The organism is Streptomyces lichenis (assembly GCF_023218175.1).
In the GTDB taxonomy this organism is placed as follows: Bacteria; Actinomycetota; Actinomycetes; order Streptomycetales; family Streptomycetaceae; genus Streptomyces; species Streptomyces lichenis.
Genome location: NZ_JALPTH010000016.1, coordinates 111,443 through 167,195, shown reverse-complemented (window position 1 = coordinate 167,195; position 55,753 = coordinate 111,443). Strand labels below are relative to the sequence as shown.

Below are 55,753 nucleotides of genomic sequence, written 5' to 3'. Positions count from 1 at the left end.
CGTCTGAGCCGCGACCGGGGGCCTACGGGAACGAGAGCGCGTCGGGGGCGAGGGGCGGGACGAGCCCCTCGGCCGCGGCGCGGGTGAGCAGTCCGCGTACGGCCGCGTAGCCGTCCTCCCCGAGGTCGGCGGTGAACTCGTTGACATACAGCCCGATGTGCTGGTCGGCGACGGCCGGGTCCATCTCCTGGGCGTGCTCCAGTACGTAGGGCCGGGAGGCCTCCGGGTCGTCCCAGGCCATCCGTACCGAGGCGCGGGCCGCCTCGGCGAGCCGCCGCAGCGCGTCCGGGCCCAGCGACCGCTTGGCGATGATCGCGCCGAGCGGGATCGGCAGCCCGGTCGTGGCCTCCCAGTGCTCGCCCATGTCGGCGAGGCGGTGCAGCCCGTACTCCTGGTAGGTGAACCGGGCCTCGTGGATGACCAGCCCGGCGTCCACCCGGCCGTCCCGTACCGCGGGCATGATCTCGTGGAAGGGCATCACGGTGATCGCGCCGACGCCGCCGGGGACCTGGTCCGCCGCCCAGAGCCGGAAGAGGAGATAGGCGGTGGAGCGCTCGCTCGGCACCGCGACCGTCTTCCCCGCCAGGTCGGCTCCGGTGCCGGACTCGCCCGGGCCGCGGGTGAGCACCAGGGGGCCGCAGCCGCGCCCCAGCGCCCCGCCGCAGGGGAGCAGCGCGTACTCGTCCAGCACCCAGGGCAGCACCGCGTAGGACACCTTCAGCACGTCGTACTCACCGCGCTCGGCCATGCCGTTGGTGATGTCGATGTCCGCGAAGCGGACGTCGAGCGCGGGCGCGCCGGGGACCCGGCCGTGCGCCCAGGCGTCGAAGACAAAGGTGTCGTTGGGGCAGGGGGAGTAGGCGATCCGCAAGCTGCCATTCGCGGAAGCCTCCAGGGTGGTCGCGGTGGGGTCCGGTGTGGTCACAGCTCCTCCAGGAAGACGGTGGCGCCGAGGGCGCGGAACGCGCCGCTCAGGGCGCCCAGGGCTTCGCCGATGCGCCAGGCGGCGCGGTCGCGGGGGCCGACGGCGTTGGAGACGGCGCGGATCTCGGCCACCGGTACGCCGTACGCGGCGGCCGCCTCGGCGACCCCGAAGCCCTCCATCGCCTCGGCGGCGGCGCGCGGATGGCGGGCGGCCAGCTCGGCGGCGCGGGCGGCGGTGCCGGTGACGGTGGAGACGGTCAGCACCGGGGCGATCAGGGCGGGGGCCGCCGGGCCGAGGGCGCGGGTGAGGCGCTCGGGCAGGCCGGGCGGCGGGAGGTGCACGGTGCGGCCGAAGCCCAGTTCGTCGACGGTGAGATAGCCGTCGGGTGTCTCGGCGCCCAGGTCGGCGGCGGTGAGCGCGTCGGCGACGACCAGGCCGCCGAGCGGCACGTGGGCGGGGAAGCCGCCGCCGATGCCGGCGGAGACCACCAGGTCGTACGGGACGGGTTCGGCGGCCAGCGCGCAGGCGGCGCCCACCGCCGCGGCCGCCGGGCCGACGCCGCCGGCCACCACGTCCACCAGGCCCTGCGCCTCCGGGGCGCCCCCGGCCCTTACGTGCCGGAGCACCGTACGGCCCCCAGGCAGCGGCCGAGCGGCGGGCAGCGGCCGGGGGGCGGGCAGCGGGCCGGGGGAGGCGGGGCGGTCGTCCGGTGCGGGGTCCGCGAGGCCGGCGGAGACGGCTTCCGCCTCCGCCGCCACCGCGGTCACCACCAGGACGCGCAGGTCAGGACTCCTTGACCAGCTCGACGTGCCAGACGCCGGTCAGCTTCTTGCCGGAGGTCTCCACGATGGAGATCTGCGCGTTCGCGGCGGACTCGCCGGTCTGCTGGCTGGAGAGGAAGGCGTTGGCCGGAATGGTGCGGTACGTCTTGTGGTACGGCTCCTGCTCGGCCTGCTGGCCGCCGATGAACAGCGTCCAGCCCTTCTCCGCGATCTCCGGCTCGACGCCGAAGCGGATCCGGTCGTCCATGGCGACCTTGATGGTCTTGCCGGCCTTCTTGTTCAGGCAGCCCTGGATCTCGGACTGCTTGATGGCCTCGCCGTCGTTGTAGCAGGTGGCCTCGGTGGACACGGACTCCGAGCCGACCGTCACGGTCGCGAGCGGCGTCGGCTTGTCGCAGGCGGAGAGCACGAGGAGTCCGGCCGAGACGGCACCCAGGGCGACGGCCGCCCGTCGGGCCTTACCGGAAGAGAACGCAACGGTCATGGCCTGAAGGCTATACGCCGCTCTCGCCCATGCCACGCGGGGGTGCGGCGCGCCGCCCCGGGCCCTCACCCGGGCCCTCAGGCGACGCGGGCGTGCGGGGTGCCGTGCCGGGCCGCGCCCAGCAGCCCGCGCAGCGTCAGCAGCACACCCAGGGCAAGGATCGCCGCCGCCACGGCCATGCCCAGCGGGCCGTTGAGCGGCAGCGCGATCCCGATGGCGCCGCCCACCACCCAGGCCATCTGGAGCAGCGTCTCGGAACGGGCGAAGGCGGAGGTGCGCACCGACTCCGGGACGTCCCGCTGGATCATCGCGTCCAGCGACAGCTTCGACAGCGCCTGGGTGAACCCGGCCACCGCGCCCAGCACGGCGACCGCCACCCCGCTGAAGAGCGCCGCCGCGGTGATCGCCGCGGCCAGCGCGACGGCCAGCACCACGGCCACGATCAGCTCCGGGGCGCGGGCCCGCAGCCAGGCGCCGACCGCCGTGCCGAGCGCGTTGCCGGCACCGGCCGCCACGCCGACGATGCCGAGCGAGACGGCGGCGCTCTGCCCGTCCAGCGGATGCTCACGCAGCAGGAACGCCAGGAAGAAGATGAGGAACCCGGAGAGCACCCGGTGCGCCGCGTTGGCCTGGAGCCCGTGGAGTACGGAGGGCCCGACCGTGCGCAGGCTCGGCTTGCGTTCGCCGTGGGTCAGCATGTGCGCCTTGCGCTCACCGCGGGCCGAGTCCACCTTGGGCGGCATCGACAGCGCCAGGAACGTCCCGGCGACGAACAGCGCGCACGCCCCGTACAGCGGCCAGCGCGGCCCCAGCTGCTGGAGCCCGACACCGGCCGGCGCGGCGATCCCGGTGGCCAGCAGCCCGGCCAGGGTGACTCTGGAGTTGGCCTTCACCAGGGAGAAGCCGTGCGGCAGCAGCCGGGGCACCACGGCGCTGCGCACCACCCCGTACGCCTTGGAGGCCACCAGTACGCCGAGTGCCGCGGGATACAGCTCCAGCGAGCCGGTGATGACCGCGCCGGACATCAGCACCGCCAGCACCGCGCGGGTCAGCATGGCGCCCGACATCGCGGCCCGGCGGCCGTGCGGCACCCGGTCCAGCAGCGGGCCGATCACCGGGGCGAGCAGGGTGAACGGGGCCATGGTGATGGCCAGGTACAGCGCGACCCGGCCGCGGGCCTCGTCGGTGGGCACCGAGAAGAAGACGGTGGAGGCGAGCGCGACGGTCACCATGACGTCGCCCGCGCCGTTCACCGCGTGCAGCTCGATCAGCTTGCCGAGCCCCGACTCGCCCGCGCCGTGCGCGTGGGTGGCCCGCCGGATGGAGCGCGCCGTCCCGGCGAACGGGGCCCGCAGGGCACGCCCGACTCGCCGGCCCGCCCTCCTGAGCGGTCCGGCGCCGTCGTCGGACGAGCTCACGGCTGCCACGCCGTCATAGTGCCCCGGCACCCCGCCCGGCGAACCGGTCTGACGCCTACTTGGACCCGGGCGAGGGCGATGCGCCGGGGAGACGGCGAGGTGGGAGGGGCGGGGACGGAGGGACGGGAGGGGCGGGAGGGGCGCGATCGGCGACCGGGGAGCCAGGCCGTGGCTTTCCGGCGGAGGAGGGGCGGCCGCTGCCGGAGCCGCAGGACGGGCAGGGCTTGTTTCGGCCAGTCACCCGCACCCAGTCGGCCCACGGCCTTGCGCGCCCGTGCCCCGGCCGCCGCCCCGACACCGCAACGCCCAAGCCGGCCGCCGGCGCCTAAATCGGCCGCCGGGCCCGGGCGAGACGCCCAAGCCGGCTACCGCCCCCGGCACCCAAGCCCGGCCCGCCGCCCCCAGCACCCAAGCCGGCCGCTGCCCCCGGCACCCACCCCGGCCGCCGGGCTCGGGCGGGACGCCCAAGTCGGCCGCCGTCCCCCAGGCGGGGCGCCTGAACCCCACCTCCGGCCCGCGCCAGCCCTACCTCGGGCCCCACCTCCGGCCTGCTTGAGCCCTACCTCGGGCCTGTCTGAGCCCCACCTCGGCCCCGTCCGAGCGCCACCTCGGGCCTGCCTGAGCCCCGCCCAGGGCCGGTCCGAGCCCCACATCGTCGCCTGCCCGAGCCCCACCTAGGCCCCGTCCGAGCCCCACCATGGGCCCGCCCATGCCCCCCATCGCTGCCCCGCCCCACCCCCACCTCGGCCCCGCCCGACCCCCGCCCACATCCCGCCACGCCGGCCTCCCACGCCCCTCTCCGGAACCCGACCTCGGGGTTCCCGGGACGTGCAGGTGGGCCCGGGGCGTGGGTAGGGGGTAGCGTGCGTAGCGCGTCGGCGGCGTAGCTTCTCGGCCGCGCGCCTCTTCGGCATCCCGCAGAATGGATGGCGTGAGGTGTGCCCGAGACACGTCGGGCGCGGACGTCGATGCGGCCCACAGGTCCGCTCCGCCCGCCGCCCGTGCATCGCGGACCGGCCGGCGCATCTGTGACACGGCGTAGGAGATGAGCGAGACCTGTGAGTGCTGCGACGACGCGAAGCCGTACCCCGCGTGCCCCCGACCGTCTGTGCGCCGAGGCGGTCGGCCTGGCCCGGGAGGCCGCCGAGGAGGCCGCCGCGCCCGCGGCCGTAGGCGAGCATACGGGGACCGTAGCCGAGGGCGACCGGGTCGTCACCCATTTCTTCGCCGCCGACGAGCCCGGCTACCGGGGCTGGCGCTGGGCGGTGACCGTGGCGCGCGCCTCCCGCGCCAAGAACGTCACGCTCGACGAGACGGTGCTGCTGCCCGGCCCGGACGCGGTGCTCGCCCCCGAGTGGGTGCCGTGGAGCGAGCGGCTGCGCCCCGGCGACATGGGCCCCGGCGACCTGCTCCCCACCGAGCAGGACGACCTGCGCCTGGAGCCCGGCTACACCGGCGAGGACGAGCCGCCGCCGAACTCCGCGGTCTCGCACGAGATGGCCGAGCACCTCGACGCCGAGGACGCCGACCTCACCAGCCGTACGCTCTCGCCCTCCCGCGCGTCGATCGCCGCGATCGGCGAGGAGATCGGGCTCCGCCGGGCCCGGGTGCTGTCCCGGTACGGACTGCACACCGCCGCCGACCGCTGGGAGGAGGACTTCGGGGCGAAGACCCCGATGGCGCAGGCCGCCCCCGCCTCCTGTGTCTCCTGCGGCTTCCTGGTGCCGATGGCCGGTTCGCTGCGGCAGGCCTTCGGGGTGTGCGCCAACGAGTTCTCCCCGGCCGACGGCCGGGTGGTGTCGCTGGCCTACGGCTGCGGCGGGCACTCCGAGGCGGCCGTCATGCCCAAGCCCCCGAAGCCGGCCGAGCCGGTGCTCGACTCGATGGCCACGGACGCCTTCCCGCTCCACCCGGCGTCCCGCGCCGACGAGGGCGGCTCGGTCCCGCCCGCCTCGGCGGACGAGGACGCGGCGGAGGACCTCGGCCACAGCTGAGTCTCCGTTCCCGACAACCCCTCGCGGAGGTTTCGCGAGGGTTCGGTGCGCGAGGTGTGCCGGTCCGCCGGACACCCCCGCCCACCGGCCCCCGTTCCGCTCATGGACGCCGTTCAGGGGTACCCGCACCAGCGCGGTACCTTCAGCCGCAGGTGCCGGGCGCGTCATGCGGTCCGGCGAGGGGCGAGAGAGCGGAGCACAGCGTGAGCGTGAGGGCGACGGTGGCCGAGGGGGCCGACCCGTTCGGTACGGCCCGGCTGCGGCGCGGGGTGCTCGACGCCTGGGGCGCCGGCCCGGCCCGGTTCCGCGAGGACGCCAACGCCGAGGAGGACCTCGCGCTGGGCGGTTACCGCGACCGGCTGGTGGTGGAGCTGGCCCAGAACGCCGCCGACGCCGCCGCCCGCGCCGGGGTGCCCGGCCGGCTGAGGCTCACCCTGCACCCGGCGAGCCCCCAGGGCCCCGCCGTGCTCGCCGCCGCCAACACCGGGCAGCACCTGGACGCCACCGGGGTGGAGTCGCTGAGCACCCTGCGCGCCTCCGCCAAGCGGGAGGGCCACGAGGGCGCGGTCGGCCGCTTCGGCGTCGGGTTCGCCGCGGTGCTGGCAGTCAGCGACGAGCCGGCGCTGGTGGGCCGGCACGGCGGAGTGCGCTGGTCGCTGCGGGAGGCCCGGGAGCTGGCCGCCGACGCGGCCCGGGTCAGCCCCGGCCTCGGCGACGAGCTGCGCCGCCGCGACGGCCATGTGCCGCTGCTGCGGCTGCCGATGCCCGCCGAGGGCACCGCGCCCGCCGGTTACGACACCGTGGTCATCCTTCCGCTGCGGGACTCCGCCGCCGTGGACCTCACCGAGCGGCTGCTCGCCGGGATCGACGACGCCCTGCTGCTCACCCTGCCCGGTCTGGCCGAGATCGTGGTCGAGACCCCGGCCGGGGAGCGGGTGCTGACCCGCCGGCAGGGCGAGGGGTACGTCGAGATCGGGGACTCCGCGGACGGTACGCGGCGGTGGCGCACCGTCAGCCGCACCGGGGCGCTCGACGCCGAGCTGCTGCGGGACCGCCCCGTCGAGGAGCGGCTGCGCCCGCACTGGTCGGTGACCTGGGCGGTGCCGGTGGACGAGGACGGCGCACCGGCCCGGCCCCGTACCGCACCCGTGGTGCACGCCCCCACCCCCACCGACGAGCCGCTGGGCGTCCCCGCGCTGCTCATCGCGAGCTACCCGCTGGACACCAGCCGCCGCCACCCGGCGCCCGGACCGCTGACCGACTTCCTGACCGCCCGGGCCGCCGAGGCGTACGCGGAGCTGCTGGCCGACTGGCGACCCGTCACCACCGGCACCATCGGCCTGGTCCCCGGCCCGCTCGGCAAGGGCGTGCTGGACGGGGCGATCCGGGCCGCGGTGCTCGAACTGCTGCCCAGGGTGGCGTTCCTGGTCCCCGCCGCGCCCTCCGAGGAGCTGACCGCGCTGCGGCCGTTCGAGGCCGAGGTGGTGGAGGGCGCGGGCGCCGACACCGTACGGGTGCTGGCGGAGGTGCTGCCGACGCTGCTGCCCGCCGGGCTGGAGCGGCGGGCCGAGCTGCGCGCCCTCGGGGTGGCGCGGCTGGCGCTGGGTGACGCCATCGACCGGCTGGCCGGGGTGGAGCGGACCCCCGAGTGGTGGGGGCGGTTGTACGAGACGCTGGCCGGGGTGGACCCGGACCGGCTGACCGGGCTGCCGGTGCCGCTGGCCGGGGGCAGGACCGCGATCGGGCCCCGCCATGTGCTGCTGCCGCTCGCCGACACCCCCGTGGACCTGGGCCGGCTCGGGCTGAAGGTGGCCCATCCGGACGCCGCGCACCCGGTGCTGGAGAAGCTGGGCGCGCTGCCCGCCACCCCGCGCGCGGTGCTGACCACCCCGCAGGTGCGGGCCGCGGTCGCCGCCTCGCTGGACGCGGAGGAGGTGTGGGACGAGGACGGTTCCGGGCCGCCGGACGCCGAGGAGCTGGCGGAGATCGTCCTGGCCCTCGTACGGGACGCGGGCCTGGAACCGGGCGACGAGCCCTGGCTCGGGGCGCTGGCCCTGCCCGACGAGGACGGCGAGCCGGCCACCGCCGCCGAACTCATCCTCCCCGGCAGCGACTTCGCCGCCGTGATGCGCGAGGGTGAGGCGGCGCTCTGCGACGCCGAGCTGGCCGAGCGCTGGGGCGCCGCCCCGCTGGCCGCCTGCGGGGTGCTCGACGCCTTCGCCCTGGTCCGCGCCACCGACGTGGTCCTCGACCCGGACGAACTGGAGCCGCGCGACGGCGACTTCCCCGAGCCGGACGACGCCGGGCTGCTGGACGCGGTGGACGTCTGGTGCGAGGACGTGCTGGACCGGCTGCCGGAGTCCCCGGTGCCTCCGGTGGCGACCGAGATCACCGCCGTACGGGATCTTGAGCTGGTGGACGACGAGGCCTGGCCCCGGGCGCTGGCCCTGCTCGCCCAGCCGCCGCTGCGGGACGCCCTCACCCAGCCGGTACGGGTGCTGCTGCCCGACGGCACCACCGAGACCGTCCGCTCCTACACGGCCTGGTGGCTGCGCGACCACCCGGTCCTGGGCGGCCGCCGCCCCGCCGGACTGCGCGCCGCCGGGGCCGACCCGCTGCTCGAAGGGCTCTACGACCCGGCGGACACCACCGGCTTCACCGACACCGAGGTGCTGCGCGCGCTCGGCGTACGGACCTCCGCCGCGGCCCTGCTCGAAGAGCCCGGCGGCGCCGCCGAGCTGCTGTCCCGCCTGGCCGACCCCGACCGCCCGGTCACCGCGGCCCAGCTGCACGCCCTCTACACCCTCCTCGCCGACCTGGACCCCGAGCAGGTCACTCTTCCGGACGAGCTGCGGGCCGTGGTGGACGGCGAGGTACGGGTGGTGCCCGCGGGCGAGGCCCTGGTCGCCGACGCCCCCGACCTGCTGCCGCTCGCCACCGGGCTGCCGCTGCTCCCGGTCGCCCCCAGCCGCGCCGCCGACCTGGCCGAGCTGCTCCAGGTGCGCACCCTGGCCGAGGAGGCCGCCCCCGAGGCGCCCGGCGGCGGCGAGGAGCACCAGGTCCCGGACGCGGTGCGCCGACTGCTGGGCCACACGGTCCCGGCCTCCTATGTGGAGCACGAGGAACTGGTCGTCGGCGGCGTCGAACTCGACTGGCACCGCACCGCCGACGGCGTGGTGCACGCCGCCACCCTGGAGGGCGTCGCCGCCGGCCTCTCCTGGGCCGCCGGCCAGTGGCCCCGCCGCTTCGAGGTCGCGGCCCTGCTGGAGGACCCCTCCCGCACGGAGGAACTGGAGCGCGACCGCTGGTTCGACTGAGGCAGGGTGCCGGGGATTGAGGGCCGGGGGCAAGGGCCGGTTCAGCCCCGGCCCCGCTCGGGCGTCCCCGGCCCGGGCGAGCGCCGGCAGGGCTTAGGGGCAGGGACGTCCGGCCACCTCCCCCGGCACGCCCGCACCATGACGCACTCCGGGACCCGCTCCGGCGCCTTTCGAAGATCGATGCGCATCGCGTACAACCATCCCGCCCCCTCGATGATCTCCTTCTGCGAGCCGACACGGCTCCTCGATCATTCGTCCCGGGGGCGGGCCGCGCGTCGCACGTTCGACGCCACCTCTCCGGGCCTTTCTCCACTGGGGAAAACGCATGCGTATTCGCGTCACCGTGGCTGCCGTCTCCGGCGCCCTGGTCCTGTCCTCGTTCGCCATGCAGAGCGCACAGGCCGAGGACAACCACGTCCCGTCGCCGAAGTCCCGCGCCGAGCTGGTCGCCGGCCTCCTGGGCGACGGCCACGCCGGCTCCGGCAAGCAGTCGCGGGCCGCCGGGCCCGTGGACGAGGAGCCGCCGTCGCTGGGCGTCACCTTCTCGAACGTCAAGGTCGCCAAGGCGATCAAGGTCGGCACCACCAAGCAGGTGACCTCCACGGTCACCTACACCATGAAGCACCCCGCCAGGCTGAAGATCACCGCCAAGAACTTCGTCACCCTGCCGATCCTCTACCGGGGCTCGGACGACATGCCCGACAACATGGCGGCCGGTGACGCGCCCGCCACCTGCAAGGCCGTCACCTCGACCACCGCCGGCTGCACCGGGCGGGTCGACTTCTACCCCGCCGAGGGCTGGCTGCTGAACTCCGACGCCGGCACCTGGAAGGTGTCCGCCGCCGCGGCCACCCTCGACGGCAACGAAGAGCCGATCGGTCTCGACCACCAGAAGCGCCTGGGCACCACCCTGGTGCAGCGCAACTCCACCCTGACGGTGAACGCCGCTCCGGAGCCGGTGAAGAAGGGCAAGAAGATCACCGTCACCGGCAAGCTGGCCCGGGCCAACTGGGAGACGAACAAGTACGCCGGGTACACCGGTCAGCCGGTGAAGCTGCAGTTCCGCAAGAAGAACGCCAGCAGCTACACCACGGTCGCCACGGTGAAGACCAACAACACCGGTGAGCTGAAGGCCACCCGCACGGCGGTGGAGGACGGCTACTGGCGCTGGAGCTTCGCCGGTACGACCACCACCAACGCGATCACCACCGCGGGTGACTTCGTCGACGTGAAGTAGTTTCCGGACAGCAGGAAGGCGGGGCGCCCGGCCGGATCCACCGGGCGCCCCGCCTTCGCGCGTGTCCGAGGTGCCCCGGGTCAGACCGGGAAGCGCCGCTCCACCCAGCGCCAGGCCAGCTCCACCGCGGCCGCGCCCGCCGCGGCGATGCCCACCGCCAGCCACGGCATGGTGGTGCCCACCAGCCGCAGCGCGAAGAAGTGCTGGAGCCAGGGCACCGCCAGCACCACCAGGAACGCCCCGCCCATGGTCAGCACCAGGGCGATCCGCCACCAGGTGTAGGGGCGGGCGATGATCGCCAGCACCCAGATGGAGACCAGGAACAGGGTCAGCGTCGCCGCGCTGGTCTCGGCGCCCAGCGCGTCCGGGCCCGAGTAGTGGGAGCGGGCCAGCTGGTACGTGAGGAAGGTGGCCGCCGCCGCGACGACCCCGCCCGGCACCGCGTACCGCATCACCCGCTTCACGAACTGCGGCTTGGCCCGCTCCTTGTTCGGGGCCAGCGCCAGGAAGAAGGCGGGGACGCCGATGGTGAGGGTGGAGAGCAGGGTCAGGTGACGGGGGAGAAACGGGTACTCGATGCCCGCGATCACCACCAGGACCGCCAGCAGCACCGAGTAGACGGTCTTCACCAGGAAGAGGGTCGCGACCCGGGTGATGTTGCCGATCACCCGGCGGCCCTCGGCCACCACATGCGGCAGGGTCGCGAAGCTGTTGTTCAGCAGCACGATCTGGGCCACGGCCTTGGTGGCCTCCGAGCCCGAGCCCATGGAAACGCCGATGTCCGCGTCCTTGAGGGCCAGCACGTCGTTCACCCCGTCACCGGTCATCGCCACCGTGTGGCCGCGCGACTGGAGCGCCCCGACCATCGAGCGCTTCTGCTGCGGGGTGACCCGCCCGAAGACGGTGTGCTCGTCCAGCCGGGCCGCCATCTCCTCCGTCTCGGCGGGCAGCTTCCGCGCGTCCACGGTGTCCTCGGCGCCCGCCAGGCCCAGCTTCCCGGCGACCGCGCCCACCGAGACCGCGTTGTCGCCGGAGATGACCTTGGCGGCCACCCGCTGGTCCGCGAAGTACGCGAGGGTGTCCGAGGCGTCCGGGCGCAGCCGCTGCTCCAGCACCACCAGCGCCGCCGCCTCGGCCCGCTCGGCGATCCCGGGCGCGTCCAGCTCCCCGTCCACCCGGGCCAGCAGCAGCACCCGCAGCCCCTTCTCGTTCAGCCCGTCGGTCTCGGCCAGCACCGGGTCGCCGTCCGCCAGCAGCACGTCCGGCGCCCCCAGCAGCCAGGCGCTGGACTCGCCGTCGCGCTCGCTGAAGGCCGCCCCGCTGTACTTGCGGGCCGAGGAGAACGGCAGCGCCTGGGTGCACCGCCACTCCCCGCCGTCCGGATAGGCGTCGATGATCGCCTGGAGGGAGGCGTTCGGACGGGGGTCGGACTCGCCGAGCGCGCCCAGCACGGTCCGGACGTACCCCTCGTCGGCGCCGTTGAGGGTCCGCAGCTCGGTCACGTCCATCCCGCCCTCGGTGAGGGTGCCGGTCTTGTCCAGGCAGACCACGTCCACCCGGGCCAGCCCCTCGATCGCGGGCAGCTCCTGCACCAGGCACTGCCGGCGCCCCAGCCGTACCACCCCGATGGCGAACGCCACCGAGGTCAGCAGCACCAGCCCCTCCGGGATCATCGGCACGATCCCGCCGACCGTCCGGGCGATCGAGCCGCGCAGGTCGGACTCCTTGACCACCAGCTGGCTGAGGATGAGCCCGATCGCGGTCGGGACCATCATCCAGGTCACGTACTTCAGGATGGTGGAGATCCCGGAGCGCAGCTCGGAGTGGACCAGGGTGAACCGGGACGCCTCCTCGGCCAGCTGCGCCGCGTACGCCTCCCGGCCGACCTTGGTGGCGGTGAACGCCCCGCCGCCCGCGACCACGAAGCTGCCGGACATCACCTGGTCACCGGGGTGCTTGACCACCGGGTCCGCCTCGCCGGTCAGCAGCGACTCGTCCACCTCCAGGCTGTCGGACTCGGCGACCACCCCGTCCACCACCACCTTGTCGCCGGGCCCGAGCTCCACGCAGTCGCCGAGCACGATCTGCGAGGTGGGCACCTCGGTGGCGGCCCCGTCCCGGCGGACCTTGGGCTTCGCCTCACCGATCACCGCCAGGCTGTCCAGGGTCTTCTTGGCCCGCAGCTCCTGGACGATGCCGATCCCGGTGTTGGCGATGATCACGAAGCCGAACAGGCTGTCCTGGATCGGCGCCACGATGAGCATGATCACCCAGAGCACGCCGATGATCGCGTTGAAGCGGGTGAAGACATTGGCCCGGACGATGTCCACGGCCGAGCGCGAACTGCGCACCGGGACGTTGTTGACCTCGCCCCGGGCCACCCGCTCGGCCACCTCGGCGGAGCTCAGCCCGCCCGGCCGGTGCTCCACCTCGGCCTGTGCCGGGGCGTCCGCCCTGCTCTCCGCCGTGCTCTTCGCCGTGTCCTCTCCCGGACCCACCCGCTGCGTCATGCCTCCGACGGTACGGCGGCGGGGGCCGGGTCACCCGCCGAAAGCGGACATGATCCGACCCTGGAAGGAGCCGAATGGTCCGCGAGTCGTACGGGGGAGGGGCCTACGGGTCCGAAAGCCCGGGCCCGCGTCCTCAGTGGGCCTCAGCGACCGTCGCCGCTCTCCGCCGCGCGCCGGGCGGCGTCCCGCTTGATCGCGGCGTCGCGCCCCCGCACGTACCAGATGCCGATCAGCCCCAGTCCGGCCCCGGCCAGACAGGTCCACACCCACCAGGTCAGGCCCCGGTCCGCGAACCAGCCGTAGAAGGGGACCTGCACCAGGAACAGCACGAACCACAGCACGGTGCCGCCGATGATGGTCGGCACCACGGGCCCCTCCAGGGGCTCGGGCGCTTCGTGCCGGGGGGTCCACTTCGCCATAAGCCCGAGTCTATGCGCCCCGGCCGTCGGCCCAACGGGCGGTCGTCCGGCCCGGTGAGAAGGGCGTCTACGCGCGGAGATAGCGATCTTCCCTCTGATGTGTTCATACTGAAACGGCCTACGCCTGACCGGTTTTCGTCGTGTGAACGTACGAATGGGCGCACAAGGATGTGCAAGCCCGATCAACGGTCCTGGCGATTCGGACGATTTCCGCCGGCTGCCCCCAGCCCCCTCCCGTACACGAGGTTTCCGCATGCCCTCCTCGGCCACCGTGCCGGTGGACGCCGACGGCCAGCCGCCGGTGCCCCCGCAGCCGACCAGCGGCCTGGACCGCTACTTCCGGATCTCCGAGCGCGGCTCCACGGTCGCCCGCGAGGTACGCGGCGGCTTCGCCACCTTCTTCGCGATGGCCTACATCATCGTGCTGAACCCGATCATCCTCGGCAGCGCCAAGGACATGTACGGCCACCAGCTCGACAGCGGCCAGCTGGTCACCGCCACCGTGCTGACCGCCGCCTTCTCCACCCTGCTCATGGGCGTCATCGGCAACGTCCCGATCGCGCTCGCCGCCGGGCTCGGCGTCAACACCGTCGTCGCCCTCCAGCTCGCCCCCCGGATGTCCTGGCCGGACGCCATGGGCATGGTGGTGCTGGCCGGCGTGGTGGTGATGCTGCTGGTGGCGACGGGACTGCGGGAGCGGGTGATGAACGCGGTGCCGACCGGGCTGCGCAAGGGCATCGCCATCGGCATCGGCCTGTTCATCATGCTGATCGGCCTGGTCGACTCCGGCTTCGTCTCCCGGATGCCGGACGCCGCCCAGACCACCGTCCAGCTCCAGCTCGGCGGCGACGGCCATCTGAACGGCTGGCCGGTGCTGGTCTTCGCGCTCGGCGCGCTGCTCACCCTCGCCCTGCTGATCCGCAAGGTGCCGGGCGCCATCCTCATCTCCATCGTGGTCATGACCGTCGCGGCCATGGTCATCGAGGCCGTGGCCAAGGTGCCCAGCTGGGGCCTGACCACCCCGAAGTGGCCCGGCAACCCGGTCGCCTCACCGGACTTCGGCCTGGTCGGCGAGGTCAGCCTGTTCGGCGGCTTCCAGAAGGTCGGGCTGCTCACCGGCTGCCTGTTCGTCTTCACGGTGCTGCTGTCCTGCTTCTTCGACGCGATGGGCACCATCCTGGGCGTCGGCGACGAGGCCAAGCTGATGGACGCCAAGGGCAACTTCCCCGGCATCAACAAGGTCCTGCTGATCGACGGGGTCGCGGTCGCCTCGGGCGGCGCCACCTCCTCCTCGGCCACCACCTGCTTCGTGGAGTCCACGGCGGGCGTCGGCGAGGGGGCCAGGACCGGTCTCGCCTCGGTGGTCACCGGGGCGCTGTTCTCGGTGGCGCTCTTCCTCACCCCGCTCGCCACCATGGTCCCGTCCCAGGCGGCCACCCCGGCGCTGCTGGCGGTCGGCTTCCTGATCCTGGCCGGGTCGATCCGGGACATCGACTGGAGCGACTTCACCATCGCGGTGCCGGCGTTCCTGGCGATGGTGATGATGCCGTTCACCTACTCGATCACCAACGGCATCGGGATCGGCTTCATCGCCTTCAGCGTGCTGCGGCCGGCCGCCGGACGGGCCCGCGAGGTGCCGGTCGCGATGTACGTGGTCTCGGCGGTGTTCGTCTTCTACTACGCGATGCCGGCGCTCGGCCTGACGTAGCGGACCGGGAGGCACGGCCTACGGCGGTACGGCGGTACGGCGGTACGGCGGTACGGGGGCGGGCACCGGTGGACGGTGCCCGCCCCCGTCCGCGTACCCCTGGGCGCGCTCATGCTCCCCGCCCGCCGCCGTAGAAGCGCTCCGTCTCGTTGACCGCGTCCTCGAAGCGGGCGTCGAAGTCCTCTCTCACCAGCGTCCGGATCACGTAGTCCTGGACGCTCATCCCGCTTCGGGCGGCCTGCCGCCGGAGCCGGTCGAGCAGCTCGCCGTCCATCCGCAGGCTGAGCACGGTCGAACCCGATCCGATGGTCGATCCCACGGCCGCTCCCCCTGTCGATGCCCTTCCGATCAGGTTGACCGTTCAAGCGCCCGTTCGGCGCCGTTTCCGGCCGCCCTGCCACTCTTTCGGGTGATCTCTGCCACCCCTCCTTGCGTACGCCCCTTCTCAGTGGTCCTTAGCATGGGTAATGAGTTACGCTAAGGACATGCCTGACCTGGCTCACGGTGAGCCCACAGACCCCACAGTCCTCAGGGACCCCGACGCCGACCTGGCCGCGATCAATTCGCTGCGGTCGGCCGTGATGCGGCTGGGCCGCCGGCTGAAGCACCAGCGGGTGGACGAGTCGCTGAGCCCGACCGAGATGTCGGTGCTCGGCACCCTGGCCCGCTGCGGTTCGGCCACCCCCGGTGAGCTGGCCCGCAAGGAGCACGTCCAGCCGCCGTCGATGACCCGCATCGTGGCGCTGCTGGAGTCCAAGGGCCTGGTCCGGCTGGAGCCGCACCCGGAGGACCGCCGCCAGAAGGTGGTCAGCCAGACCGAGACCGCCGAGGCCATGCTGGAGGAGTCCCGCCGCAAGCGGAACGCCTGGCTCGCCGCCCTCGCCGAGGGCCTGGACGAGGACGAGTGGGCGCGGCTGCGCGCGGCCGCACCGGTGCTGGAGAAGCTCGCGCACCTGTAGGAGACACACGACACGAGGAGGCGAACCTGTTGAGTTCGGGACCCGGAGCAGACTCCGCACCCGCACACAACCTTCCCGACCCCAAGAACACCACCGCCGCCCCGTCCGAGGGGCGCGGAACCTTCGCCTCCCTCCGGGTGCGCAACTACCGGCTGTTCTTCGCCGGTGCCATCGTCTCGAACACCGGCACCTGGATGGCCCGGATCACCCAGGACTGGCTGGTGCTGAGCCTCACCGGCTCCGCAGCCGCCGTCGGTATCACCAGCGCCCTGCAGTTCCTGCCGATGCTGCTCTTCGGCCTGTACGGCGGAGTGCTGGTGGACCGCTTCCCCAAGCGGCGGCTGCTGCTGGCCAGCCAGGGCGCCCTGGGCCTGTGCGGCCTGGCGCTCGCCGTGCTGACCCTCTCCGGGCACGTCCAGGTGTGGCACGTCTACCTGGTCGCCTTCCTGCTCGGCATGGTCACCGTGGTGGACAACCCGGCCCGGCAGTCGTTCGTCTCCGAGATGGTCGGCAAGGGGCAGCTCGCCAACGCCGTCAGCCTCAACTCCGCGAACTTCCAGTCCGCCCGGCTGGTCGGCCCCGCCGTCGCGGGTGCGCTGATCGCCTCCATCGGCAGCGGCTGGGCGTTCCTGGTCAACGGGCTGTCCTTCCTCGCCCCGCTGGCCGCGCTGCTGCTGATGCGCCCCGCCGAGCTGCACCGGGTCGAGCGGGCGCCGCGCGCCAAGGGCCAGCTGAGGGAGGGCCTGCGCTACGTGGCCGGGCGGCCCGAGCTGATCTGGCCGATCGCCCTGGTGGGCTTCGTCGGCACCTTCGGCTTCAACTTCCCGATCTGGCTCACCGCGTTCGCCGACGAGGTCTACCACGTCGGCGCCGGCACCTACGGCTTCCTCAACACCCTGATGGCGGCCGGCTCGCTGGTCGGCGCCCTGCTGGCGGCCCGCCGCGGCGGCTCCCGCCTCCGGATGCTGGTGGGCGCGGCGATGGTGTTCGGCGTCCTGGAGATCGCCGCCGCGGTGGCCCCCGCGTTCTGGCTGTTCGCCCTGCTGCTGGTCCCCATCGGGATGATCGGCCTGACCGTCAACGTCAGCGCCAACTCCTCGGTGCAGATGGCCACCGACCCGGTGATGCGGGGCCGGGTGATGAGCCTGTACATGATGGTCTTCATGGGCGGCACCCCGGTGGGCGCGCCGCTGGTCGGCTGGGTCACCGACACCTACGGCGCCCGCGTCGGCTTCGCCACCGGCGGCGCGGTCAGCCTGGTCGCCGCCGCGGTGATCGGCCTGGTGCTGGCCCGCGCGGGCGGCCTGCGACTCCGCTTCGAGCTGCGCCACGGCCACCCGCACGTCCACTTCGTCCAGCGGGAGCGGCTGGCCACGGCGGCGTGAGGGAGCCGGCGGATACGGGCCCCGTCCCCGTATCACCACCCCTCCCGGTGGAACACTCCCCGCATGAGACTCTTCGCCGCCGTGCTGCCCGACCCCGCGGCCGTCTCCGAGCTGGCCGTGGCCGTGGACCGGCTGCGCGCCCTGCCCGGGGCGGACGGGCTGCGCTGGACCTGGCGGGCCGGCTGGCACTTCACGCTCGCCTTCATGGGCGAGGTGGACGAGGGGCTGCTGCCCGCGCTGCGTGAGCGGCTGGCGCGGGCGGCCCGGCACAGCGAACCGTTCGAGCTGAGGGTCCGGGGCGGCGGGAAGTTCGGCCGGCGGGCCCTGTGGGCGGGCGCGGACGGCGGGGTGGAGGAGCTGGGGCGGCTCGCCGGACGGGCGGAGGCGGCGGCCCGGCGCGCGGGGGTCCCGATGGACCGGCACCGTGCCTACCACCCCCACCTCACGGTCGCCCGCGGCCGCACCGACGCCGACCTGCGCCCGTACGTGGAGGAGCTGCGCTCCTTCGCCTCCACGCCGTGGCAGGTCAGGGACCTGAGCCTGGTCCGCAGCAACCTGCCGGCCGGCGGGATCGCGGGCGAGCAGCCCCGTTACGAGACGGTCGGGTCCTGGTCGCTGGGGCGGTCCGGTTAACCTCGAAGGGTGGACCCGAAGACCCGTAACCGGATCATGGCAGGCGCGCTGGTGCTGATGTTCGCGATCATCGCCGTGGCAGCCGTGCTGGGCTGACCCGTACCCGTGACCGCCGCCCGCGCCCCGAGCCTCCGGCGGCCTCCTACCAGGCGAAGGCCTCCGGCGACGGTCCCGGGCCGGGGAAGATCTCGTCCAGCCCGGTCAGCACCTCCTCGCTCAGCTCCAGCTCGACCGCCCGCAGCGCCGAGTCGAGCTGCTCGGCGGTGCGCGGGCCGACGATGGGGCCGGTGACCCCGGGCCGGGTGAGCAGCCAGGCCAGCGCCGCCTCGCCGGGTGCCAGACCGTGCTTGTCGAGCAGGTCCTCGTACGCCTGGATCTTCTCCCGCATCGCGGTGTTGGCCAGCGCGTCGGCCGAGCGCCCGGAGGCCCGGCGGCCGCCGCCCTCGGCCTCCTTCTTCAGTACGCCGCCGAGGAGGCCGCCGTGCAGCGGCGACCAGGGGATGACCCCGAGGCCGTACTCCCGGGCGGCCGGCACGACCTCCATCTCGGCGCGCCGCTCGGCGAGGTTGTAGAGGCACTGCTCGCTGACCAGCCCGAGGCCGCCGCGCCGGGCGGCGGTCTCGTTGGCCTGGGCGATCTTGTAGCCGGGGAAGTTGGACGAGCCGGCGTAGAGGATCTTGCCCTGCTGGACCAGGACGTCGACGGCCTGCCAGATCTCCTCGAACGGGGTGTCCCGGTCGACGTGGTGGAACTGGTACAGGTCGATGTGGTCGGTGTTCAGGCGGCGGAGGCTGGCCTCGACCGCCCGCCGGATGTTGGCCGCGGAGAGCTTGTCGTGGTTGGGCCACGGCTTCCCGTCGGCGCCCATGTTGCCGTACACCTTGGTGGCGAGGACGACCTTCTCGCGGTCGCCGCCCTTGGCGAACCAGGAGCCGATGATCTCCTCGGTCCGGCCCTTGTTCTCGCCCCAGCCGTAGACGTTGGCGGTGTCCCAGAAGTTGATGCCCGCGTCGATCGCGGCATCCATGATCGCGTGGCTGCCGGCCTCGTCGGTCTGCGGTCCGAAGTTCATCGTGCCGAGGACGAGTCGGCTGACCTTGAGTCCGGTGCGTCCGAGCTGTGTGTACTTCATGGTCCTACAGCCAACGCCTTCGAGCGTGCTCGAAGCAAGGGCGTCAGCCCCGGGGGAACTCCGAGGTGTCGAGGGTGGTCCCGACGGATTGAGGATGCCGCGGGCCCCTCGGCCGAACCTGGGCCGCGGGGGCCTGAACCTGGTGGCTGACGACTTCGGTCATGAGCTGGGGAACCCGGACGTGTCGAGCGTCAGCCCCGGCAGCGTGCCGGTGAGGTCGATCGTCTCGCCGAAGGCGACGATGGTCTCGGTGGCGTAGTCGTCGTTCTTCGGGTGCGTGTAGACGTGGCAGCGCCGCTGGTACGGGTCCGCGATCAGATAGACCGGCACCTTGGCCGTGGCGTACGCGGTCTTCTTTGGCCCGTAGTCGTTGGCCCCGGTGTCCCGGGAGATCACCTCGGCTACGAACTCCACGTCCTGGTAGCGCCGTCGCCCGCGCTCGTCGCTCTCCGTGCCCTGGCGGAACTTCACCACGTCGGGCGCGTAGCCGTTCAGTCGGCCCGGGAAGTCGACGCGGACGTCCGAGAAGATGGCGGCGTCCAGGCCGAAGGCGTCTTCCAGGGCTCGGATGATCCGGCGGATGACCGTGTAGTGGCCCTCTCGCTGCGGTGACATGAAGACGGACCCTTCGACGATCTCGACCTGGTATCCCTCGGGGACGGGCATCCGCTCCAGCGCCTCGAACCAGTCGTCGAGCGTGCGCTCCTCGTTGCTTTCGGCCATGAGAGTCCTGTCGTCGTCTAGGACGGTCATCGTGGCACTCCTCCCCGTTGCCGCGGGCGCGCATGCCTTCGCGCACCCGCTCGCATATGCCAACGACACGTGACGACTCCGGTTACGCCCCGCCCAGCCACCCCGCCGCGTCCAGCCGGAACGCCTCCGCCGGTACGACCGTCCGCAGGGCGTCCTCCATCCCGGCCACCCGGTCCGCGCCCAGCGCCGCCACCCACTCCGCCCGCAGCCGGTCGAAGATCGCGGCCGAGCGGCCCAGGCAGTCCAGCCCGTGCGGGGTGAGCCGGACCAGCTTGCGGCGGGCGTCGGCGGGGTCGTCGGCGCGCTCGGCGTACCCGAGGACCACCAGCCGGTCGACGGTCTTGCCCGCCGCCTGCTTGGAGACCCCGAGCCGCCGGCCGACCTCGCTCGCGGTCGCGCCACCCAGCCCGACCGCCTGCATGGCGAAGCCGTGCGCCGGGCGGACGTCCGGGTGGCCCTGCTCGGCCAGCTCGGCGTGCACCCGGTCGATCAGGGTGCGGAACCCGGCGAAGAGCAGCAGGGGCAGCTCGTACCCGTGGCGTACGCTCCCGTCGTTGCGCAATTCGACAACCTGGTTTACCTTCTTCTCGTCAACCATGTTGTCGATTCTAGGGACGACCCTGATGTTCACCGACCACACCCTCGACACCGCCCCGCCCGCCGCCCGCCCCGCGATGGCGGCCGTCGCCCAGCGGATGGGCGGCCGGGTCCCGCCCGCCGTCGCCCGGATGGCGAACTCGCCCGAACTCCTCGACGGCTTCCTCACCCTCACCGCCGCCTTCGACCGCACCACCCTGGACCCACTCGCCCGCGAGGTGGTGGTCATGGCGGTCGCGGTCCGCCACGACTGCCATGTCTGCGTCGAACTGCACACCCGCAAGCTGCGCGCCCTGAAGGCCGCCCCCGAGCTGATCGACGCCCTGAACGCCGACGCACCCCTGCCGGACGACCGGCTGGAGGCCGTACGCCGCTTCGTCGCCGCCGTGTACGCCTCGGCCGGCGCGGTTCCCGCCGACGAGTTGGCGGACTTCCTCTCGTACGGCTTCACCGAACGCAACGCCCTGGAGGTGGTGATGGGCATCGGCACGTACACCCTGTCCACCTTCGCCAACCGGCTGACCGGGGTGTGACGCCTCAGGGCGCGACCGGTGCGGCCGGTGCGACCGGTGGGAAGGCCTTCCGTGCTCGGCGGAGCAGAGCCTTCGCCGCCGGGGTGGTGGGGCCGTCCGCCGGCCAGACGAGGGCGATCCGGCCCCGGACGCCGGGAGAGGTCAGCGGGAGGGTGCGCAGGCCCAGCGTCGCGGTGGTCTCAGAGGGCATCTCCGGGAGGACGGCGACTCCGAGGCCGCGGGCGGCGAAGCGGGCCAGCAGGCCGGGAGAGGCTGCCTCGAAGGCGATGCGCGGCCGGAAGCCGGCCTGACGGCAGGCGTGTTCGAGCGCGCCGCGGATGCCCGTACCGCGTATGAGGGTGAGGAGCGGGCGGTCGGCGAGTGCGGCCAGCGGGAGCGCGGCGCGGCCGACGGGGTCGAGCAGCGGGTCGCCCGGGGGCATGGCGGCGACCAGTGGGGTGTCGGCCACGATCTGGAACCCGATGCCCGGCGGAAGCTCGTCCTCGGTGACGCCGAGCAGCGCGAGGTCGAGTTCGCCACGGCGCAGGGCGGTGAGCATGTGGACCGAGGTGTCCTCGATGACAGAGAACTCGACCCCGGGGTGCTCCTCGTGGAAGTCGGCCAGCAGGGCGGGCAGGTCGTGCCCGCCGGTGGCCGCGCCCGAGGCGACGCCGAGGGTGACATGCCCACGAACCAGGCCGGCGAACTCGTCCGCCGTCCGCCGTATCCCCTCGACGGCCGCCAACGCCGCCCGCGCGTAGAGCAGGACGGCCTCACCGGCCTCGGTGGCGGTCACCCGTCCACCGGTCCGGTCCAGCAGCGGCTGGCCGAGCTCCCGCTCCAGTTGCCGGATCTGGGCACTCAACCCCGGCTGCGCCAGGTACAGGCGGTCGGCGGCGCGGGTGAAGCCGCCCTCCTCCACGACGGTGAGCAGGTACTGCAACTGACGGAGCTCCATAACCGGCGATGCTAGAAGGCAGAACCACCGTCTCTTGGACTTCCCTCCAAGGGCCCGCGACGCTGGTGTTGATCGTCGAGGTGGTCGAGCGGGGCAGAGGAAGGCGAGGAAGATGGCGGAGTCGACGGAGTTCTCCCACGGCGACGAGGAGCTGGTCAACCAGCCGGTCGCCTACTGGGCTTGGGCCGCGAACAAGACGCTCTCGGCGTACGTACGGGGACGGCTCGCCGCCATCACCGTCACCCAGCCCCAGTGGTGGGTGCTGCACCAGGTCCTGCACAGCGAGGCGGGCGCCGCCACCCGGGACGAGGTGATCAGCGCCCAGCAGGCCAACCTGGACGTCGGCGCGGGACTCCTCCCGGACATCGACCTGCTGGTGGAGCGGAAGCTGCTCGTCTCCGACGACTCCGGCCGGCTCCACCTCACCGACGAGGGCAGAGCCCTGCACCAGCGCGCCGCCGAGACGCAGCGCGCCAACCGCGAGCGGGTGCACGCGGGCATCTCCGACGAGGACTACCTGATCACCTTGAAGGTGCTCCAGCGCATGATCCGCAACGCGGGCGGTGACCTTACGCCGAGCCGCTAGCCGGCCTGCACGACCTTTCGGGAGCCAAGTGCCCGGTTCGTCCATGCGCCGAATGCGCCAAGGAGTCGGCGGGGCACAGGGAGCACCACGATCGGGTGGATGGAGCGCGATCGGGTCCCTTCCCGGCGGGGCTCCAGCAACCGGCCGTGGCCCGCTTCGAAGGAGGCGGAACCATGCCGACGCTCCCCTTGCTGGAACGGATCGCTGCGGCCTTGGGTCTCCGTCTGCACGTCGGTTTCGAGCCGCTGGATCGAGCGGGGTAAGCAGCGCCCCCGCCCCGGGCGAGGGAAACCCCGATGCGGTGGGACGTCGGCCTCTGCGAGCATCCGTCGCCATGGAGACGGAAGCCGCCGATACCGAGGCCGTCATCCGCCGGGCCACCGCGTCCGACGCCGACGCGGTGGCCGGGGTGTGGCTGCGTTCCTTCACGGCCACGCTGCCGGAGGTGCGCCGGGCGCATACGGACGAGGAGGTCCGCACCTGGTTCCGGGAGGTGGTCGTCCCCGGCCGGGCCGGTCATGAGACCTGGGTGGCGGCCGTGGACGGCACGATCGTCGGGATGGTGGTGCTGAACGGTACGGAGCTGGACCAGCTCTACCTGGACCCGCACTGGCGGGGCCGGGGCATCGGCGACCGCCTCGTACACCTGGCCAAGCGCCACCGCCGGAACGGGCTGGCGCTGTGGACCTTCCAGGTAAACGCGCCCGCCCGCCGCTTCTACGAACGCCACGGCTTCGTCGCCGCCGAGCACACCGACGGCCGTGGCAACGAGGAGCGGGAGCCGGACGTCCGGTACGTGTGGCGCCCGTGAGCGGCCCTACCCGCTTACCGCCCCGCCTCGCCGACGAACGCGGCCCAGGCGGCCGGGGAGACGCTGAACGAGGGGCGGGCGGTGTCCTTGGAGTCCCGGACGTGCACGGAGTGCGGGCAGGCGGCCACTTCGACGCAGTCGCCGTACTGGTCGCCGCTGTAGCTGCTCTTGAACCAGTTGAGGTCGCCATTCATAGCTGTGCCGCCATCTTCTCGATCAGCCGGAGCGATTGGTTCGGTGTGTATGCCTGTGCGCGCAGGATGCTGTAACGCGCCGCCACGTTACTTGTCTGGGGCTGCTCGGTGAGGAAGTAGCGACTGTCCTGCCCCTCCACGTAGACGAGATGACTGTGTTCCTTCCTCGTCTCCAGCAGGACGAAGGAACCGTTGAGCCCGGCGTGGCACTCGGTGTCCTCCGGCATCACCTGGATCTCCACATTGCGGAGCTTTCCGACTTCCAGAATGTGCAGCAGGTTCTCCTTAAGTACGGCCGCACCGCCCAGTCGCTTCTTCAGCGCCGACTCCTCCAGCACAAAGCTGATCGTGGGCAGCGGCTTGCGGGTGAAGAGCTGGGGCCGGGCCAGGCGCGTGGTGATGTACTCCTCCATCTCCTCCTCTCCCATCGAGGGAGTGGCCTGTTGGTAGACCGCTCGTGCGTATGCCTCGGTCTGGAGCAATCCGGGAATCAGCTGAGGCTCGTACTGGTACAGCGCCGAGGCCTTCTGCTCCTCCGTCAGGTAGTCCTCGAACCAGATTACTGAGCTGCTCCCGATCACCTCCTTCGCGACCACGACGAGTGCACCGTCTGCACCGAGGAGCTTGTCGGCAATCGGCGCGAGGTTGCCGCGCGGGCCCCGGTCGCCCGCTTCCACCATCGCCACCAGCGAGGTGGAGTACCCCGTCTCATCGGCGATCACCGACCGTGAAACCTTGGCTTTCTCCCGGTAGAACCTGAGCAGCACGCCGAACGCCTTCGCCGCCCCGCCCGCACTGCCCCTCCGTGCGCCGTTCCTCCTGTTGTTCACCACTGCCGCTCCCTTCCGCACAGCGCTGCACAGAACCTCTGTGGCGCTGGTCACAGTAGAGTTGGGCCGCAAGGCTTGCCGCATGAATTCGCCAGAATCACTTGACAGGGTGCCGTCCTGGGTACCAGCCTCCGGGCACGCTCTTCGGCACGCGGGCGTCTACTTCGACGCCGTACGCATCGCGGGCTACCTCGGCGAGGAAGTGGCGTACCTGCTCATGGAGTTCACCGACTTCCGGGCCGGACCCATCGTGCGGGAGCTGGCCGGCGAGCGGAACATGTACTTCCTGCTGCCGCCCCAGACGGCGGCCAAGCTGGCCTGGCCGGCCCGGACACGGGCGCTCAGCAGGCACACTTCCGAGGACTGCCGCAGCCAGGCGTTCGTCGGCATCCCGGCGTTCGACGGGCTGACCTGGCCGCTGGACTGGCGGTCCCGGCCGACGGACGAGGCACCCTTCGTGGAGCCGGAGTTGCTGCACGAGATGGTGGGCCGCGCCGTCGGGTGAGAGCGGCTGAGCCGTGACACGGGGGAGGGGCTGTGGGCGACGAGGAGGAGCGTCGGCGCCGGATCAAGCGGGCCGCACTGCATGGGGGAGCGGTGGGCGCCATCGCGGTGGTGGTCTTCACCGTGGAGGCGCTGCGCACCCGGGTCGCCTGGTGGATCGTCCTACCGGTGGCGGTCATCGTCGGCGGCCTGCTGGTCTGGCAGGGCTTCCGGGAGGGGCGGGTGCAGGGCGTACGGGAGGAGGCGTTGGAGTCGGGCGAGATCCTGATGAGCGCCTACCGGGTCCACCCCGTCGATCTGGGCCCACCCCTGGCGGGCGTTGGCTCTCGCCGCCGAGGGCAAATTGCTCGTCGTACGGCACGAGGGGCGAGTCTTGGAGCGGCTGCGGGTGGACACCATGGGCGGCGCGCCGGACGAACTGCTGCTGGACGCCGAGCGTTTGCGCAGGCGTGCGGGAGGCGGCGGTCGCGCCTGGTGACCTGAGTCGGAGATCCGTCGGCAGTAGGCGGCGACTTTGTCGGGGATCTCGTCGGCTGTTTTCGTCCAGACGAACGGTTTGGGGTGCTCGTACCAGTCGGCGAGCCAGGCCCGGATGCCGCGTTCGAGGGCTAGGACGGAGCGGTGGACGCCGCGCTTGAGCTTCTTCCGGGTCAGCTCGGCGAACCACCGCTCGACCAGGCTCAGCCAGGACGCGCTGGTCGGCGTGAAGTGCAGGTGGAACCGCGGGACTTCCTTGTCGAGCTTGGTCAAAAACTTCTTGGACTCCGCTGCCCGGTGGCGGCGGGGGAGGGAGCCGATGACCTTGCGGTGGCGACCTCGAGCGCGGCGAAGAGAATGGTGGTGCCGGCTCGGATGTAGTCGTGGTTGCGGTGTTCGGGAACGCCGGGCACCATCGGCAGGACCGGCTGGGACCGGTCCAGAGCCTTGATCTGCGACTTCTCGTCCACACAGAGGACCAGCGCCTTCTCCGGCGGGTCGAGGCAGAGGCTGACAACGTCACGGACCTTGTCGATGAACAGCGGGCCCGTGGACAGTTCGAACGTCTGCGACCGGTGCGGCGCCAGGGCGAACGCCCGCCTTCTGGCCGCCCAGGTGCTACTAAGATTTTTTGCTTGCCCCATCCTTATAGATAGGGGATGACTGATTGCAGCCCTTATAGCTTCCCATGCTTACATATAGAACGGCACATGCCATTCTATAGATCGCGGTCGCTTCCCGCCTGATGCCACGAATTCCTTAACTGCTCCACGAAGCTTATCGATGGGGATCTCGGCAGAGATCGGGAACTCGTAGGACCCGCCATCGTTTCGCTGATAAAGGACTACGTCATTATCCAAATCCAGGTTTCCAGCGGACATCATGTTGGCATCAGGACCTTCGTAGTCTCCGTCTCCTGACAAGAGGACCCCGGCGTTACGATCCCTGCGTGCTCCGATAATGAAGACGTGATCCGGGAGCCCTGCGGAGGTGAGCGGCCGGTCGAGCGCGATGAGTTCTGCCGCACATTCACCCTGGTCACCCTGTAGGAGGAAATCGATTACGTCGTCGACGTCGTCGGGTGTACGGAGGACGTGAGGGTTTCCGGCGTCATGTTCGGAGCGGTAGTACGCCTCGGCTCCACGCGTTTTCATCTCTTACCTTTCCTATCGGGGCTCCGTGGACGCCAGCCTTCGCCGCCGTCGACCTCGCGAGCCATCCACCCGTGACGCTGTGCCATGCAAGTCCCCTTCTCTCACTGGAGAGCAGGGGCACCTGTGTGCAACGAGCCGTCACCTGCCTAACTCGCAGGTCGATCCGGACATCGGGAACATTGTTCAGGCTCCGGCCGTGAGCGTCGGCCAGCAGAGCCCGCCGTGCGTCCCCGGTCCCCGGGGGGCGTTAGCGTGCGGGCTCCGCCAGCTCTCAGGTCTTCCATGCTCCAACGCACCGGGTTGCCAGGCCCGATTGACTCGTCCAGGCCCTCGTCGACATCATCAGGGCACGGACACGGTCGGCCTACCAGGTGTTCGCGGGTCTGGGGCAGGAGGGCGACTACGCGCTCGAAGGGGGTGCTGCCGCCCTCGGGGTCGTGTCTCGTCGTCCGTCGCGACCATTCCGTCGTACTCGCGGCTGAGCGCGGCCGCCTCGTGCCCCGGGCCTGTTTGTGCAGTCCGATTCGGCACTCGACCTTGTGCCTGCGCTTGTAGACTTCGCGATCGAAGGCGGGTGGGCGGCCGCCCGCTGAGCTTCGGCGGAGTCGGTGGCCGGCTTGGTCGCGCTTCTCAGGAATCGTGTGCGGGATTTGCCGACGCCGCAGGTAGGAACGGATCTATCGGGACGAGTACGCGCGGTCGGCGATTACGTGCGACGGCCGGGTGCGCGGACGCCCGGTGCCGATCCGGGCGACGTGGATCCTTGCCATGAGGTGGTTGAACTGCGGTGGTGCGTCCCCGCGTTGCCCGCCAGTGTCGTGACGGCCAGGACGTGTCTTGGAGGCGTCCGCTGCCAGGTGGATCTTTGCCAACAGCGCCCACTGTTTGTCTGTCAGATCCCCACGAGCCATACCGAGGCTACTCCATCGGTAGATCAATATTTCGGAGGATTCTGCGGCCTGTGCGGAAGCAACTATGCGGCTTTGGTGCGTACACCGTGGCGAACCCGTACGTTGACCTGCTGCGATTCTCGAATCCGGAGCCGTCTGGCTGTGCGCAATGGCTCTCGCACACTCAGGAAGGAGATCATCAATTCGGCTCGGGGAACATGATCGACATTACGCCAGCGGCGTGGGCCGCCGCATCCGTGGCGGGGTCGACCGCCGCCCGCAGGCTGAGGCTGCCGCCCAGCGCGCCCAGCACCACGACGATCTGCTCCAGCGGCATGGCCGGCCGGATATGCAGGCGTCGACAAGCCTTCTCAAGCAAGGCGCCGATTTGCTCCTCGTGGAGGCGTTGAGCGGCTACCGACGCGGCTGCGGCTTCAGGGTGACGCGTCACTGCGGCCATGAACTCCATGGCGGCGGTGCTCCACTTCGCCGCAGCCTCGTCGCCGGCAAAGGTGCTCGGGGTCAGTGCGGCGATCAAGTCCTGTCGGTTGGCTGCCCGGTCCAGAGTTTCGCCAAGCAGCTGCAGGTGCGCTTCGGTATGGGCATCGACGACGGTCTGCCACAAGCCCTCCTTTCCCCCGAAGTGCTTGTACACGGCACCTCGCGTGTAGCCCGCCTCCGCGGCGATCTCGTCTACGGTCGCCGCCAGGAATCCCCGGCGCTGGAGCACCGAGCGGCCCGCCTTGAGTAGCCGCTCCCGGGTGACCTGCTGCTGCTCAGCCCGCGTCAATCGGCCCACCTGACCCACCCCCACTTGGTAACGTACCGTTTCTAGAAACGGCACGTTACCGTACTGAGTGGCTCGGCACTTCGGATAGGGCAGGAGTCGACCCATGATCGAGACACTGGCCATCAAGGCCAAGGAGCGCGGACGGCGACGAGGCGGCGAGGCGTGAACGAAGTACTCCCCTACCTGGTTACGTCCGGCTGCCTCATCGCGGTGATGGGGTTCTTCACCTGGTTGAAGCGTCTGGTGCTCCGCCGTGGACTCGCCGGATCCGCGCTGCGCGGCGCGCTGGCCTCCTACGAGGAGGCCATGCGCGTCACCTCCCATGAGTCCCACATCGAGATTCGCGCCCAGGCCGACCGTCAAGCACCAGTCGTCTCAGACGATCAATGGCGGACAGGCCGCACCGCAGTGGGTACGAGCGCGGCACGGGGTCGGCAATCACGCCGGTCTGTCAGGCGCCGACTGCACCGATGGCTGACCCGTTACTGAACTTGATTGGGTGATGTCGGTGCCGTTCGCCTGACAGCTGGTCGCGGGTACCGGTAGCCCTGGGGTGTGAGGTACGCGCAGGGTGGCGGGCTGACCGACGCCGAGAGAAGCACGCGGGAGCGGTTACGGCTCCGGGCCGTGGAGCGTTTCGAGGGCGGGCAGAAGAACCCGGAGATCGCCGGTGCTCTGCGGATCAGTGTGCGGTCGGTCGAGCGGTGGCGCCGGGCCTGGCGCGAGGGCGGCGAGGCGGGCGTCTTCTCGAAGGGGTCGCCGGGAAGACCTCGGCTCAGTGAAGGCCCGGGCACCGTCGTGGCTGCCGACGTACAGCTCTTCACCGAAGCTGGCGACTGCCCTGGAGAGGTCCTGGTCTTCGCGCAAGGGGGCTACCTCTCGTGGCTGGAGGTCTGCTCTTGGAGCGACGACGTCGAGGTGAATCTCGCCAAGGCGCGGCGCTGGCTACAGCCACCCTCGTGAGCCCGAGCCAGCAGATTCTGGGGGTCTCGGACCGTGACGCCGCCGTGATCCGAACGACATCACGAGTTCAAGTTCAATAGCGCTTCGCGAGAAAACACAGTCGTGGAGGATGCCGGGCATGGGGGAGAATCCCTTGGTTCATCTCAGTACCAGGAGATTCAGGCACAAGCGTCTTTCCCCGCACGTCACTTGCATGGCGCTCGCCGCCGCCTACGGGGTCTCGGCGTGCGGTCCGTCCGACGACCGTGGAGCGAGCGCCCCGGCGGCATCGGCTGCCGGGGCCCCGTCCGCGTCCGCCTCGGCCGAGCCGTCCGCGCTGAGCCCGTCGGCGGCCCCCGCAGAAGGGCACAGGCTGACCGGGACATCGGCCAAGTTCTACCTCTACTCCGTCCGTGAGCATTCCCCGAGCCTGGACCGCATCGGCGACAAGGTGCTCGTCACCCACGGGGACGCCTTCTGCACCGTTTCCGGGAAGGACGCCTTCATCGCGCAGACGAAGGAGGCCGAGCAGGAACTCGCTCTGACCAAGGACGAGCTCACGCAGGTGCTCGCCGCCGCGCAGACCGCCTGCGGTCGGGAGAGGTTGTTCTGACGGCCGTTCTGATGCAGGAGAACCCGGCCGGGGGCGGGGAACCGCCCGGCCGGGCCGGGTGCCTGTGCGGCCCGCGTCTACCTCGGCAGGGTGAGGATTCTCGCGCCGTCGTCGGTGATGGCGATGGTGTGCTCGCTGTGCGCCGTCCGGCAGCCCGTCGCGCTGCGGAGCGTCCATCCGTCGGCGTCGGTGACGAGCTTGTCGGTGTCGGCCATGACCCATGGCTCCAGCGCCAGCAGCAGCCCGGGGCGCAGCTTGTAACCGCGTCCGGGGCGGCCGGTGTTGGGGACGTGCGGGTCCTGGTGCATGGTCGATCCGATGCCATGGCCCCCGAACTCGGTGTTGATGGGGTATCCCTCCTCGCGGAGGACCGTGCCGATGGCGTGGGAGAGGTCGCCGATACGGGCCCCGGGCCCGGCGACGGCGATCCCGGCGGCCAGCGCGCGCTCGGTCACCTCGATCAACTCGGCGCTTCCCGGGGGCTGGGCGTCGCCCACGAGGAAGCTGATGGCGGCGTCGGCGGCGACTCCGGCCTTGGAGACCGCCAGGTCGAGGGTCAGCAGATCGCCGTCGGCGAGCGTGTAGTCGTACGGACGCCCGTGGAGTACGGCGTCATTGACGGCCGTGCAGATGTAGTGGCCGAACGGGCCGCGTCCGAAGGACGGTTCGTAGTCGACGTAGCAGGACTGCGCCCCGGCCTCCACGATCATGGCCTTGGCCCAGCGGTCGATGTCCAGGAGGCTGGTGCCGACCGCGCTGCGGCCCTTCAGGGTGTGCAGGATCTCGGCGACCAGGGCGCCGGTGTCTCCGGCCCGCGCCAGCATGGTGGGGTTCAGGATCTCGATCACGCGTCAGCCCTTCCGGCACGGCCCTCATGGGTCCAGCGGTTCCAATAACTATACCGGCCATACTGTACCGGTATTAGAATCGGGCTCATGGTCAGGTTGCCCCTCACCCCCGAAGAGGTCGAACGCGGACAGCGCCTCGGTGCCCTGCTCCGCCGGGCCAGGGGGAAGCGCTCGATGCTCGATATCGCGCTCGCCGCGCGGGTCTCGCCGGAGACCCTGCGGAAGATCGAGTCGGGCCGGGTGGCCACCCCCGCCTTCCCGACCATCGCGGCGATCGCCGACGTCCTCGGCCTCTCCCTGGACGCGGTGTGGGCCGAGATCAGGCAGCCGGAGGAGGGTGCTGAGGTGGCCCATTCCGGTCACCGCGCTCGGGAGCCGTTGGCCTCTTAGGTTTTCGGTCGGAGGGGCGAGTGGGATGCCGGTGGTGTCGGTGGTCAGGTGGGGTTCGATTCGGACCAAGTCCTCCCCTTCCGCCCTCGGCCCGGACGGCGATCCGTAAGGATGAGTCCGAAGACGCCCTCACCGATCGGAGGCCCGCGGATGGGCAGCCATGGCAAGCCGCCGGTACCGAACCCCGCACCGCGTGAACCGTCGCCTCGCGACTCGGATGGTCAGCACCCGGACATCGCGAAGCCGGGTGGCGGAGACCACCGGAAGCCGAAGGGCCGCTGAGTGGCGGACGGGCCCGTCGGGGAGGCCGAGTTCGCACGACTGCGGGACGAGGCTGCCACCGAGCTGGAGCGGCGGGAAGCAGTGCCGCGGGACTGGATGCGCCGCGCAGTGCGAGCGGTGCCGCGCGAGCGGTTCGTACCCGGTCGGGTATGGCTGGAGGACGGTGAGGACTACCGGTCTTTTCGCCGGGAGGATGACGAGCGGCGCTGGGCTCAGCTGGTGTACCGGGTGGACGCCCCGGTAGTGACCCAGGTGGACGACGGAGAGGCCGACGGTCATCGAGGGGCGGTGCCGACCAGCAGCATCAGCGCGATGACGGCCGTCATGACCATGTTGGCCGAAGCCGAGCCCGAGCCTGACCAGCGGGTGCTGGAGATCGGAGCCGGAACCGGGTACAACGCGGCACTGCTGGCAGAGCGGGTCGGTGCCCGTGGGCGGGTGGTGAGCGTCGAGGTCGATCCGGTGGTGTGCGCTCAGGCACGGCAGGCCCTGGAAACGGCCGGGTATGACACGGTGCGGGTGGTGGAGGCGGACGGCGAGGCCGGCTGGGCGGGTGAAGCCCCGTACGACCGTGTGCTGTCCACCGCGGCGGTGACCACGGTGCCGTACGCGTGGGTGGCGCAGACCCGCCCCCGGGGAATCATCGTGTCCCCGTGGCGCACCCGCTTCTACAACCACGGCCTGGTTCGGCTGGTCGTCGCGGAGGACGGTACGGCGTCGGGACATTTCGTCGGCGCGGTGTCCTTCATGCTGATGCGTGGCCAGCGCCGCACCAGTGGGATCGAGACTCTCTTCACCCCGGCCGGTTGGGATGAGGCCCGCACCCAGCCGCTGGACCTGGCCTCCCTGCTGACCCGACTGGAGAACCCGCACGCTCGGTTCGCCACCGGCTTGTACCTGCCGGACGTGGCGCACTGGCCGCAGGACGGCGGGCACTGGTGGTGCGGAGCGGGCTCCTGGGCCTACGCCGACGGCAGGATCGCCTACCAGTGGGGACCTCACGATCTCATCGAGGAGACCTCCCAGGCGCTGGACACCTGGCACGCCGCCGACGAACCGACTCTGTTCGACTACGGGCTCAGCGTGACCCCGGCAGGCTCCGCTACCTGGCTGCACCACTCCGGCAACCCCGTCATCGCGCGGACGCCTCCGGCCTAGGCAGGCCGACTACGTCCCGCAGAGCTGCACAGGGCACCCGCTCAGCCCGCCGCCGCCGTCGGCAGCAGCGCCAGCCCCTCCGGCGCCGTGATGCCGAACCGCTCGTCCAGGACGCGGCGGACCTCGGCCTCGTCGGCGAGGTCCCGTTCGGTGGCGGTGCCGTCGGGGTGGGTCTCGATCAGGTGGCGGGCGTCCAGCGAGAGGTGGTGGCCGTCGGAGACGGTCCGCTGGGCGAAGGGGCGGTGGACGAACGGGGAGTGCGGGTGGGTCGCCACGTACCAGTTGGAGACCTCGGCGTCGACGGGCTCGAACGGGTCGAGGGTGAAGGCGTACTGGGAGGTCCAGCGGCCCCCGGGGGCGTCGCCGGGAGTGTCCCCCGGCCCGTGTCCGTGCCCGGACTCGTCCTCGGGCGCGCCCGTCGCGTACGCCTGGAGGGCCCAGAGCTCCAGCGGCCCGTCGTGCGGGAGGTGGACCAGGCGGTGGCGGCGGCCCCGGTGGCGGGACTCCTCATCGGTGGCCAGCGGGATGGGCTCGGCCGGCCCGCCGAGGGAGCCGAAACCGACGTCGGCGAGGTACGGGCGGGGGTCGCCCGGGATCTCCACCCTCAGTGCCATATGGGTGCGCGGGCGGCTCTCCACGGTGCTCGCGCCCAGCGTGACACGGGCGCCCACCGTCGTCACCGTGAAGCCCAGTGCCCGCAGGGCCAGCGCGAGCAGGGTGTTCTGCTCGAAGCAGTAACCGCCCCGGCGGCCGTGGACGAGCTTGGCCATCAGATCGGCGGGCCGGAGGGAGGGGGCGGTGCCGCCGAAGGAGTCCAGGTTCTCGAACGGGACCGCCCGCAGATGCGCCCAGTGCACGCCCCGCAGCGTCGTCAGGTCGGCCCGCCGGGAGCCCTCCCAGCCGATCCCCTTGAGGTAGGCGTCCAGGTGGAAGCCCTGGACCTCGGTCCCCTCCCCGGCTTCCGTGCCGTCTGTCCGCCGGGTGCGCTCGGTGTCCGCCATGCCTCCAACGTAGGACGCCGGGGAGCCTGGCGCCTGGGGCCTGCGGCCCGGTCGGGCCGGGACTCCGGTCCTGGTCCCGGGGGCGGAGGCGCGGGGGCTGCGAGGATGGTGATGACCAAGACAGCTGTAGGGGAGCGGACATGGGTGTGGCAGGGGTGGTCCTGATCGGACTGCTGGTGTTGGCCGTCGGGGGATGCGTCTGTGTTTTCTGGGCGGCGCGCGGCGGCCCGCGCTGGGTGCGGGCGGTGGCCGCCGTGACGCTCGCCGCGGGTGAGGTGGTGCGGGCCGGCCGCCGCGCGACCCGGAAGGGGGGCCCGCACCGGTCCGGTGACGGCGGCGGAAGCCTCGGCGGGGCCGACGGCGGCAGCGACTGAGCGGACCGGGCCTCCCCGGCCGCCGCCCCTACCGGTCGTCGCCCTCGTACGGCTCGCCCAGGCCCCAGCCCTGGTGGAGGGCGGTGGCGAAGGCGGCGGCGATGCGGTGCTCGCCCGCCGGGCTGGGGTGGGTGCCGTCGTAGGTGTCGGTGTGCAGGTCGTACGGGGACGGGGGCGAGGCGAGGAGCAGCGGGGAGCCCGGCTCGTCCAGGTCGGCGACCGCCTTCGCCAGCAGCTCGTTGAAGCGGGCGCACTGCTCGGCGAAGGCGGGCTCGTGCTCGGCGCGGACGTTGGGGATGACGGGCAGCAGGACGGCCCGGATGTGCGGGTTCGCGGCGCGGGCGGCGGCCAGGAAGGCGTGGACGTTGCCCGCGGTCTGCTCGGCGTCGGTGTAGAAGCCGAGGTCGATCAGGCCGAGGGAGACCAGGAGGACGTCCGCCCGGCCCGCCCGTACCGCGTCGCCGATGAGCGGGGCCATATGGCACCAGCCCTCGCCCCAGCCGGCCAGATGGGCGCGGGCCTTGGGGGGAAAAGCGGGGTCCGCGTACTCCTGCGAGACGGGGGCGTCGGCGGACGGGTCGTGGAGCTCGGTGCGCGGGCCCACGATCTTGTACGGACCGCCGAAGGTGGCGTTCAGGTGCTGCCACATCCGGTAGCGCCAGGTGTAGTCGCCGGAGCGCCCGATGGTCATGGAGTCGCCGACGAACAGGAACCGCATGGCGTCATCATCGCCGATGGGGGCGGGGGAGCGGGCCCGGGGGGCGGTGTGACCATGGACACGGGGTGGGGCGGTGGGCCCCGGGTGGCCAAGGGACACTGGACCCATGTCCGACGGATCCCGTAACCGCTCCGATCGCCGGAGCCCGCGCCGCCCTGCCGCCGCTCTGCTGCTCGCGGTGGCCACCGCCCTGCTCCCGGCCGGTACGGCCCGGGCGGCGGACGGGGACGGCGGGTTCACGATCGAGGACTCCCGGATCACCGAGTCCAGCGGGCTCGCCGCCAGCCGGGCGCACCCGGGGGTCTACTGGACGCACAACGACCAGGACGGGCCGAGGCTGTTCGCGGTGGACGGGCGGACCGGGAAGACCGTCGCCACGGTCACCCTGCGCGGGGTCGGCACCCCCCGGGACATGGAGGCCGTCTCCGTCGGGGCGGACGGCGATGTCTACGTCGGGGACATCGGGGACAACCTGGACGGCTCCTGGGACCACGTCTGGATCTACCGCTTCCGCGAGCCGGAGCGGCTGGCCGACCAGACCGTCACCGCCACCCAGTACACGGTGAAGTACGCCGACGGACCGCGGAACGCCGAGGCGCTGATGGTCCATCCGAAGACCGGCCGGGTCTATATCGCGTCCAAGAACGAGGACGGCGGCGGGCTGTACGAGGGGCCCGCGAAGCTGTCGGCGGGCGGGGTGAACACCTTCCGGAGGATCGGCGAGGTGCCCTGGGTGACCGACGGGGCGTTCTCCCCGGACGGCCGCGAGCTGGTGCTGCGCAGCTACTTCAGCGCCCGGGCGTACGAGTGGAAGGACGGCCGCCTGGGCACGGACCGCCCGGTGAGCGCCCCCTTCCAGCGGCAGTCGGAGTCGGTGACGTACACCCTGGACGGCTCCACCCTGCTGTTCGGCTCCGAGGGCTCGGGCAGCCGGGTCGCGGCGGTGCGCGTCGAGCGGCCGGGGGGAGACGCCGCTGCTACCGGGAAGCCCTCGGGAGGCGCGGCGGCGGACTCCAGGGGAACAGGGGACGACGGGAAGGGCGGCAGTCTGACGGTGGGCGCCCTGGTGCTGGCGGGGATCGCCGCCCTCTGGTTCGGCGCCCGGCGGAGCAGAGGGCGGCGCCGCAGCGGCTGAGCCCCGCCCTCAGGAACCCTCGGAATCCTCCGGAACCTCGGACCCCTCGGGGAGCCGCCTTCGCTCGGCGACGACGGCCTCGAAGCCGGTGACCAGGGCGTTCAGGCCGAACTCGAAGTGGTCGAAGTCGGCTGAGAACGTGTCGTCCGAGAGCGCCGCCGTGAGGGGGAACTCCCCGCTGCGCATCGCCCGGTCCAGGAACGGCCCCTGCTGCGTCCAGAACTCCTCGTCGCTGACGCCCGTCTGCTGGGCCGCCTCCGCCGTGTCCAGCTCCATCCGGGCCACACCGGCCGTGTAGTTGTGCACGGCGACGATGACGCCGATGGTCTCCGGGTCGGTCAGGCCCATGCCCCGCAGCCCGGCCAGCGCCAGCTCCATGCTGCGCATCGTGTTCGGGCCGAGGGCCGTCCGGGCCTGGTTGACCTTCAGCAGCCAGGGCCGCTCCCGGTACATCCGCAGCTCGACGCGGCCCAGCCGGCGGACCGCCTCGCGCCAGTCGGCGGGCGGCTCGCCCGGTCCCGCGATCACCAGGCCCTGTACGTGGTCGAGCATCAGGTCCAGCAGCTCGGCCTTGCCGGGGACGTAGCGGTAGAGCGACATGGTGCCCACGCCCAGGTCGGTCGAGAGGCGGCGCATCGACACCGCGGCCAGGCCCTCCGCGTCGGCGACCGCGACCGCGGCGGTGGTGATCTGCTCCAGGGTCAGCCCCCGCTTGGGGCCGCGGTTCGGCGGCTCGCCCAACCCCCACAGCAGCTCCAGGCTACGGGAGATGTCCCCGCTGCCGCTGGTCGCCGGGGCGGGATCCTTGCCGCTTTCACCGCTGCTCATACCCGTCAGCCTAAGCCGTTGGACAGAAACTGGGTACGCTGTACGCTGCTATTTGGGTACGGTGTACTCAATGGACGGGGAGGCAGGCATGGGCGAATGGGCGGTACGGGCCGAGGGCCTGGAGAAGCGGTACGGGGAGAAGGCGGCGCTCGACGGGTTCGACCTCGCCGTCCGCTCCGGCACCGTGCACGGGCTGCTCGGCCCCAACGGGGCGGGCAAGACCACGGCGGTGCGGATCCTCGCCACCCTGCGCCGCCTCGACGGCGGGCGCGCCGAGGTCGCCGGGGTGGACGTGGCCCGCGACCCGGCCCGGGTGCGCGCCCTGGTCGGGCTCACCGGGCAGTACGCGGCGGTGGACGAGGTGCTGACCGGGCGGCAGAACCTGGAGATGTTCGGCCGGCTGTTCCACCTGGGCGGCAAGCGGGCCCGGCGGCGGGCGGCCGAGCTGCTGGAGCGGTTCTCGCTCACCGAGGCCGCCGACCAGGGCGTGGAGGGCTACAGCGGCGGGATGCGCCGCCGGCTGGACCTGGCCGCCTCGATGATCCTCGCCCCCCGGGTGCTCTTCCTGGACGAGCCGACCACCGGGCTGGACCCGCGGGGCCGCGGCGAGGTCTGGGAGGCGGTCCGGGCCCTGGTCGCCGACGGCACCACGGTCCTCCTCACCACCCAGTACCTGGAGGAGGCCGACCGGCTGGCCTCCCGGGTCACCGTCATCGACCGGGGCCGGGCCATCGCCGACGACACCCCCGAGGCGCTGAAGGGCCGGGTGGGCGGCGACCGTATCGAGGTGGTCGCGGTGGACGCGGCCGACCTGCCCGCCGTCGCCAAGGCGGTGGCCCGGGTGTGCGAGGGCGAACCGCGCACCGAGGAGGGCGAGCGACGGGTGCACGCACCCGTCAGCGACCGGGTCGCGGCCCTCACCGAGGTCGCCCGCACCCTCCAGGACGAGGGCATCGCGGCCGAGGACATCGGGCTGCGCCGACCCAGCCTCGACGACGTGTTCCTGCGCCTGACCGGAGAGGTGGCCACGGTATGAGCCAGACGATGACAGGGACGGGGACCGGGACGGGGGCGGAGATCGGCGGGGGCCGGGGACGGGCGTACTGGGCGGTGGCCGACTGCCTCAACCTCGTACGCCGCACCCTGACCCACTACCGGCGCAAGCCCGTCAACATCCTCTGGCAGCTCGGCTTCCCGATCGTCTCGGTGCTGCTGTACGGGTATGTGTTCGGCGGCGCGATGAAGCCGCCGGGCGGCGGGGGCGCGAGCGACTACCGGGACTTCCTGATGCCCGGGATGTTCGTGATGACCATGGCCTTCGGCTTCATGAACACCGCGCTGGCGGTGGTGACCGACGCCTCCAAGGGTGTCACCGACCGGTTCCGCTCGATGCCGATGGCCCCCTCCGCGGTGGTCAGCGGGCGCTGGCTGACCGATCTGCTGGTGGCCTCCGCCGAACTGGCCATCCTCGCGCTCACCGCGCTGGCCATGGGCTGGCGGCCGGACGGCGGCCTGGCGGGCGGGGCGGCCGGGTTCGCGCTGCTGCTCCTGCTGCGCTCCTGCCTGATCTGGGTGGGCGCCTGGCTGGGCCTGCTGGTGCCCACCCCGGAGGCGGCCGGCGGACTGTACGCGGTGGCCTTCCCGGTCACCATGGTCTCCAGCGTCTTCGTCGCCCCCTCCACCATGCCCGGCTGGCTGGCCGCGGTCGCCGCGTGGAACCCGATCTCCTCCACGGCGGCGGCCGTCCGCGAACTCTTCGGCAACCCGGTCGGCTCGGACGGCAGCTGGGTGCAGGAGAACGCCATCCTGATGGCGGTGGTGTGGCCGCTGGCGATCACGGCGGTGTTCCTGCCGCTGGCGGTACGGCGGTTCCGGCGGCTGAGCCGGTGAGCCCCTGAAAACGGGGGCGGGGCCCGGGAAACGGGGTGGGGCCCGGCGGTTGTGCTCGCCGGGCCCCACCCCCATAAGGAACTACAGCCGCTCGATGACGTGGTCCACGCAGGCGGTCAGCGCCTCGACGTCGGCCGGGTCGATGGCCGGGAACATGGCGACGCGCAGCTGGTTGCGGCCCAGCTTGCGGTACGGCTCGGTGTCCACGATGCCGTTGGCGCGCAGCGCCTTGGCGATGGCGGCGGCGTCGATGTCGTCGCTGAAGTCGATGGTGCCGATGACCTGCGAGCGCTTGGCCGGGTCGGTGACGAACGGGGTGGCGTGCTTGGAGCCCTCGGCCCAGCCGTAGAGGTTCCGGGCGGAGGCGGCGGTGCGGCTGACCGCCCAGTCCAGGCCGCCCTGGCCGTTGATCCACTTCAGCTGCTCGTTGAGCAGGAAGAGGGTGGAGAGGGCCGGGGTGTTGTACGTCTGGTTCTTCAGGGAGTTGTCGATGGCGGTGGGGAGGCTGAAGAACTCCGGGACGTGCCGGCCCGAGCCGTGCACCCGGGCGGCGCGCTCCAGCGCGGCCGGGGAGAAGACGCCGATCCACAGGCCGCCGTCGGAGGCGAAGGACTTCTGCGGGGCGAAGTAGTAGACGTCGGTCTCGGTGATGTCGACCGGCAGACCGCCCGCGCCGGAGGTGGCGTCCACCAGGACCAGCGCGCCCTGGTCGGCGCCCTCGACCCGCCGGAGCGGGGCGGCGACACCGGTGGAGGTCTCGTTGTGGGTGAAGGCGTAGACGTCCACACCGGCCTCGGCGCGCGGCTCGGGGTGGGTACCCGGGTCGGCGGAGATGACGGTGGGCTCGGCCAGCCAGGGGGCGAGCTTGGCGGCCTTGGCGAACTTGGAGGAGAACTCGCCGAAGGAGAGGTGCTGCGACTTCTCCTCGATCAGGCCGTGGGTCGCGATGTCCCAGAACGCGGTGGAGCCGCCGTTGCCGAGGATGACCTCGTACCCCTCGGGGAGGGAGAACAGCTCGCGCACGCCCGAGCGGACCTCGCCGACCAGGTTCTTGACCGGGGCCTGGCGGTGGGAGGTGCCGAGGAGGGAGGTGCCGGTGGCGGCCAGGGCGTCCAGCGCCTCCGTACGCACCTTGGAGGGGCCCGCGCCGAAACGGCCGTCGGCGGGCTTGATGTCAGCGGGAATCTGGATCTCAGCCACGGGCCGGAGCCTAGTCCCTGACGGACACGGCCGAGGACCGTGTCCGTCCGATGAGACGTGATCTTGAGACGATCCCGGTGTGGTGATCAGCCCAGGAGTACCGGCAGCTCGAACAGGTCGTTCTGGGTGACCACCGGCTTGTTGCGCAGCTCGGAGGCGGGAACGGCCAGGTCGAGGGCGGGGAAGCGGGCGTAGAGGGCGGGCAGCGCCACCCCCGCCTCCAGCCGGGAGAGCGCGGCGCCCGGGCAGACGTGCGGGCCGTGGCCGAAGGAGATGTGCCGGATCGGGGAGCGGGCGGCGTCGAACTCCCCGGCCGTGGGGCCGTGCTGCCGCTCGTCGCGGCCGATGGCGGCGTACGAGACGATCAGCGCCTCGCCCTTCGGCAGCACCTGCTCGCCCACCGCCACGTCCTCGGTGGCGAACCGGAGCAGGACATGGGAGGTGGGCGTGTCATGGCGCAGGGTCTCCTCGACCACCGCGTCCCAGGAGATCTCGCCGGCGAGCACCCGGGCCCGCTGGTCGGGGTGGGTGGAGAGGTTGACCACGGCGTTGACGATGAGCGAGATCGTGGTCTCGTGCCCGGCCGCCACCATCAGCTGGAGGGTGGAGACGATCTCCTCGTCGGTGAGGTGGTCGCCGTTCTCGGAGGCCTGGATCAGGGCGCTGGTGAGGTCGTCACCGGGAGCGGCGCGCCGCTCGGCCACCGTACGGCCCATGATCCCGGCCAGCTCCATCAGGGTGGCGAGGACCTCCTCCGGCGCGGTCTGGGTGGAGAAGAACCTGTCGAAGAGGACCTTGAGGCGGGGGTGGTCCGCCTCGTCCACCCCCATCAGCTCGCTGACCACGTACATCGGCAGCGGGTAGGCGAAGGTGGCCTTCAGGTCGACGGGGCCGCCGCTCCCGGCCGCCCGCTCGGCGGCGAGGCGGTCCAGCAGGCCGTCCACCAACTCGGTGATCCGCTCGCGCATCCGCTCCACCCGGCGCGGGGTGAGCGCCTGGGCGACCAGGCTCCGCATCCGGCGGTGGTCCTCGCCGTCCACGGTGAGCATGGAGCGGGGCGGGTTGGCCAGGCCGATCAGCGGCCAGTCGGCGGGTATCTCGCCGCGCTGCCAGGCGCCCCAGACGCCGATGTCCTTCACCAGCCGCTTGTCGGTGAGGAGTTCGCGCGCCTCGGCGTGGTGGGTGACCGCCCACACCGGTACGCCGCCGGGCAGCACCACCCGGGCCAGCGGCCCGGCCGCGCGCAGCCGGGCGCTCTCCCCGTCCAGGTCGGTGACGAAGGGGTCGAGGACGACGGGCTCCTGGGCGCCGGGGTGGCCCATGGGGCAGCCGGCGGGGTGGGCGGGCCCCGCGCCGGTCTCCGGCTCGGTCAGCGGTTCGGCGCTCACGGGTGGCCTCCCAGGGCGGGGGTCGGGGTGAAGTGGACGGGCAGCTCGGTCATCCCGCGCAGCCAGGGCGACGGGCGCCGGGTCAACTCGTCCGCGTAGACCGTCAGTTCCAGGTCGGGCAGCCGGTCGAGCAGCACCTCGATGCCGGTCCGGGCGATGACCTCGGCGATCTCCTGGGCCGGGAACGGGCAGCGGTGGTCGCCGTGGCCGAAGGAGAAGTGGGCGCCGTTGCCACCGGTCATGGCGGAGCTGTCGATGTGCACCTGCGGGTCGGCGTTGGCCGCGGCCAGGCCGAGCAGCAGCAGGTCGCCGGCCTTGATGTGCCGGCCGCCCAGGTGGGTGTCCCGGGAGGCCCAGCGCCCGGCCACGTTCTGGGTGGGCGTGTCGGCCCACAGCACCTCGTTCATCGCCTCGGCGACCGAGTGCCGGCCGCCGGAGAGCGAGGCGGCGAACCGCTCGTCGGTGAGCATCAGCCGCAGCGAGTTGCCGATCCAGTCGGCGGTGGGCTGGTGGCCCGCGGCGAGCATCACCATCATGTCCTGGGCGATCTCCTCGACGGTGAAGCCCGAGGTGTCGGCCAGCATCCGCGACGCCACGTCCTCGGCCGGCTCCTGCTGCCGGGCGGCCAGCAGCTCCATCACCGCCGCGGCCATGTGCTGCTGGCCCGCGAGCGCGCCCTCCTGGCCGTTGATCATGTCGTTGAGCGCGGTGACCAGGGCCGGACCCTGCTCGTCCGGCACCCCGTAGATCCTCACCAGCACGCGGACCGGGAGGAGGGAGGCGTACTGGCCGATCAGCTCGGCCTCGCCGACCCCGCAGAACGCGTCGATCAGCCCGTCCGCGTAGCTCTCCGCGTACCGCCGCAGGGTGAACGGGTCGACCGACTCCAGCGCCCCGGCGACCATCCGGGCCCGCAGCCGGTGGCGTTCGCCGACCGTGTAGAGGATGGACGGCTGCTTGCGGCCGATCATCGGCAGCAGCGGCCAGTCGGCCGGGATGCGGTCCCACTGGTTCCACAGCTCGGAGTCCCGGCTGAACAGCACCGGGTCGCTGGTGACCTGGTGCAGCTCCCGGTAGTCCAGCACCAGCCAGGCCGGGACGTCCCCGTCCAGGACGACCGGGGCCACGGGGCCGTGGTCGCGGCGCATCTCCCGGTACAGCCGGGTGGGGTCGGTCTGGAACCGGGGCCCGGACAGGGGCACGGGCGCGGTCATACGGGGGTCTCCTGCAATGCCTGCGGGGTGGCCCGGGCCACCTGGGTGCGAAGGTGCTCGATCAGGGTGATCAGCACGTACTTGCTGGACGAGCGGTCGCGGGCGTCGCACTCCACCAGCGGTACGTGCTCGCCGAGGTCGAGCGCCTCGCGGATCTCGGCCTCGGTGTGCGCGGGGCCGCCGAAGTCGTTGCAGGCCACGATGAACGGGGTGCCGTGGTGCTCCAGCCGGTCGATCGCGTACCAGGAGTCGGCGATCCGCCGGGTGTCCACCAGCACCACGGCGCCGAGGGTGCCGGAGAACAACCGGTCCCAGAGGAACCAGAAACGTTCCTGCCCGGGCGCCCCGAAGAGGTAGAGCACATTGTGCGCGTCCAGGGTGATCCGGCCGAAGTCGAAGGCGACCGTGGTGGCCGTCTTGGTGCCGACCGCACTGGTGTCGTCCACCTCCTCGCCCGCCCGGGTCATGGTCTCCTCGGTGTTGAGCGGGCGGATCTCGCTCACCGAGCGGACCAGGGTGGTCTTGCCCACGCCGAAGCCGCCGACGACCACGATCTTCAGCCCGTTGTCGGCGGTGGTGGCGAGCTGGGGGCGGGGCCCGGCGACGGAGGGGCCGTGGCCCGGGTCCGGGGTCACATCCGGGGCCGGGCCCGGCGTCGCGTCAGAGGTTGCGGAGTCCAACGAGCACCTGCTCCAGGATGTCGGGGTCGGGAAGGCGGTAGCCGCCGGGGCCGCCGGCCTGCGTACGGGGATGGCGGGCGCTGATCCGGCCGGTGTCGAGCAGGTCGGACAGCAGGATGCGGGTGATGCCCACCGGCAGCCCCAGCTCGGCGGCCACCTCCACCACCGCCGTGGGCCGCCGGCACAGCCGCAGGATCGCCGCGTGCTCGGACTGCATGCCCGGCGCCGGCTCGGACTCCGTGACGACCAGGGTGACCAGGTCGAACGGGGTGTCCGGGCCGGAGCGGGTACGGCCCCCGGTCACCGTGTAGAGCCGGTCCGGTGACTCGTCGCGGTGGCTGAGGGGCCCCGGGCCCGTGCGGCGGGGGCTCACGGCTGCCGGGGCTCGGCGTGCAGGTGCTCGCCGAGCTGCTCGACGAGCTCGCTCATGTTGTGCCCGACCAGGCCCACGTCGGAGTCCTCGGCGGCCACCACCGCGAGATGGGCGCCCTCGCCCGCCTCGACGATCAGCAGGATGCCGCCGTAGAACTCGGCCATCGCGGAACGCACCCCGCCGCTGCCGTCGCCGAACTCCATCGACGCGCCGTGCGACAGGCTCTGGATGCCGGCCGAGATGGCGGCGAGCTGGTCGGCCTGGTCGATCGAGAGCTCGGGGGTGCGGCACAGCTTGAGCCCGTCCCGGGAGAGCACCAGCGCGTGGCGGGCTCCCGGGGTGCGGCTCAGCAGGTTCTCCAGCAGCCAGTCGAGCTTCTCGTCGGTGGTGCCGGTGAGGGCGGGCGTGGTGCCGTGGGGGCCGGTGGTCATCGGGCGTTGCCTTCCGTGGTGTTGCTGCGTACCGCTTCGCGGAAGCTGCTGAAACGGGCTGCGGCCGGGCCGGCCGGCCGTGCCGCGCCCCGGGCCGGGGCGGCCGGGGCGTGGGAGGGTTCGGCGGAGTCGGGGTTCCCGCCGGGGTGGGCGGCCGCCAGGGTCTCCCCGCGCCGCCGCTTGGGGAGGGTGGCGGGAGGGGGCGCGGTGGCGGGCTCGGTCTCCGTCGCGGTCCCGGTGGTGTTCTCGGGGGCGGTGCGGGCCTCGGTCGCGGTCTCGGCCGCCGAGTGCTCGTGGGCGGCCGGGGCCTCCGTGGTGGCCGGGGTCTCGTCCGGGGCGGCGGGGGCCGGTGCCGAACGGCCCGTACGGGTCGGGAGCCCGGCGGTGGTGGTACGGGAGGAGGCGGCCGTACGGACCGGGGCGGGCGCGCCCGCCGCCGGGCCCGGTGCCGTTGCCGACGCCGTACGCTCGGCCGTCGCCACCGCCGTACGCGTCCGGGCCGCGCCGGCTCCCCGCGCCGGGGCCGAGGCGCGGCTGACCAGCTCGTGCGGGACGCGCACCACCACGCCGGTGCCGCCGCGCGCCGAGGGGCGGAAGGAGACGGCCAGCCCGTGCTTGCGGGCCAGCCGGCCGACGACGGCGAGGCCCAGGCGGGTGCCGGACAGCCCGGTCAGCCCGTCGTGGTCGGCGGTGACCGCCTGCTCGGCGCGGCGCAGCTGGACGTCGCTCATCACCAGGCCGCTGTCCTCGATGGTGACGACCAGTCCGGCCGGCACATCCTCCACGTAGACATGCACCTCGGCGGTGGGCGGCGAGAAGGTGGCCGCGTTGTCGAGCAGTTCGGCGAGCGCGTGCATCACGCCCTCGGCGGCGTGCCCGGCGATCGCGGCGTCACTGGTGTTGTGCAGCCGGACCCGCTGGTAGCCGCTGATCCGGCCCATGGCGCCGCGCAGGATCGACTCCATCACGATCGGCTTCGCCCAGCGGCGGCCCGAACGCGCGCCCGTCAGCACCGCCACCGAGTCGGCGAGGCGGCCGGCCTGGGCGGTGCGGTGGTCCAGGTGGAGCAGGTCGGTGAGCACGTCCTCGTCGCTGTGCCGGTGCTCCATCTCGCGCAGGTCGGCCAGCATGCTGGTGGACAGCGCCTGCATCCGGCCGGCCGCGTTGGCGCAGGCGGCGAGGGCGGCGGCCCGGCTGCTCTCGCTGCGCGCGGCCTGGGTACGGGCCCGGGCGGCGTCGGCGAGGGCGCGTTCGGCGTCCACCCGGGCGAGGGCGGTGACCCGGTCGGCCTCGGTGCGCTCCTCGGCCGCCTCCGCGCGGACGGCGGTGACCGTGCGGTCCGCCTCGGCGCGTACCTCGGCCACGGTCCGATCCGCCTCGGCGCGTACCTCGGCGACGGTCCGCTCGGCCTCGGCGCGGGCGGCGGACACCAGCTGGTCCGCCTCGATCCGGACGGCGGTGACGGTGCGGTCCGCCTCCAGCCGGGCCGCCTCGGCGGTCTGCTCGGCCCCGGTGTGGGCCACGGCCACCGCGCGCTCGGCGTAGTCACGGGCGTCGGTCACCGCCCGGTCGGCCTCGGCGCGCGTCCGCTGGGCGTCGGCCCGGGCGTCGGCGGCGACCCTGGCCGCCTCGGCGGAGCGTCGGTCGGCCTCCGCGGAACGGGCGGTGTCCCGCGCGCGCATCCGCTTCAGCGCGTCCAGCGCGGAGGCGGCGGTGGTGACGGCGGCGGTCAGCAGGACGGCGGCCGCGATCGACCCCCAGGCGAGCGGTGCCCGTACGGAGTCGGGAGCGACGGCCACCGCCCCCACGCACAGGAGGCCGGTGACGGCCGCCGATATCAGCAGGACCGGCACTACCGGCCGGATGGAGGGGCGCAAATCGTCAGTCCTCAGCGGGTGTCGGGCGTCGGGCGGGCGGTGGTCGGGTGGAGGGGGCGAGTTCTGGTAGCCGTCGATTCCTGATCCTGAGAATTCTTGGTCACTATAGGAGAATTGACGATCACTTTGGAAAGCCAGTGTGCGCATTCTTACGGACTGAGAACACGACCTGCACAGCACGCCCTGAGACCGCTCTCACCCCCTGCGCGCGAAGGCCGCCCTCGGCCGGGTGCTCGGGAGCCGCCCCGGCCCGCCTGCTCCCGCCGCTCCGGCTCCTCCTAGGCTGATCACCGTGTCCATGACGCCTCCGCCCCGACAGCCGTACCGGACACCGGGCTTGGCGCCCGGCCTCCCGGTCGACCACTGGCCCACCGCCTCCGCCCGCACCGGCGAGGAGCCCGGCGCCCCCTCCCTCGTACGGGCCCTGGCGGTCGCGGCCGACGGTGCCCCGCTCGCCGTCGCCGCCACCGAGCGGGGCACCGTACGGGTGTGGCACACCGGCACCGGTGAACCCCTCGGCCGCCCCTTCGCCGACGACGGCGGCACCGGATCGGTGGCCCTGGCCCGGGTGGCCGGCCGGCCCGTGGTGGCGACCGCCAGCGGTGAGGAGGGCACCGTCCGCCTCTGGGACGTGCTCGACGGGCGGCCCCTGGGCGGTCCGCTGACCGACACCGGCCCCTCCGCCCCGGCCCTGGCCGCCGCCCAGGGTGCCGACGGCCGCCCCCTGCTGGTGGCCGGCTGCCTGGACGGGACCACCCGGGTGTGGGACCTGGCCGACACCGCCGCCGGGGGTGCCGTCCTCGCAGCCGGCGGCCCGCCGATCGCCGTCGCCACCGCCCTCGCGCCCGACGGCCGCCCCTTCGCCGTCACCACCACCCCCGACGACCAGGCGGAGGACTCCGGCACGGTGGAGCTGTGGGACCTCTCCGCCCCGCGCCGAGGGGGCGCACCCCCGCGCCGGATGGGCGAGCCTTTGGGCCGGGGCGCGGAGGTCCACACCGCCGCGCTCGCCTTCCTGGACGGCGACCCCGTCGTGGTCACGGCCGGCTGGGACAAGGCGGTACGCCTCTGGGACCCGGCCACCGCCCGCCCCCTGGGCGCCCCGCTCACCGCGACCGACGGGGCCAGGGCCCTGGCCGTCACCCACCTCGGCGGCCGTCCCGTCGCGGTCACCGCGTCCACGGCCGCCCCCGGAGCCGTACGCCTCTGGGACCTGGCTACCCACCGCCCCCTGGCCCCCGCCCCCGTCCTCCCCGACCCGCGCCCCATCCGGGCCTTCGCCGTCTCCCCGTCCGGCGGACTGCTCGCCGCCACCGGCCCCTACGCCATCCCCCTGACCACCACCCTCTGACCGGCCATGCCGGGGCATCCTGGACCCATGCCCGAACCCAAGGCCGATCGACGGCGCGCCCCCGGCCCCCGACCGGAGGCGAGCGCACTCGCCCGGGCCCTGCGCACCGCCCTGCGCGGCGAGGTCGACTTCGGGGCGGCGGCCCGGGCGCTGACCACCATGGACGCCTCCAACTACCGCCGGGTCCCGGTCGGCGTGGTCGCTCCCTACGACGCCGACGACGTATCAGCGGCCCTGGCGGTATGCCGCGAGCACGGGGTGCCGGTCGTCCCACGCGGCGCGGGCACCTCCATCGCCGGGCAGGCCACCGGCACCGGCGTCGTGCTGGACTTCACCCGCCATATGCGCCGCGTCCTCGCCGTCGACCCCGAGGCCGGCACCGCCGTCGTCCAGCCCGGCGCCGTCCTGGACCGGCTACGCGCGGCGGCCCGTCCGCACGGCCTGACCTTCGGCCCCGACCCGTCCACCCACAGCCGCTGCACCCTCGGCGGGATGATCGGCAACAACGCCTGCGGGGCGCACTCGGTCGCGTACGGCACCACCGCCGACAACGTCACCCGCCTCTCCGTCGTCCGCTACAGCGGCGAACGCGCGGTCCTCGGCCGAGGCTGGACCGGCGGGCCACCCGCCCTCCCCGCCCTCATCGCCTCCCACCTGGCCCTCCTCCGCACCGGCTACCCGCCCGGCCTCCCGCGCCGCATCTCCGGCTACGCGCTCGACGCCCTGCTCCCCGAGAACGGCACCGACCTGGCCCGCGCCTTCTGCGGCAGCGAGGGCACCCTGGCCGTCCTCACCGAGGCCGAGGTCCGCCTCGTCCCCGAGCCGGCCGCCCGCGCCCTGGCCGTCCTCGGCTACGCGGACGAGACCGCCGCCGCCGACGCGGCCGCCGGCCTCCTCCCGTACCGCCCCCTCACCCTGGAGGGCATGGGCGCCGACCTGGTGCGCGACCCGGCCGCCCGCGCCGCGCTCCCGCCCGCCGGGGCCTGGCTGTTCGCCGAGACGGGCGGTGCCACCGAGGCCGAGGCCCGCGTGGCCGCCGAGACCCTCACCCGCGCCGCCGACGCGCTCCGCGCCACCGTGGTCACCGACCCGGCCGCCCGGCGCGCCCTGTGGGCGGTACGGGAGGACGCGGCCGGCACCGCCACCCGTACGCCCGACGGGGCGGAGGCCTGGCCCGGCTGGGAGGACTGCGCGGTGCCGCCCGCCCGACTCGGCGCGTATCTGCGCGACTTCCGCGCCCTGCTGGCCTCCCATGGGCTGCGCGGCACCCCGTACGGGCACTTCGGCGACGGCTGCGTCCACGTCCGCATCGACTTCGACCTGGTCACCCCGTCCGGCATCGCCCGCTTCCGCACCTTCTCCGAATCCCTGGCCGACCTGGTCGTCTCCCACGGCGGCTCGCTCTCCGGCGAACACGGCGACGGCCTCGCCCGCGCCGAACTGCTGCCCCGGATGTACGGCCCCGAGCTCACCGCCCTCTTCGCCCGCGTCAAGCAGGCCTGGGACCCCGACGGCGGCCTCAACCCCGGCGTCCTCACCACCCCCGCCCCCCTCGACGCCGACCTCCGCTTCACCGTCCTGCCGAGCGAGAAGGTGCCGACCGCCTTCTCCTACCCCGCCGACAACGGCGACTTCGCCACCGCCGTCCGCCGCTGCGTAGGCGTCGCCAAGTGCCGCGTGGAAGGCCCCAGCACCGGCTCCAGCGTCATGTGCCCCTCCTTCCGCGCCACCGGCGAGGAACGCCACTCCACCCGCGGCCGGGCCCGCCTCCTCCACGAGATGCTGGCCGGCGAACTGATCCCCGACGGCTGGCGCTCCCCCGAGGTCCACGACGCCCTGGACCTCTGCCTCTCCTGCAAGGGCTGCCGCAGCGACTGCCCGGTCGGCGTCGACATGGCCACCTACAAGGCCGAGTTCCTGCACCACCACTACGCCGGCCGCCGCCGCCCCCGCACCCACCACACCCTCGGCCGCCTCCCCGAATGGCTCCGCCTCGCCGCGCCCCTCGCCCGCCCCCTCAACACCGCCGCGTCCATCGCCCCCTTGGCGTCCATCGCCAAACGCCTGGCCGGCCTCACCCCCGAACGCGACCTCCCCCGCCTGGCCCCCCGCACCTTCCGCCACTGGTACGCGAGCCGGCCCAGGCCATCGCAGGGCCTCCCCGTCCTCCTCTATCCCGACACCTTCACCAACCACCTCACCCCGTCCGTCGGCCAAGCCGCCGTCACCGTCCTCCAGTCCGCCGGCCTCCGCCCCCTCCTCCTCTCCGCCCCCGTCTGCTGCGGCCTCACCTACGTCTCCACCGGCCAACTCGACCGCGCCCGCCGCGTGATGCGCCGCACCCTCGACACCATCGAGGCGTCGTCACACCCCCTGGTGGTCCTGGAACCCAGCTGCGCCGCCACCCTCCGCACCGACCTCCCCGAACTCCTCCCCGACGACCCCCGGGCCGCCGAACTCGCCTCCCGCGTCCGCACCTTCGCCCAGACCCTGGAGGAGTACGCCCCCGACTGGCAGCCCCCACGCCTGGACCGCCCCGTCACCGGCCAGACCCACTGCCACCAGCACGCCGTCCTCGGCGACGCCGCCGAAGCCCGCCTCCGCGCCCGCGCCGGCCTCACCGGCACCCTCACCGGCGGCTGCTGCGGCCTGGCCGGCAACTTCGGCTTCGAGCCCGGCCACTACGAGGTCTCCGTCGCCTGCGCCGAGGACCAGCTCCTCCCCGCCCTCCGCGCCGCCACCCCCGGCACCCCCGTCCTCGCCGACGGCTACTCCTGCCGCACGCAGCTGGAGCACCTCACCGGCGCCCGCGCCCGCCACCTGGCGGAAGTGCTGGCGGAGGGGCTGGAACCGGTGCGGCCTCCACGCCCCGCCTGATCCACCTCGGCCCCCGCCTGGACAGGGCGTACCTCCGCCTGGTCGCATCGCCGACGCGGGACTTCTGGACCGGGGTGGTCGTCCGGCTGACGGTGGACGAGGACGGCCCGCCGCGCGGGGCCGGTTCCACGCGCTGAGGGTCCCCCGACGGCTCGGCCGCCACCGCAGCGACAGAAGAGCGGGATGCTGCTGTCAGGGCCGCCTCTGCGCGACGGGCCGCCCGGCACCGGCCCGTCGCGACGGCCCCGGCCGACGGCCTTTACCGTGGAGACGAGGGGCACGGCATCCCGGATGGCGGACCGCGGGGAAAGCCGCTGGAGTCCCAGGATGGCGGTGCAGTATGTTGCGCTGACTGGTCCACTTCAATGGACCTTGATCCCTTACTGCCCCCACCCGCACAGAAAGCCCGAGGCTCCCCGGTGAACGACGCCGCCCGAAGCGAAGCCGCCGCAGGCCTGTCCGCGGACGCGTCCGCCGTGTCGCTGCCGGAGAGCGTCGCCGCGCGCCCGGGGCGAGGCGGGGAGCGGACGGGAGCGGGGCGGCGGCTCGGGCCGGTGGCGCTGGTGGTCGCGGGTGGGTTCTCGGTGCAGTTCGGCGCGGCGATCGCGGTGATGCTGATGCCGCGCGCCGGGGCGCTGGGCGTGGTGACGCTGCGGCTGCTGCTGGCGGCCGGGGTGCTGCTGGTGGTCTGCCGCCCCCGGCTGCGCGGGTACGGGCGCGCCGACTGGGGGACGGTGGTCGCCTTCGGTGTCGCCCTGGCCGGGATGAACATCCTCTTCTACCAGGCGGTGGACCGCATCCCGCTCGGCCCGGCCGTCACCCTGGAGGTGCTGGGCCCGCTGGTGCTGTCCGTGGTGGCGTCCCGGCGGCTGGTGAACCTGGTCTGGGCCGCCCTGGCGCTGGGCGGGGTCGCGCTGCTCAGTGGCGGCGGGTTCGGCCGGCTGGATCCGGCCGGGGCCGCGTTCGCCCTCGGCGCGGGCGTGATGTGGGCCGCGTACATCGTGTTCAGCGCCCGCACCGGGCGGCGGTTCCCGCAGGCCGACGGGCTGGCGCTGGCCATGGCCGTGGGCGCGGTGATCAGTCTGCCGTTCGGGGTGTGGGAGGCGGGGGGCAGGTTGCTGGTGCCGTCCACCATCGCCCTGGGGCTGGCGGTCGCGCTGATGTCGTCGGTGCTGCCGTACACGCTGGAGCTGCTGGCCCTGCGGCGGCTGCCCGCGCCCACCTTCGCGGTGCTGATGAGCCTGGAACCGGCCATCGCCGCGATCGCGGGACTCCTGGTGCTGGGGCAGGGGCTCCACCTCCTGGAGGCGTTCGCGATCGCGCTGGTCATCGCGGCCAGCATCGGTGCGGTGCGCTCCCAGGCGCGGTTGGCGGCCGGGCCCACCGAGCCCGCGCGTGGCCAGAAGTAAAGCAAGCACGCTTGATTGTTTATCCGGGCGCTGCCATGCTCCGGGACACGCACCGCCGTGCCGACGGCCGGGCTCCCACGCCCTGACCGCCGGGCGGCCGTGGTGTGTCCGTGCCGTCCCGGAGGGAGCGCACCGTGTCCGACGCCGCACCGGTCCTCGATGACCTGCGTGAGGAGAGCGAGGAGCTGGACCGCCTGGTGGCGGGAATCCCTTCCGGCGGCCGGCCGGACGTCTGGGCCGCGCCCACCCCCGCTCCCGGCTGGACCGTCGCCCACCAGATCGCCCATCTGGCCTGGACCGACAGCGCCGCGCTGCTCGCCGCCACCGACCCGGACGCCTTCGCCGGTCATGTCGCCAGGGCGGCGGAGGCACCGGAGTCCTTTGTGGACGAGGGGGCGGAGGCGGGGGCCGCGCGGGAGCCGGGGGAGTTGCTGGCCCGCTGGCGGGAGGGGCGCGAGCGGTTGCAGGAGGCCCTGCGGGCCGCCCCGGCCGGGGCCCGCTTCCCCTGGTACGGCCCGCCGATGTCGGTCACCTCGCTGGCGACCGCGCGGCTGATGGAGACCTGGGCGCACGGGCAGGACGTGGCGGATGCGCTGGGCGTCGTACGGAAGCCCACGGCGCGGCTGCGGCATGTCGCCTGGATCGGCGTACGGGCCCGGGACTACGCGTACGCGGTACGGGGCCTGCGCCCGCCGGCCGCCCCGTTCCGGGTGGAGCTGACCGCCCCCGACGGCGCCCTCTGGGCGTACGGGCCCGAGGACGCGCCCCAGAAGGTCACCGGCCCCGCACTCGACTTCTGCCTGCTCGCCACCCAGCGGGCCCACCGCGCCGACCTGGCCCTGCGCGCGGAGGGCGCCGACGCCGACCACTGGCTGGACATCGCCCAGGCCTTCGCCGGACCGCCGGGGCGAGGGCGGCCCGCCACCAGGGCCGAGGCACCCGCATGAGGGCCCCGCTGCGGATCGGCAACGCCTCCGGCTTCTACGGCGACCGGTTCGACGCCGTCCGGGAGATGCTGACCGGCGGCGGGCTGGACGTCCTCACCGGGGACTACCTCGCCGAGCTGACCCTGCTCATCCTCGGCCGGGACAGCCTCAAGGACCCCTCCCTCGGGTACGCCAAGACCTTTCTGCGGCAGATGGAGGAGGGCTTGGGCCTGGCCCACGACCAGGGGGTCAGGATCGTCGCCAACGCGGGCGGGCTGAACCCGGCCGGCCTCGCCGCCGCCCTGCGCGCGCTCGCGGAACGGCTGGGCCTTCCGGGGATCCGTATCGCCCATGTGGAGGGCGACCGCCTCCCGCCGCCCGAGGGGGCGCTGACCGCCAACGCCTACCTCGGCGGCGCCGGGGTCACCGCCTGCCTGCGGGCCGGGGCCGATGTGGTGGTCACCGGGCGGATCACCGACGCGGCGCTGGTCAGCGGCCCGGCCGCCTGGTGGTTCGACTGGGGCCCCAAGGAGTACGACCGGCTCGCGGGCGCGGTCGCCGCCGGGCACGTACTGGAGTGCGGCACCCAGGCCACCGGCGGCAACTACGCCTTCTTCGCCGAGGGGGCCGGGAACGGACACGACCTCCGGCACCCGGGCTTCCCCCTCGCCGAGATCGACGCGGACGGGTGCTCGGTGATCACCAAGCACCCCGGCACCGGCGGGCTGGTGGACATCGGCACGGTCACCGCCCAGTTGCTGTACGAGACGGCGGGCGCCCGCTACCCCGGGCCGGATGTGACCCTGCGGCTGGACTCCGTACGGCTGGCGCAGGACGGCCCGGACCGGGTGCGGATCTCCGGGGTACGGGGCGAGGCCCCGCCGCCCCGGCTCAAGACCGGCACCACCCGCCTCGGCGGCTGGCGCAACGAGGTCGTCTTCGTCCTCACGGGGCTGGACATCGAGGCCAAGGCGGAGTTGGTGAAGGAGCAGATGTCCCAGGCGCTCGGCGGGACGGCCGACGTGCGCTGGGAGCTGGCCCGCACCGACCGCCCCGACGCGGCCACCGAGGAGACCGCCAGCGCCCTGCTCCGGCTCGTCGTCCGCGACCAGGACCCGGAGCGGGTGGGACGGGCGGTCAGCGGGGCGGCGGTGGAGCTGGCCCTTGCCAGCTACCCGGGCTTCCATCTGACCGCGCCGCCGGGGAAGGGCGCCCCCTACGGGGTGTTCGAGGCGGGGTACGTGGAGCGGGGCGCGGTCGCGCACACGGCGGTGCTGCCGGACGGGGAGCGGGTCATCGTGCCGGACCCGCCGGATGCGAGGGAGCCCGAGCCCGTCCCCGTACCGGAGTCGCCGCCGCCGCTGCCTCCCGGGCCGGTGCGGCGGGCGCCGCTCGGGGTGGTGGCCGGGGCCCGCAGCGGGGACAAGGGCGGGGACGCCAATGTGGGGGTGTGGGCCCGGGACGAGGCCGGCTGGCGGTGGCTGGCCCACGCCCTCACCGTCGACCGCTTCCGCGAACTGCTGCCGGAGACGGCCGACCTGCCCGTGCGGCGGCATCTGCTGCCGAACCTGCGGGCGCTGAACTTCACCGTGGCCGGGCTGCTCGGTGAGGGCGTCGCCGCCCAGGCCCGGTTCGACCCGCAGGCCAAGGCGCTCGGCGAATGGCTGCGCGCCCGCCACCTCGACATACCGGAGGCCCTGCTGTGACCGTGATCGGCTCCCGACTCGACCCGGCCGCCGAGGAGTTCACCGCCAACCGGGACACCATGCTGGAGAAGCTGGCCGCCCTGGACGCCGAGCACGCCAAGGCGCTCGCGGGCGGCGGCGAGAAGTACACCGCCCGGCACCGCTCGCGCGGCAAGCTGCTCGCCCGGGAGCGGATCGAGCTGCTGCTCGACCCGGACGCGCCCTTCCTGGAGCTGTCCCCGCTCGCCGCCTGGGGCAGCGACTACCCGGTGGGCGGCTCGATGGTCACCGGGATCGGGGTGGTCGAGGGCGTGGAGTGCCTGATCACCGCCAACGACCCGACGGTACGCGGTGGTTCGTCCAACCCCTGGACGCTGAAGAAGGCGCTGCGGGCCAACGAGATCGCCCGCGCCAACCGGCTGCCGTGCATCGCGCTGGTGGAGTCCGGGGGCGCCGATCTGCCCTCCCAGAAGGAGATCTTCATCCCCGGTGGCGCGCTCTTCCGGGACATCACCCGGCTGTCGGCGGCCGGGATACCGACCATCGCGGTGGTCTTCGGCAACTCGACGGCGGGCGGCGCGTACGTCCCCGGGATGTCCGACCACACGGTGATGATCGACGGGCGCTCCAAGGTGTTCCTGGGTGGACCGCCGCTGGTGAAGATGGCCACCGGGGAGGAGAGCGACGACGAGTCGCTGGGCGGGGCGCGGATGCACGCCCGGACCAGCGGGCTGGCCGACCACTACGCGGTGGACGAGCATGACGCCATCCGGCAGGCACGGCGGATCGTGGCCCGGCTCGGCCACCGCAAGGCGTACGCCGATCCTCCGCCTGCCGAGCCGCCGACGTACGACCCGGAGGAGCTGCTCGGCATCGTCCCGGGCGATCTGCGCACCCCCTTCGACCCGCGCGAGGTGATCGCCCGGATCGTGGACGGCTCGGACTTCGACGAGTTCAAGCCGCTGTACGGGACCAGCCTGGTGACCGGGTGGGCCGCGCTGCACGGCTATCCGGTCGGGGTGCTCGCCAACGCCCAGGGGGTGCTGTTCAGCCAGGAGTCGCAGAAGGCCGCCCAGTTCATCCAGCTCGCCAACCAGCGGGACATCCCGCTGCTGTTCCTGCACAACACCACCGGCTACATGGTGGGCCGGGAGTACGAGCAGGGCGGCATCGTCAAACACGGCTCGATGATGATCAACGCGGTGGCCAACTCCACGGTCCCGCATCTGTCGGTGCTGGTCGGCGCCTCCTACGGGGCCGGGCACTACGGCATGTGCGGTCGCGCCTACGACCCGCGCTTCCTGTTCGCCTGGCCGAGCGCCAAGTCGGCCGTGATGGGTCCCCAGCAGCTCGCCGGGGTGCTGTCGATCGTGGCCCGCGCCTCGGCCGCCGCCAAGGGGCAGCCCTATGACGACGAGGGCGACGCGGCGCTGCGCGCCATGGTGGAGCAGCAGGTGGAGGCGGAGTCGCTGCCGATGTTCCTGTCCGGGCGGCTGTACGACGACGGGGTCATCGACCCGCGCGACACCCGCACCGTCCTCGGCCTGTGCCTGTCGGCCGTGCACACCGCCCCGTACCAGGGCGTGCGCGGCGGCTTCGGCGTCTTCCGGATGTGAGGGGCCCGATGAATCCCATGAATCCCATGAATCCCACGGATCCCACGGATCCCACGGATCCCACGGATCCCACGGATCCCACGGATCCGATGAAGCCCATGGATCCGATGAATCCCCTGATCTCCAGCTTGCTGGTCGCCAACCGGGGCGAGATCGCCTGCCGGGTCTTCCGCACCTGCCGTGAGCTGGGCATCTCCACCGTCGCCGTGCACTCCGACCCGGACGCCGGGGCCCTGCACGTACGGGAGGCGGACGCGGCGGTACGGCTGCCGGGGGCCGCGCCCGCCGACACCTACCTCCGCGCCGACCTGGTGGTGGCCGCCGCGCTGGCCGCCGGGGCGGACGCGGTCCATCCGGGGTACGGCTTCCTCTCCGAGAACGCCGACTTCGCCCGCGCGGTGCTGGACGCCGGCCTGGTCTGGGTGGGCCCGCCGCCCAAGGCGATCGAGGCGATGGCCTCCAAGACCCGGGCCAAGGAGCTGATGGCCGCCGCCGGGGTGCCGCTGCTCGCCCCGGTGGACCCGGCGGCGGCCACCGGGGCCGATCTGCCGCTGCTGCTGAAGGCGGCGGCGGGCGGCGGTGGGCGCG

At 73.0% G+C, this 55,753-nt stretch carries 51 protein-coding genes and 2 pseudogenes (1 of these 53 only partly in view); 26 read left to right on the top strand and 27 right to left on the bottom strand.

Going from position 1 to position 55,753, the window contains the following annotated elements:
* Positions 1-22: 22 nt before the first annotated feature.
* The 4 genes from M1O15_RS17950 to M1O15_RS17935 all read right to left on the bottom strand — a co-directional run bounded on the left by M1O15_RS17950 (position 23) and on the right by M1O15_RS17935 (position 3,618).
* Positions 23-925 carry a 1,4-dihydroxy-6-naphtoate synthase gene (locus M1O15_RS17950; protein ID WP_248634933.1) on the bottom strand — a complete coding sequence of 301 codons (903 nt, stop codon included), beginning with the start codon at positions 923-925 and terminating at the stop codon, positions 23-25.
* Positions 922-1,707, bottom strand: coding sequence for a futalosine hydrolase (locus M1O15_RS17945; protein ID WP_248634950.1), 786 nt, complete (start codon positions 1,705-1,707; stop codon positions 922-924). The genes M1O15_RS17950 and M1O15_RS17945 overlap by 4 nt, the downstream gene beginning before the upstream one ends.
* 1 nt (position 1,708) lies before the next feature.
* Positions 1,709-2,191 carry a DUF2771 domain-containing protein gene (locus M1O15_RS17940; RefSeq protein WP_248634932.1) on the bottom strand — a complete coding sequence of 161 codons (483 nt, stop codon included), beginning with the start codon at positions 2,189-2,191 and terminating at the stop codon, positions 1,709-1,711.
* Between the two features lie 77 nt (positions 2,192-2,268).
* The gene (locus M1O15_RS17935) at positions 2,269-3,618 is read right to left on the bottom strand and encodes an MFS transporter (protein ID WP_248634931.1); all 1,350 of its coding nucleotides are present in this window, start codon (positions 3,616-3,618) and stop codon (positions 2,269-2,271) included.
* A 1,049-nt stretch (positions 3,619-4,667) separates the two neighbouring features.
* Between M1O15_RS17935 and M1O15_RS17930 the strand changes: the two genes are divergently transcribed.
* The 3 genes from M1O15_RS17930 to M1O15_RS17920 all read left to right on the top strand — a co-directional run bounded on the left by M1O15_RS17930 (position 4,668) and on the right by M1O15_RS17920 (position 10,157).
* Positions 4,668-5,603, top strand: coding sequence for a DUF3027 domain-containing protein (locus tag M1O15_RS17930; protein ID WP_248634930.1), 936 nt, complete (start codon positions 4,668-4,670; stop codon positions 5,601-5,603).
* Positions 5,604-5,806: 203 nt separating this feature from the next.
* The gene (locus M1O15_RS17925; RefSeq protein ID WP_248634929.1) at positions 5,807-8,920 is read left to right on the top strand and encodes a sacsin N-terminal ATP-binding-like domain-containing protein; all 3,114 of its coding nucleotides are present in this window, start codon (positions 5,807-5,809) and stop codon (positions 8,918-8,920) included.
* Between the two features lie 325 nt (positions 8,921-9,245).
* The gene (locus tag M1O15_RS17920; RefSeq protein WP_248634927.1) at positions 9,246-10,157 is read left to right on the top strand and encodes a hypothetical protein; all 912 of its coding nucleotides are present in this window, start codon (positions 9,246-9,248) and stop codon (positions 10,155-10,157) included.
* A gap of 80 nt (positions 10,158-10,237) precedes the next feature.
* Here M1O15_RS17920 and M1O15_RS17915 read toward each other — a convergent pair whose 3' ends face one another.
* A complete protein-coding gene (locus M1O15_RS17915) occupies positions 10,238-12,667 on the bottom strand; it encodes an HAD-IC family P-type ATPase (RefSeq protein ID WP_248634926.1) in 2,430 nt (809 codons plus the stop codon).
* Positions 12,668-12,810: 143 nt separating this feature from the next.
* Entirely contained in the window at positions 12,811-13,086 is a 276-nt protein-coding gene (locus tag M1O15_RS17910) for a DUF2530 domain-containing protein (protein WP_248634925.1), read from the bottom strand.
* Between the two features lie 253 nt (positions 13,087-13,339).
* Here M1O15_RS17910 and M1O15_RS17905 point away from each other — a divergent pair, with 253 nt between their 5' ends.
* Positions 13,340-14,794, top strand: coding sequence for an NCS2 family permease (locus M1O15_RS17905; RefSeq protein ID WP_248634924.1), 1,455 nt, complete (start codon positions 13,340-13,342; stop codon positions 14,792-14,794).
* A 109-nt stretch (positions 14,795-14,903) separates the two neighbouring features.
* Here M1O15_RS17905 and M1O15_RS17900 read toward each other — a convergent pair whose 3' ends face one another.
* Positions 14,904-15,068: a ribbon-helix-helix protein, CopG family gene (locus M1O15_RS17900; RefSeq protein ID WP_248634949.1), complete on the bottom strand. Its 165-nt coding sequence runs from the start codon at positions 15,066-15,068 to the stop codon at positions 14,904-14,906.
* Positions 15,069-15,279: 211 nt separating this feature from the next.
* Here M1O15_RS17900 and M1O15_RS17895 point away from each other — a divergent pair, with 211 nt between their 5' ends.
* The 3 genes from M1O15_RS17895 (at position 15,280) to thpR (ending at position 17,771) form a co-directional block, all read left to right on the top strand.
* Positions 15,280-15,753, top strand: coding sequence for a MarR family winged helix-turn-helix transcriptional regulator (locus M1O15_RS17895; protein WP_248634923.1), 474 nt, complete (start codon positions 15,280-15,282; stop codon positions 15,751-15,753).
* 29 nt (positions 15,754-15,782) lie between these two features.
* Positions 15,783-17,138 carry an MFS transporter gene (locus tag M1O15_RS17890; RefSeq protein ID WP_248634922.1) on the top strand — a complete coding sequence of 452 codons (1,356 nt, stop codon included), beginning with the start codon at positions 15,783-15,785 and terminating at the stop codon, positions 17,136-17,138.
* A gap of 63 nt (positions 17,139-17,201) precedes the next feature.
* Positions 17,202-17,771 carry an RNA 2',3'-cyclic phosphodiesterase gene (gene thpR, locus M1O15_RS17885; protein ID WP_248634921.1) on the top strand — a complete coding sequence of 190 codons (570 nt, stop codon included), beginning with the start codon at positions 17,202-17,204 and terminating at the stop codon, positions 17,769-17,771.
* A 142-nt stretch (positions 17,772-17,913) separates the two neighbouring features.
* Here the strand turns inward: thpR and M1O15_RS17880 are convergent, their stop codons facing one another.
* The 3 genes from M1O15_RS17880 to M1O15_RS17870 all read right to left on the bottom strand — a co-directional run bounded on the left by M1O15_RS17880 (position 17,914) and on the right by M1O15_RS17870 (position 20,254).
* The gene (locus M1O15_RS17880; protein ID WP_248634920.1) at positions 17,914-18,903 is read right to left on the bottom strand and encodes an aldo/keto reductase; all 990 of its coding nucleotides are present in this window, start codon (positions 18,901-18,903) and stop codon (positions 17,914-17,916) included.
* 159 nt (positions 18,904-19,062) lie between these two features.
* Positions 19,063-19,656 (bottom strand): Uma2 family endonuclease, encoded by a 594-nt coding sequence (locus tag M1O15_RS17875; protein ID WP_248634919.1) that lies wholly within the window; start codon positions 19,654-19,656, stop codon positions 19,063-19,065.
* Positions 19,657-19,738: 82 nt separating this feature from the next.
* A complete protein-coding gene (locus M1O15_RS17870; RefSeq protein ID WP_248634918.1) occupies positions 19,739-20,254 on the bottom strand; it encodes a MarR family winged helix-turn-helix transcriptional regulator in 516 nt (171 codons plus the stop codon).
* A gap of 25 nt (positions 20,255-20,279) precedes the next feature.
* Between M1O15_RS17870 and M1O15_RS17865 the strand changes: the two genes are divergently transcribed.
* Complete coding sequence (locus M1O15_RS17865; protein WP_248634916.1) at positions 20,280-20,786, top strand: carboxymuconolactone decarboxylase family protein; 507 nt, start codon at positions 20,280-20,282, stop codon at positions 20,784-20,786.
* 4 nt (positions 20,787-20,790) lie between these two features.
* Here M1O15_RS17865 and M1O15_RS17860 read toward each other — a convergent pair whose 3' ends face one another.
* The gene (locus tag M1O15_RS17860; protein WP_248634914.1) at positions 20,791-21,723 is read right to left on the bottom strand and encodes a LysR family transcriptional regulator; all 933 of its coding nucleotides are present in this window, start codon (positions 21,721-21,723) and stop codon (positions 20,791-20,793) included.
* A 112-nt stretch (positions 21,724-21,835) separates the two neighbouring features.
* On the opposite strand from M1O15_RS17860, the gene M1O15_RS17855 reads away from it, so the two are divergent.
* On the top strand, positions 21,836-22,309 hold the full coding sequence (locus M1O15_RS17855) for a MarR family winged helix-turn-helix transcriptional regulator (protein ID WP_248634913.1): 474 nt from the start codon (positions 21,836-21,838) through the stop codon (positions 22,307-22,309).
* Between the two features lie 334 nt (positions 22,310-22,643).
* Positions 22,644-23,120, top strand: coding sequence for a GNAT family N-acetyltransferase (locus tag M1O15_RS17850; RefSeq protein WP_248634912.1), 477 nt, complete (start codon positions 22,644-22,646; stop codon positions 23,118-23,120).
* Between the two features lie 14 nt (positions 23,121-23,134).
* Here the strand turns inward: M1O15_RS17850 and M1O15_RS17845 are convergent, their stop codons facing one another.
* Complete coding sequence (locus M1O15_RS17845) at positions 23,135-23,314, bottom strand: DUF397 domain-containing protein (RefSeq protein ID WP_248634911.1); 180 nt, start codon at positions 23,312-23,314, stop codon at positions 23,135-23,137.
* On the bottom strand, positions 23,311-24,147 hold the full coding sequence (locus tag M1O15_RS17840; protein WP_248634909.1) for a helix-turn-helix domain-containing protein: 837 nt from the start codon (positions 24,145-24,147) through the stop codon (positions 23,311-23,313). Before M1O15_RS17840 ends, M1O15_RS17845 begins: the two co-directional genes overlap by 4 nt.
* Positions 24,148-24,226: 79 nt before the next feature.
* Between M1O15_RS17840 and M1O15_RS17835 the strand changes: the two genes are divergently transcribed.
* Positions 24,227-24,649 (top strand): hypothetical protein, encoded by a 423-nt coding sequence (locus tag M1O15_RS17835; protein WP_248634907.1) that lies wholly within the window; start codon positions 24,227-24,229, stop codon positions 24,647-24,649.
* Positions 24,650-25,122: 473 nt separating this feature from the next.
* On the opposite strand, the pseudogene M1O15_RS17830 reads toward M1O15_RS17835, so the two are convergent.
* From M1O15_RS17830 to M1O15_RS17815, 3 genes and pseudogenes are all read right to left on the bottom strand, one after another.
* A pseudogene (locus M1O15_RS17830) lies at positions 25,123-25,724 on the bottom strand (transposase); the annotation flags it as partial.
* A 93-nt stretch (positions 25,725-25,817) separates the two neighbouring features.
* Positions 25,818-26,279 (bottom strand): Imm1 family immunity protein, encoded by a 462-nt coding sequence (locus M1O15_RS17825; protein WP_248634905.1) that lies wholly within the window; start codon positions 26,277-26,279, stop codon positions 25,818-25,820.
* Between the two features lie 1,089 nt (positions 26,280-27,368).
* Positions 27,369-28,082 (bottom strand): TetR/AcrR family transcriptional regulator, encoded by a 714-nt coding sequence (locus M1O15_RS17815; RefSeq protein WP_248634903.1) that lies wholly within the window; start codon positions 28,080-28,082, stop codon positions 27,369-27,371.
* Positions 28,083-28,514: 432 nt separating this feature from the next.
* On the opposite strand from M1O15_RS17815, the pseudogene M1O15_RS31980 reads away from it, so the two are divergent.
* Both M1O15_RS31980 and M1O15_RS17805 read left to right on the top strand, forming a co-directional pair.
* Positions 28,515-28,742: pseudogene (locus M1O15_RS31980) on the top strand (helix-turn-helix domain-containing protein); the annotation flags it as partial.
* Positions 28,743-29,115: 373 nt separating this feature from the next.
* On the top strand, positions 29,116-29,514 hold the full coding sequence (locus M1O15_RS17805) for a hypothetical protein (RefSeq protein ID WP_248634900.1): 399 nt from the start codon (positions 29,116-29,118) through the stop codon (positions 29,512-29,514).
* Positions 29,515-29,591: 77 nt separating this feature from the next.
* On the opposite strand, the gene map is transcribed toward M1O15_RS17805, so the two are convergent.
* Complete coding sequence (gene map, locus M1O15_RS17800; RefSeq protein WP_248634898.1) at positions 29,592-30,362, bottom strand: type I methionyl aminopeptidase; 771 nt, start codon at positions 30,360-30,362, stop codon at positions 29,592-29,594.
* An 87-nt stretch (positions 30,363-30,449) separates the two neighbouring features.
* Between map and M1O15_RS17795 the strand changes: the two genes are divergently transcribed.
* Together M1O15_RS17795 and M1O15_RS17790 are read left to right on the top strand one after the other, a co-directional pair.
* Positions 30,450-30,752 carry a helix-turn-helix domain-containing protein gene (locus M1O15_RS17795; protein WP_248634896.1) on the top strand — a complete coding sequence of 101 codons (303 nt, stop codon included), beginning with the start codon at positions 30,450-30,452 and terminating at the stop codon, positions 30,750-30,752.
* A gap of 282 nt (positions 30,753-31,034) precedes the next feature.
* Positions 31,035-32,192, top strand: a complete 1,158-nt coding sequence (locus tag M1O15_RS17790) for a methyltransferase domain-containing protein (protein ID WP_248634895.1) — start codon at positions 31,035-31,037, stop codon at positions 32,190-32,192.
* 41 nt (positions 32,193-32,233) lie between these two features.
* Here M1O15_RS17790 and M1O15_RS17785 read toward each other — a convergent pair whose 3' ends face one another.
* Positions 32,234-33,193 carry an arylamine N-acetyltransferase family protein gene (locus tag M1O15_RS17785; RefSeq protein WP_248634894.1) on the bottom strand — a complete coding sequence of 320 codons (960 nt, stop codon included), beginning with the start codon at positions 33,191-33,193 and terminating at the stop codon, positions 32,234-32,236.
* Positions 33,194-33,333: 140 nt separating this feature from the next.
* Here M1O15_RS17785 and M1O15_RS17780 point away from each other — a divergent pair, with 140 nt between their 5' ends.
* Positions 33,334-33,567 (top strand): hypothetical protein, encoded by a 234-nt coding sequence (locus M1O15_RS17780; RefSeq protein ID WP_282576873.1) that lies wholly within the window; start codon positions 33,334-33,336, stop codon positions 33,565-33,567.
* Positions 33,568-33,595: 28 nt separating this feature from the next.
* Here the strand turns inward: M1O15_RS17780 and M1O15_RS17775 are convergent, their stop codons facing one another.
* Positions 33,596-34,285, bottom strand: coding sequence for a GDSL-type esterase/lipase family protein (locus M1O15_RS17775; protein WP_248634892.1), 690 nt, complete (start codon positions 34,283-34,285; stop codon positions 33,596-33,598).
* A gap of 106 nt (positions 34,286-34,391) precedes the next feature.
* Between M1O15_RS17775 and M1O15_RS17770 the strand changes: the two genes are divergently transcribed.
* Positions 34,392-35,420, top strand: a complete 1,029-nt coding sequence (locus M1O15_RS17770) for a WD40 repeat domain-containing protein (RefSeq protein WP_248634891.1) — start codon at positions 34,392-34,394, stop codon at positions 35,418-35,420.
* 9 nt (positions 35,421-35,429) lie between these two features.
* Here M1O15_RS17770 and M1O15_RS17765 read toward each other — a convergent pair whose 3' ends face one another.
* Positions 35,430-36,248, bottom strand: coding sequence for a TetR/AcrR family transcriptional regulator C-terminal domain-containing protein (locus M1O15_RS17765; RefSeq protein WP_248634889.1), 819 nt, complete (start codon positions 36,246-36,248; stop codon positions 35,430-35,432).
* 70 nt (positions 36,249-36,318) lie between these two features.
* On the opposite strand from M1O15_RS17765, the gene M1O15_RS17760 reads away from it, so the two are divergent.
* Positions 36,319-37,284, top strand: a complete 966-nt coding sequence (locus tag M1O15_RS17760) for an ATP-binding cassette domain-containing protein (protein ID WP_372499493.1) — start codon at positions 36,319-36,321, stop codon at positions 37,282-37,284.
* Positions 37,285-37,292: 8 nt separating this feature from the next.
* Positions 37,293-38,138 carry an ABC transporter permease gene (locus M1O15_RS17755; protein ID WP_248634946.1) on the top strand — a complete coding sequence of 282 codons (846 nt, stop codon included), beginning with the start codon at positions 37,293-37,295 and terminating at the stop codon, positions 38,136-38,138.
* 81 nt (positions 38,139-38,219) lie between these two features.
* On the opposite strand, the gene serC is transcribed toward M1O15_RS17755, so the two are convergent.
* The 7 genes from serC to M1O15_RS17720 form a co-directional block, all read right to left on the bottom strand.
* A complete protein-coding gene (gene serC, locus M1O15_RS17750) occupies positions 38,220-39,338 on the bottom strand; it encodes a phosphoserine transaminase (protein WP_248634888.1) in 1,119 nt (372 codons plus the stop codon).
* Positions 39,339-39,424: 86 nt separating this feature from the next.
* Complete coding sequence (locus tag M1O15_RS17745) at positions 39,425-40,660, bottom strand: cytochrome P450 family protein (protein ID WP_248634945.1); 1,236 nt, start codon at positions 40,658-40,660, stop codon at positions 39,425-39,427.
* 62 nt (positions 40,661-40,722) lie between these two features.
* On the bottom strand, positions 40,723-41,940 hold the full coding sequence (locus tag M1O15_RS17740) for a cytochrome P450 (protein ID WP_248634886.1): 1,218 nt from the start codon (positions 41,938-41,940) through the stop codon (positions 40,723-40,725).
* A complete protein-coding gene (locus M1O15_RS17735) occupies positions 41,937-42,575 on the bottom strand; it encodes a GTP-binding protein (RefSeq protein WP_248634884.1) in 639 nt (212 codons plus the stop codon). The genes M1O15_RS17740 and M1O15_RS17735 overlap by 4 nt, the downstream gene beginning before the upstream one ends.
* Positions 42,576-42,600: 25 nt before the next feature.
* Entirely contained in the window at positions 42,601-42,993 is a 393-nt protein-coding gene (locus M1O15_RS17730; RefSeq protein WP_248634882.1) for a DUF742 domain-containing protein, read from the bottom strand.
* Complete coding sequence (locus M1O15_RS17725; RefSeq protein WP_248634879.1) at positions 42,990-43,424, bottom strand: roadblock/LC7 domain-containing protein; 435 nt, start codon at positions 43,422-43,424, stop codon at positions 42,990-42,992. Before M1O15_RS17725 ends, M1O15_RS17730 begins: the two co-directional genes overlap by 4 nt.
* Positions 43,421-45,277, bottom strand: a complete 1,857-nt coding sequence (locus M1O15_RS17720) for an ATP-binding protein (RefSeq protein WP_248634877.1) — start codon at positions 45,275-45,277, stop codon at positions 43,421-43,423. The genes M1O15_RS17725 and M1O15_RS17720 overlap by 4 nt, the downstream gene beginning before the upstream one ends.
* A 322-nt stretch (positions 45,278-45,599) precedes the next feature.
* Between M1O15_RS17720 and M1O15_RS31460 the strand changes: the two genes are divergently transcribed.
* From M1O15_RS31460 to M1O15_RS17685, 7 genes are all read left to right on the top strand, one after another.
* Positions 45,600-46,652 carry a WD40 repeat domain-containing protein gene (locus tag M1O15_RS31460; RefSeq protein WP_372499497.1) on the top strand — a complete coding sequence of 351 codons (1,053 nt, stop codon included), beginning with the start codon at positions 45,600-45,602 and terminating at the stop codon, positions 46,650-46,652.
* Positions 46,653-46,679: 27 nt separating this feature from the next.
* Positions 46,680-49,529, top strand: a complete 2,850-nt coding sequence (locus M1O15_RS17710; protein ID WP_248634875.1) for an FAD-binding and (Fe-S)-binding domain-containing protein — start codon at positions 46,680-46,682, stop codon at positions 49,527-49,529.
* A gap of 419 nt (positions 49,530-49,948) precedes the next feature.
* Complete coding sequence (locus M1O15_RS17705; RefSeq protein WP_248634874.1) at positions 49,949-50,938, top strand: EamA family transporter; 990 nt, start codon at positions 49,949-49,951, stop codon at positions 50,936-50,938.
* Positions 50,939-51,072: 134 nt separating this feature from the next.
* Positions 51,073-51,885 carry a TIGR03084 family metal-binding protein gene (locus M1O15_RS17700; protein ID WP_248634872.1) on the top strand — a complete coding sequence of 271 codons (813 nt, stop codon included), beginning with the start codon at positions 51,073-51,075 and terminating at the stop codon, positions 51,883-51,885.
* A complete protein-coding gene (locus M1O15_RS17695) occupies positions 51,882-53,570 on the top strand; it encodes an acyclic terpene utilization AtuA family protein (RefSeq protein ID WP_248634871.1) in 1,689 nt (562 codons plus the stop codon). Before M1O15_RS17700 ends, M1O15_RS17695 begins: the two co-directional genes overlap by 4 nt.
* Positions 53,567-55,165, top strand: coding sequence for an acyl-CoA carboxylase subunit beta (locus tag M1O15_RS17690; RefSeq protein WP_248634869.1), 1,599 nt, complete (start codon positions 53,567-53,569; stop codon positions 55,163-55,165). The genes M1O15_RS17695 and M1O15_RS17690 overlap by 4 nt, the downstream gene beginning before the upstream one ends.
* A 98-nt stretch (positions 55,166-55,263) precedes the next feature.
* A protein-coding gene (locus M1O15_RS17685) for an ATP-binding protein (RefSeq protein ID WP_248634867.1) crosses the window boundary here: on the top strand, positions 55,264-55,753 show its 5' portion. The gene runs 1,418 nt beyond the window's last position; only the first 490 of its 1,908 coding nucleotides appear in the window; it begins with the start codon at positions 55,264-55,266; its stop codon lies off the right edge, out of view.

What these genes read in the sequence shown, in the direction of transcription:
- M1O15_RS17940 (WP_248634932.1), bottom strand. Translation starts at nt 2,191, where the DNA reads ATGACCGTTGCGTTCTCTTCCGGTAAGGCCCGACGGGCGGCCGTCGCC.
- M1O15_RS17920 (WP_248634927.1), top strand. Translation starts at nt 9,246, where the DNA reads ATGCGTATTCGCGTCACCGTGGCTGCCGTCTCCGGCGCCCTGGTCCTG.
- M1O15_RS17915 (WP_248634926.1), bottom strand. Translation starts at nt 12,667, where the DNA reads ATGACGCAGCGGGTGGGTCCGGGAGAGGACACGGCGAAGAGCACGGCG.
- M1O15_RS17910 (WP_248634925.1), bottom strand. Translation starts at nt 13,086, where the DNA reads ATGGCGAAGTGGACCCCCCGGCACGAAGCGCCCGAGCCCCTGGAGGGG.
- M1O15_RS17905 (WP_248634924.1), top strand. Translation starts at nt 13,340, where the DNA reads ATGCCCTCCTCGGCCACCGTGCCGGTGGACGCCGACGGCCAGCCGCCG.
- M1O15_RS17900 (WP_248634949.1), bottom strand. Translation starts at nt 15,068, where the DNA reads ATGGACGGCGAGCTGCTCGACCGGCTCCGGCGGCAGGCCGCCCGAAGC.
- M1O15_RS17895 (WP_248634923.1), top strand. Translation starts at nt 15,280, where the DNA reads ATGCCTGACCTGGCTCACGGTGAGCCCACAGACCCCACAGTCCTCAGG.
- thpR (WP_248634921.1), top strand. Translation starts at nt 17,202, where the DNA reads ATGAGACTCTTCGCCGCCGTGCTGCCCGACCCCGCGGCCGTCTCCGAG.
- M1O15_RS17880 (WP_248634920.1), bottom strand. Translation starts at nt 18,903, where the DNA reads ATGAAGTACACACAGCTCGGACGCACCGGACTCAAGGTCAGCCGACTC.
- M1O15_RS17875 (WP_248634919.1), bottom strand. Translation starts at nt 19,656, where the DNA reads ATGACCGTCCTAGACGACGACAGGACTCTCATGGCCGAAAGCAACGAG.
- M1O15_RS17870 (WP_248634918.1), bottom strand. Translation starts at nt 20,254, where the DNA reads ATGGTTGACGAGAAGAAGGTAAACCAGGTTGTCGAATTGCGCAACGAC.
- M1O15_RS17865 (WP_248634916.1), top strand. Translation starts at nt 20,280, where the DNA reads ATGTTCACCGACCACACCCTCGACACCGCCCCGCCCGCCGCCCGCCCC.
- M1O15_RS17860 (WP_248634914.1), bottom strand. Translation starts at nt 21,723, where the DNA reads ATGGAGCTCCGTCAGTTGCAGTACCTGCTCACCGTCGTGGAGGAGGGC.
- M1O15_RS17855 (WP_248634913.1), top strand. Translation starts at nt 21,836, where the DNA reads ATGGCGGAGTCGACGGAGTTCTCCCACGGCGACGAGGAGCTGGTCAAC.
- M1O15_RS17850 (WP_248634912.1), top strand. Translation starts at nt 22,644, where the DNA reads ATGGAGACGGAAGCCGCCGATACCGAGGCCGTCATCCGCCGGGCCACC.
- M1O15_RS17845 (WP_248634911.1), bottom strand. Translation starts at nt 23,314, where the DNA reads ATGAATGGCGACCTCAACTGGTTCAAGAGCAGCTACAGCGGCGACCAG.
- M1O15_RS17835 (WP_248634907.1), top strand. Translation starts at nt 24,227, where the DNA reads ATGAATTCGCCAGAATCACTTGACAGGGTGCCGTCCTGGGTACCAGCC.
- M1O15_RS17825 (WP_248634905.1), bottom strand. Translation starts at nt 26,279, where the DNA reads ATGAAAACGCGTGGAGCCGAGGCGTACTACCGCTCCGAACATGACGCC.
- M1O15_RS17815 (WP_248634903.1), bottom strand. Translation starts at nt 28,082, where the DNA reads ATGGCCAGTGTCTCGATCATGGGTCGACTCCTGCCCTATCCGAAGTGC.
- M1O15_RS17805 (WP_248634900.1), top strand. Translation starts at nt 29,116, where the DNA reads ATGGCGCTCGCCGCCGCCTACGGGGTCTCGGCGTGCGGTCCGTCCGAC.
- M1O15_RS17795 (WP_248634896.1), top strand. Translation starts at nt 30,450, where the DNA reads ATGGTCAGGTTGCCCCTCACCCCCGAAGAGGTCGAACGCGGACAGCGC.
- M1O15_RS17785 (WP_248634894.1), bottom strand. Translation starts at nt 33,193, where the DNA reads ATGGCGGACACCGAGCGCACCCGGCGGACAGACGGCACGGAAGCCGGG.
- M1O15_RS17780 (WP_282576873.1), top strand. Translation starts at nt 33,334, where the DNA reads ATGGGTGTGGCAGGGGTGGTCCTGATCGGACTGCTGGTGTTGGCCGTC.
- M1O15_RS17775 (WP_248634892.1), bottom strand. Translation starts at nt 34,285, where the DNA reads ATGCGGTTCCTGTTCGTCGGCGACTCCATGACCATCGGGCGCTCCGGC.
- M1O15_RS17770 (WP_248634891.1), top strand. Translation starts at nt 34,392, where the DNA reads ATGTCCGACGGATCCCGTAACCGCTCCGATCGCCGGAGCCCGCGCCGC.
- M1O15_RS17765 (WP_248634889.1), bottom strand. Translation starts at nt 36,248, where the DNA reads ATGAGCAGCGGTGAAAGCGGCAAGGATCCCGCCCCGGCGACCAGCGGC.
- M1O15_RS17760 (WP_372499493.1), top strand. Translation starts at nt 36,319, where the DNA reads ATGGACGGGGAGGCAGGCATGGGCGAATGGGCGGTACGGGCCGAGGGC.
- M1O15_RS17755 (WP_248634946.1), top strand. Translation starts at nt 37,293, where the DNA reads ATGACAGGGACGGGGACCGGGACGGGGGCGGAGATCGGCGGGGGCCGG.
- M1O15_RS17745 (WP_248634945.1), bottom strand. Translation starts at nt 40,660, where the DNA reads ATGGGCCACCCCGGCGCCCAGGAGCCCGTCGTCCTCGACCCCTTCGTC.
- M1O15_RS17740 (WP_248634886.1), bottom strand. Translation starts at nt 41,940, where the DNA reads ATGACCGCGCCCGTGCCCCTGTCCGGGCCCCGGTTCCAGACCGACCCC.
- M1O15_RS17725 (WP_248634879.1), bottom strand. Translation starts at nt 43,424, where the DNA reads ATGACCACCGGCCCCCACGGCACCACGCCCGCCCTCACCGGCACCACC.
- M1O15_RS31460 (WP_372499497.1), top strand. Translation starts at nt 45,600, where the DNA reads ATGACGCCTCCGCCCCGACAGCCGTACCGGACACCGGGCTTGGCGCCC.
- M1O15_RS17710 (WP_248634875.1), top strand. Translation starts at nt 46,680, where the DNA reads ATGCCCGAACCCAAGGCCGATCGACGGCGCGCCCCCGGCCCCCGACCG.
- M1O15_RS17695 (WP_248634871.1), top strand. Translation starts at nt 51,882, where the DNA reads ATGAGGGCCCCGCTGCGGATCGGCAACGCCTCCGGCTTCTACGGCGAC.